The sequence below is a fragment of the Mucilaginibacter sp. JRF genome (genome assembly GCF_015223065.1).
Taxonomy (GTDB): domain Bacteria; phylum Bacteroidota; class Bacteroidia; order Sphingobacteriales; family Sphingobacteriaceae; genus Mucilaginibacter.
Genome location: NZ_JADFBY010000008.1, coordinates 115,344 through 173,014, shown reverse-complemented (window position 1 = coordinate 173,014; position 57,671 = coordinate 115,344). Strand labels below are relative to the sequence as shown.

Below are 57,671 nucleotides of genomic sequence, written 5' to 3'. Positions count from 1 at the left end.
ACCCACTCCATAGTGAAGGATCTACAAAGGGTTTGGCCAGTTTATGTATCCTGATGCCTTTAGGCAGATAATTATGTTGCGGCAAATAGGCAATACGATTGTTGTGATAGCCTTTAGTTAAATGATTGCCATCAACACTTACGTGTTTGTAATTGCTGCTCAGGCTGCCAAAAATTATCCTTAACAATGATGATTTACCGCAACCATTGCGACCAAGCAAACCCACAACTTCGCCGGTTGAGCAAGAAATATATACATCCTGCAATATCTTACGGCCATCAAACTCAAGCTGTACGCTATCAACCTTTAATGTGTGTAATGGCATAATAAGGTATCAGGATAATGGAGGCAAGAGCAATGAATAACAATGTATCGAAAGTAAAAATGTACAAATACATTTGCCTGGCACTTAAGCCGGCATTGCGGTAATAAAAGTAAGTTTTGGCAGCTAAAAAATATTGATAGCTAACGCATAATAAATAACCAAATAGTTTAAGTATTAATACTATGGGCATCGCTATTATCCCATGTTTCAGCAATACAAAAATTGCACACAGGCTGAATATAAGATTAACAAAAAACACCGGCCGATAAAAGTGAAAGATGAATGCTGCCAATCGTTTCATTAATAAGTTAATATATTGATGAGTTGAATAGGTTATGTTTTACAGAGCCCGCTCAAACATATTGAGTATTTTAAGCATTGTTTACCATCAACGTTACTAAGCATATCAATATTATTAACTCGTAAAATAACATATGATATAATAGAGCTGATTCAAGCCGGCGTGCTACACCATGCGTAGATTTTATTCAATGGGCTGCACGTAGTTGGTAGATTAGTTACAAATTGCCACGCACAAAAAAGCCCCGTTTGTAATAAGCGGGGCTTCTGTTTTATTGTAACAAGCTATTAATTGAATAGGTATCTTAAACCTATTTGAGCTTGCCAGCGTGATTGCTGAGAAATACCGTTACCAAATGAGTTAACAAGTGGAACTTTGTTAGTGTTATCCAAATAAGGGAATGAGAATGTTGGACGACCTTGAGCGTCTAAACCTCTGTAGCTTAACAAAGCGGCACGGTTAACAAATTTAAAGTTACCCCATGCATCATTCAGGAAGTTACCGAAGTTGATGATGTTGAACTCGAAACGTAAGGTGTTCTTGTTTTTACCGGCATTAACAAATATGTCCTGGCTAAAGTTAAAGTTAACTAAGTGGTAGTAAGGTAATACTAAACCATTTCTCTTAGCGTATTTACCTTTGTTTTCGCTCAGGTAAGGGTCTTGGTTAATGTACTGGCTTAATTGAGCGTATTGTTGAGCAGCAGTACGGGTATCGTTAGCGTCAACAGGGATCAAAGTAATGTCATCAGCGCTTTTCGGGATGTAGATCAAATCGTTTGAAGTTTGACCGTCACCATTCAAGTCACCATTATATACGTATGATGCAGTACCATTGTTAGCAGCCTCGTAAGTTAAACCGATTGAAGTGGTAAGGTGTTTCAAATACTCTTTGTGGTATGAAACAGCCGCGATGATACGGTTTGGCTGGTAGAAGTTACTGTATGAAGTAGCATCAGAGTTTGGATCACCAGATACTACACGATCTCTCCAGATTGACTGAGCAATTGAACCACCATCATTTACCGAACGAGAATCAGCATAAGTATAAGCTAAGCTGAAATACAGGTCGCGGGTAGTTTTTTGTAACTGACCGGTGATGCTGTATGAATAACCTTTGTTGGTGTTCTTCATCAGGATAGCATCGGTAATATTAGGGTTAGCTAATGTATTACCACCGTTAGCGGCAGAAATGCTTGGATATACTGTTGTAGCACTGTAACGGATACGGTTGTCAGGACCAACAAGAGCTGTACCGGTTGTTGGCAAAGCTACGTTAACGTGGTAAACAGCGTTGATATCTTTAGAGTAGTTACCCTCTAAGGTACCGATGATGCCACCAGGTAATTTTTGGTCAACCGCTAAAGTAGTACGGAAGTTGCTTGGTAATTTGAAGTTTCTGTCAGTTACCGCAATGTTGTATGAAGTATTTGCAGCAGCACCTGATGGCCTGTTAGCGTCAACATCAGGGTTGAATGCTAAGCGGGGATCAACTGGCGAACCGGCAGCAGGTTGTGTAAGTACGTATGAACCAAACTGTACACCGTTGTTGCTGGCTTGGTTTGAGATGTAAACAAACGGAGTTGGACCGCTGAATATACCTAAACCACCACGTACCTGTGTAACACCATCATTATTAACATCCCAGTTAAAGCCTACACGTGGTGATAATTGGATACGTGTTTTTGGATATTGAGAAACATCTAAACGTGCGCCATCGCGGAAGTTAGTAAGCGCTAACAATGCAGGGTTTGCTTCGCTGCTGGTATTAAATACCGGCATATCAGCACGTAAACCAAAGGTGAATTTCAGGTTGTCTTGTGCTTGCCATTTGTCCTGTGCGTATAAGCCTATAGTGTAAGCTTTTACAAAGGCGAATGGAAACGCGCCACCTGGCAATGCTGAGTAACGATATTCATAACGCAAAGCGTTTGCAGTGCCATTGTTTGCTGAAGCATAAAAATCAGCAAGGCTATTAAAGCGGTACTGGCCATAGTAGTTTGGCGCGAAACCGTTTTTATATTTGTTTAACTCGAATGATGCACCGGCGTTAAATTCGTGGTTACCTGCGTAATAAGTAAAGTTATCAGTAAACTGGTAAGTATCAGTATTAAGCAAGTTGTTAGCGGTAAATGGCTCATAACCAAATGAGGTCATGGTGTTACCGTTAGGGCCTAATATATCAACCAGCGGGAAGTTACCGCCACCTGGTGATGAACGGAAATCGCGTAGAGCCTGGTAACCTAAAATTACCTTGTTAGCCATTTTGTCGCTGATGCGTGTGTTCAACTCGGCTATACCAATGTTAAAGTTGTTGTTGATGGTATAGAATGATGAGAAGAATGGTAAAACGTTAACGTTAGTAGTACTTGGGCTACGGCTACCTTGAGCACCTGATGAGCTTGGAGAAACATCACGGAATGATTTTAGATAGAAATACTTGATCGATAAAGTGTTTTTATCGTTGATGTTCCAGTCTAATTTAGCGGTGATCTTATCTGATTGTGTACGCAGAGGGAAATTCTCGAACGCACCCGGATCGTAATTGTAGTTTGTTTTAAGGAAGTTGCTTAATGTAACCATATCATCATAGTTGATGGTAGTTACTGAACCACCTGCGGTTTGTCCGCTACGAACTGCTGTGTACGGGTGAGCAGGGTCGTTGATACGCTCTTGCTCTCCTGATACGAATAAGAACAATTTGTTTTTAACGATAGGGCCACCTACGCTGAAACCACGTTGATTGTAGTCAACAGCCGGAGTTGGTACCCAGTTGGTCATGCTTTTACGGCCAACAAGACCTGGTGAGCGTTGGTAGTAGTAAATGCTACCTTTAACCTCGTTAGTACCTGATTTAGTTACAGTGTTAATTGATGTACCTGAGAAACGGCCTTGGGTAACATCAAACGGAGAAACGGCAACCTGTACCTGGTCGATCGCGTCAAGCGAGATAGGCTGAGAGTTTGACTGACCACCCAAAGTGCTTGATAAACCGAATGAGTTGTTAAACAAAGCACCATCAATGGTTAAGTTGTTACCGGCATCGCTACGGCCACCAAATGAACGGCCGTTTGCAGTTGGCGTTAACTTAGTGTAATCGTAAATTGAACGGCTGATAGTAGGCAGGCGGTCAATTTGAGTACGGGTAATGATCTCTTGCGAGCCTGTACGTGAGCTGTTGATAACCTTGTTTTGAGTGCCAGTTACCACAACCTCACTTAATTGTGTGTTTGTTGGAGCAATTTTGGCGTTCAGTTTAAAATCCTGACCTAAAGCAAGAGTTAAATTTTCCTGTACAAAGTCATTGTAACCGATGAATTTGTAAGTAATTGTGTACGGACCACCCACACGTAAGTTAGGTAGATTGTAGCGGCCGTCGCCACGTGTTGCTGTAGAGTAGTTAGTTCCGGTTGGTGTGTGCACAGCAATTACAGTTACACCTGGAACAGTTTGCCCTTTCTCGTCGGTAACTATACCAGATATGTTACTGGTAGTTATCACCTGGCCAAACGTTACGCTGGCAGACAAACATAAAAAAGTTAAAAAAAGTAAAAACTTTCTCATGTGGTGGAAATTTGTTAATAAATCAGTTAATTAATATTTCTGCAAAAATATATAAAAGTTTCCCTGTCAATGTTAATTTATCATTAACTATTTTAGAAAATTTATCAACATTAATATGCAATTAATCAAAAAGTTATAATGAACATTTAATTTTATGATGCAAATCATATTTTAAGATAATTTCTTAAGCATAACAATAAATTATCGTGTTAATTAAAGTTACACAAGGGTGAGGTTGTCTATTTCGGGTTTTCAGTGCATTTACTTAGATTTGGCAGCATTAAAAACATATAACAAGCAAATATGAGCTACGATCTAATTGTTATTGGTTCAGGTCCCGGGGGTTACGTTGCTGCAATACGTGCCTCTCAGTTAGGTTTAAAAACCGCTATTATCGAGAAAGAATCACTTGGAGGTATATGCCTTAACTGGGGTTGTATACCAACTAAAGCTTTACTTAAAAGCGCCCAGGTATTTGAATATATAAATCACGCTGCCGATTATGGTATTAAAGTTAATGGTGCCGGCGAGGTTGATTTTAAAGCCGTAGTAAAACGCAGCCGCGACGTTGCCGAAGGCATGAGTAAAGGCGTGCAGTTTTTGATGAAGAAGAACAAGATCGACGTGATCATGGGCTTTGGTAAATTAAAAGGTAAAGGCACTGTTGAAGTTAAAGCCGCTGATGGCTCTACTAAAGATTATACCGCTAAGAGTATCATATTAGCAACCGGTGGTCGCTCACGCGAATTACCAAACCTTAAACAGGATGGTAAAAAGATCATCGGCTATCGCCAGGCTATGGTATTGCCTCAGCAACCAAAATCATTAGTGGTTGTAGGTTCGGGCGCTATAGGTATCGAGTTCGCTTATTTCTATAACTCTATCGGTACCAAAGTTACCGTAGTTGAGTTTTTACCGAATGTTGTGCCTCTGGAGGACGAAGAAGTTTCAAAACAACTGGAGCGTTCATTGAAAAAACAAGGCATCAACATTATGACCAATTCAACTGTTGAATCAGTTGATACCGCTGGTGACCTGTGTAAGGTAAGCGTTAAAACAGCAAAAGGTACCGAAGTTTTAGAGGCCGAGATCGTGCTTTCAGCAGTTGGTGTAACTACTAACCTTGAAGGCCTTGGTTTAGAAGAAACCGGCGTTAAAACCGACAAAGGCAAAGTATTGGTTGATGATTATTATAAAACCAACGTTGAAGGTGTTTACGCTATCGGCGATATCGTTAAAGGCCAGGCCCTGGCACACGTAGCATCAGCCGAAGGTATTACCTGTGTTGAAAAAATTGCAGGCTTAAACCCTGAGCCAATCAATTATAACAACATCCCGGGTTGTACATATTGCTCACCTGAAGTTGCCTCAGTAGGTTATACCGAAAAAGCGGCTAAGGAAGCAGGTTACGAAGTTAAGATCGGTAAATTTCCATTTTCAGCATCAGGTAAGGCAAGTGCCGCCGGTGCAAAAGATGGTTTTGTTAAAGTGATATTTGATGCTAAGTACGGCGAGTTCCTGGGTGCGCACATGGTAGGTAATAACGTTACCGAGATGATTGCCGAGGTGGTAACTGCCCGTAAACTGGAAACAACCGGTCACGAGATCATCAAATCTGTACACCCGCACCCAACCATGAGCGAGGCTGTTATGGAAGCTGCCGCTGCCGCTTATGGCGAGGTGATCCACATCTAATATTTTCTAAAACCAAATATTTAAAACATGGTTCAATACCTTAGCAAAGGATCTGAACCATGTTTTTTGTTTTTAAAACCGGTTATTAAACTTATACTTGCTTAACTAAACCGCATGAATTTATACAGTATCGATACCGGATTATTTAAGCTTGATGGTGGCGCCATGTTCGGTGTTGTGCCTAAAACCATCTGGAACAAAACTAATCCGGCTGATGCTAACAACCTGTGCTCGCTGGCTATGCGTTGCTTGCTGGTTGAGCACGATGGTAGGTTGATACTGATCGATACCGGCATCGGTAACAAACAAAGCGAAAAATTCTTTAGCCACTATTATCTGCATGGCGATGCTACGCTGGATAGTTCGCTGGCAAAACATGGCTTTCATCGTGATGATATAACAGATGTTTTTTTGACGCATCTGCATTTTGATCACGTAGGCGGGGCCGTGGTGCGTGATGGCGAAAAGCTGTTGCCCGCATTTAAGAATGCTACTTATTGGAGCAACGCCCGGCATTGGGATTGGGCCGTAAACCCGAACGATAGGGAGAAGGCATCCTTTTTAAAAGAGAATATATTGCCGATACAGGAGAGCGGACAGCTGCAATTTATAGAGGATAAAGACGGCGTTAGTTTTTTGCCGGGTTTTGATATACGATTTGTGTACGGGCATACTGATGCGCAAATGTTGCCGTTAATAAGCTACAAAGGTAAAAAGCTATTGTACATGGCCGATCTGTTGCCTACCGTAGGGCATTTGCCCATTCCGTATGTAATGGCTTATGATATGTTTCCGCTGACGACGCTGAATGAAAAAAAATCTTTTTTGACAGAATCGCTCGAAAATGATTATATTTTGTTTCTGGAACACGATGCCGAAAATGAATGTTGTAACTTGCAGCAAACCGAAAAGGGCATCAGGTTAAAGGAAACTTTTAATTTGAATGAAATTGTTTAGCCTGCATAATATTTAAGTAAATATGTTATATTACAGTGCTAAATAACGAACAAATTTGTACCTTTGCACGTTCTATTCTAAATCAAAAGAATTGAGGTTATATAAATAGATGAGACAACTCAAAATAACACAATCAATTACCAATCGTGAGTCACAATCACTTGATAAATATCTTCACGAGATTGGTAAAGTTGACCTGATAACTGCCGAAGAAGAAGTAATATTAGCACAAAAGATACGCGAAGGCGACCAAGCTGCTCTTGAGCGCTTAACCAAAACTAACCTTCGCTTTGTTGTTTCTGTTGCAAAACAATATCAAAACCAGGGCTTAACACTGGGCGACCTTATAAATGAGGGTAACCTCGGCTTGATCAAAGCGGCTAAGCGTTTTGATGAAACTAAGGGTTTCAAATTCATTTCGTACGCTGTATGGTGGATTCGCCAGTCGATATTGCAGGCTATCGCCGAGCAATCTCGTATTGTGCGTTTGCCATTGAACCAGGTAGGTTCATTAAGCAAGATCAGCAAGGCTTTCTCTAAATTAGAGCAGGAGTACGAGCGTGAGCCATCACCTGAAGAACTGGCCGATATATTGGAAACTACGGTTGATAAGATATCTGACACGTTGAGTAACTCAGGCCGTCACGTATCAATGGATGCGCCGTTTGTTCAGGGTGAAGAAAATACATTGTTGGATGTATTGGAGAACCACGAACCAAATACCGACTCGATACTGATCAACGAATCATTATCAGAGGAGATCAAACGTTCGTTATCAACCTTAACTGAGCGTGAGCGCGAAATCATTGTATTGTTCTTTGGTTTAGGTACCAACCATCCGCTGTCGCTTGAAGAAATTGGCGAAAAGTTCAACCTGACACGTGAGCGTGTAAGGCAGATAAAAGATAAAGCTCTGCAAAGATTAAGGCATACCTCAAGAAGTAAGATCCTGAAATCTTACTTGGGTTAATCATAAAAAAAGCCCCGCTTCAATTTGAAACGGGGCTTTTTCTTGTTCTATGTTTTGGCTTAGTTATATACAAACTCGCCAAATTCTGATTGTATAGTTACCTGCTTTTTATCAGCAGCCTCAACACGGCCGATGATCTGCGCATCTACATTAAAGCTTTTTGATATGGCAATAATATCGGCAGCAATGCTTTCAGGTACATAAAGCTCCATGCGGTGCCCCATGTTAAATACCTTATACATTTCCTGCCATGACGTGCCCGATTCCTCGTGTATCAGCTTAAATAATGGCGGCACCGGGAAAAGGTTATCCTTTATTACATGGACGTCATCCACAAAGTGTAATACCTTGGTTTGCGCGCCGCCGCTGCAATGTACCATGCCATCAATTTGCGAGCGATATTTTTCTAAGATAGCCTTGATGATAGGCGCGTAAGTACGGGTTGGTGATAATACCAGCTTGCCAGCAGTGACGGTTTGGCCATTGCCAATATCTATTTTATCGGTAAGGCTTTTTGAGCCCGAGAAGATCAGATCGTAAGGAATACCGGCATCATAGCTTTCCGGGTATTTTTCGGCGATTGTTTTATTGAAAACATCGTGCCTTGCCGAGGTTAGGCCGTTGCTGCCCATACCACCGTTGTATTCAGTTTCGTAAGTGGCTTGTCCGTATGAGGCCAGGCCTACAATAACATTGCCCGGTTTTATTCGGTGGTTTGATATAACATCGTCACGCTCCATCCGGCAGGTAACGGTCGAGTCCACAATGATGGTACGCACCAGATCGCCTACATCAGCGGTTTCGCCGCCCGTAGAGTAAATGCCTATGCCGGCATCGCGCAGCTCGGCTAAAATTTCTTCGGTGCCGTTTATAATAGCAGCAATAACTTCGCCGGGTATCAGGTTTTTATTACGGCCGATAGTTGATGATAGCAGTATATTATCTACCGCGCCTACGCAAAGGAGGTCGTCAATATTCATAATGATAGCATCCTGAGCAATACCGCGCCACACTGAAATATCACCGGTTTCTTTCCAGTAAGTATAAGCTAATGAGGATTTTGTGCCCGCGCCATCAGCATGCATAATATTGCAAAAGGCAGGGTCGTTAGTTAAAATATCAGGAATTATCTTACAAAAAGCTTTAGGATATATACCTTTGTCGATGTTTTTGATCGCGTTGTGCACATCATCCTTTGATGCCGACACGCCGCGCTGATCATATCTTTGCGAAGAAGTCATGGGCAAATATACGGCTTAATCGCTTTTTTTAAACCTCTAAAAATACTACATCATCGAAATTCGTTATGTATATACTAAAAACGCTTACCTATAAACTAAACCGAACACGCCTAAAGCTTAACAGTCAACGCAATTTCCTGATCTATTGCAGTGTATTTGTTGGCCTCATCGGCGGACTTGCGGCAGTGGTGTTGAAGTTTTTGGTGCATTTTATGGAGGATCTGAGCCGTAATATATCATCGCACCTGCCATATCACTTTATATATGTGTTTTTACCGGCGCTGGGTATACTGGGTACTGTAGCTTACTTGCACCTGATAAACCGCGATAAGATACAGAAGGGTATAGGCAACATCCTGGTAAACATCAAACGTAACCGATCGAACATATTGTTCAATAACGTTTATTCGCATTTAATAAGCAGCTCGTTAACTGTAGGTTTCGGTGGCTCGTCGGGTTTAGAGGCGCCAATTGTTTGTACAGGCGCGGCTATAGGCTCCAATACTGGCCGGTTCTTCAACCTTTCATCGTACGAGAAAACGGTATTGCTCGCGGCCGGTACATCAGCCGGTATCGCGGCGGTATTTAACAGCCCTATAGCGGGTGTGCTTTTTTCGCTGGAGTTATTGATAGGTGAGATCACTATACCAACCTTTATACCTTTATTAATAGCTTCAGCAACCGGAGTTGTGGTATCAAAGGTTTTGTACTCAAGTCAGTTATTCCACCTGGCTACCGAGGGTTGGGTTATGAATGCCTTACCTTTCTATATATTGTTAGGTATACTATCGGGCTTAACTTCGGTATATATAACAACCGTTGCCGGTAAACTCGAAAAGGGGATATTTATAAAACAAAACCGGTATGTGAGGGCCGCATTAGGTGGATTGTTGTTGGGGGTATTGATCTTACTGCTGCCGCCTCTGTTTGGCGAGGGCTATCACGAGTTGCAACAAGCGCTAAACGGTAATATCGAGGCTATAAAAGATCAGTCCATATTCAGTGAATATTTGAACCATCCGCTGGCCTTACTGGGCTTTATCGCGCTGTTGATTTTTATGAAGATTATCGCAGCGGGCATCACCATCGGTTCCGGCGGTAATGGCGGTACCTTTGCGCCGACGATGTTTACAGGCGCATTCCTGGGCTTATTTATTGCTTATGGCTGCAACCTTACTGGTTTGGTGCATTTAAATACAAGTAACTTCATCGCCGTAGGCATGGCCGGTGCTTTAAGTGGTGTGCTGCACGCCCCGTTAACTGCCATATTTTTGATAGCCGAAATTACCGGTGGATATGTGTTGTTTATCCCATTGATGATCGTATCGGCTATATCATATATTATATCGCGCCATTTTAACCCGCACAATATGTATTGGCACGATCTGGTGCACGAGCGTAATATACACCCCGATCATGATTACGATATGCTCTCATCTATCGCTATTGATAGTGTGATCAACCGTAACTTTACATCGGTAAATAAGGAGTTGCAAATACGCGATTTTTATAAGGTGATATCGCAAAGCCAGGCTAATATTTTTGCGGTGCTTAACCAGCGAAAAGAGATTGAAGGTGTGGTTTTGGTTGACGAGATACGCAAACAGTTATTTACTGAGGATTTTGGCGATCATGCCGTTGCCGAGATCATGATCACGCCTCCGGCAATTATTCAGTACGATCAGCCGGTGGATGCCGTGATGAAACAGTTTGATAAGTTGGAGGTATGGCAGTTACCCGTGGTTAAGGATGGACAGTTTATTGGTTTCGTATCCAAATCGTCATTACTGGCTAAATATCGCGAGGCATTTATAGCCCAGCATAAACAGACCGATCTGTTCGCGCATCATTAAAAACAAAGGGCTTCCAAATTTGGAAGCCCTTTGTTTTTGTTATTTAAAGAATAATAATTCCCTGAATTTTGGCAGTGGCCAAAGCGAATCGTCAACCAGTTGTTCGAGCTTGTCAACATGATAACGTATCGGCTGAAAGTACGAACGTACCTTTTCATCGTAATCAATGGCTTTCTGGCGAACATCCTCAACGTTGTTGTTGATGTTTTTACGTGCCTGTACCATCTCCTCAACATTGTTTTTTACAAAGTTGATATGCTCTGATAGTTTGGTGATAATATCTATCTGTGCCTGATAGGTGCTTTTATCCAAACCTATATCTTTCAATCCCCTTACGTTCTCAACCAGTTTGCTTTGGTAAGCAATAGCCGCCGGAATGATCACGTTATTAGCCAGTTCGCCCATAACACGGGCTTCTATCTGTACCTTTTTGTAATAGCTTTCCAACAATATTTCGTGGCGGGCATGTGCCTCGCGTGGGGTAAATACGGCAGTGCTTTCAAAAAGCTCGGCGGTTTTTTCGGTTATCATTACATCAAGTGCTTTTGGAGTGGTTTTGATGTTCGACAGGCCACGAGCTTCGGCTTCTTTCTCCCAATCCTCACTGTAGCCATTGCCCTCAAAACGTATGCTGCGCGATTCTTTCAGATAGCGTTTAATGGTCATCATCAGGGCAACATCTTTTTTCTCGCCTTTTTTCAGGAGCTTGTCAACGTCAACCTTGAATTTTTTAAGCTGATCGGCCACGATCAGGTTCAATACCGTCATCGGGCTGGCCGAGTTAGCTGATGAACCCACGGCACGCAACTCAAACTTATTACCCGTAAAGGCGAAAGGAGAGGTGCGGTTACGGTCGGTATTGTCCGCTAATATCTGAGGTATCTTCGGGATACCTTGCCATAGGGTGTTTTCCTCTTTTATTTTTTTGCTTAAGCGCGATGTTTCTATCTCGTCAAGCACCTCGCTAAGCTGGCTGCCTAAAAATATAGAGATGATAGCAGGCGGCGCTTCATTAGCACCCAAACGGTGATCGTTATTTACTGAGGCGATGGAGGCGCGCAACAGGTCGGCATGCTCGTAAACCGCCTTAATGGTGTTTACAAAAAATGTAAGGAACATCAGGTTGTTCTTAGGCGTTTTGCCTGGCGATAGCAGGTTTTTGCCCGTATTGGTGATCATGCTCCAATTATTGTGCTTGCCCGAGCCATTGATGCCGGCATAAGGTTTTTCGTGCAGCAATACTTTAAAGTTATGTCGCTTGGCTACACGATCCATCAAATCCATCAACAATTGGTTATGGTCAATAGCCAGGTTGATCTCCTCATATATAGGCGCGCACTCAAACTGCGATGGTGCAACCTCATTGTGGCGGGTTTTTAATGGTATGCCTAATAATAAGGCTTCGGTTTCCATATCCTGCATAAAGGCCAGCACACGTTCAGGTATCGAACCAAAATAATGATCCTCCAGCTGCTGGTTTTTAGCGGAGATGTGGCCAAACAGAGTACGCCCTGTCAGGTACAGATCGGGCCTTGCATTAAATAAGGCTATATCAACCAAAAAGTATTCCTGCTCAATACCTAATGAGGCGTTTACCTTCTCGATACTCTTATCAAAATAATGGCACACATCAACAGCTGCCTTATCAAGTGCCGTCAATGCCTTTAATAAGGGAACCTTATAATCAAGTGCCTCGCCGGTGTATGATACAAATACGGTAGGTATACATAAGGTACGCCCCATCAGAAACGCGGGCGATGATGGGTCCCAAGCGGTATAGCCGCGGGCCTCAAAAGTATTGCGTATACCACCACTCGGAAAGCTCGATGCATCAGGCTCCTGTTGTGCCAGGGCATCGCCCGAGAAACGTTCTATAGCGCCGCCATCAGCCGTAGGCTCAAAAAACGAGTCGTGCTTTTCGGCAGTGCTGCCTGTAAGTGGCTGAAACCAGTGGGTATAATGTGTAGCGCCTTTATTAATAGCCCAGGCACGCATGGCTGATGCCACTTGCTCGGCCATATCGCGCTGTATAGGCTCGCCATGTTCTATGGAGTTGATAACGCTCGCGAAAGCATCGTCAGACAGGTACTCCTTCATTTTCTTTTTATCGAAAACGTTAGCGCCATAAAACTCTGAAATTTTAGCGGATGGCGCTTTTATCTCCGGCACGGTACGGTTAAGCACCGATTGCAGGGCTTGAAATCGGGTATTCGACATATTGGGTTATTCTAATTTTAGGTCGTTTCCAAAAATAGGATAAAGTATTTACAATACTATAATTAATACCCCATACCCGGCCTTAATAGCATTTATTTAAATAGTGCTCTGAGTAGTATTTTTTTTTATGATAATACCAGCTTAAAAACCCGTTTTTCAATCGATTGTATGGTAAACTTATTAATTTTTTTAAAAAGTTATAAAAATGACCCTGTTTAATTATGTTTTGTGTAAAAAACATGCCTATATATTGATATTAATGCAAAATATTTAAAATAAAATTTTGATTTATAGAATTCCATCTATATTTTAGAAAAAAATTAAACAAAAAGTTACTTAATATTCGTTATTGTGCTAAAAAAATGAAGGTTTAACGAATTTATTTAACTGTTTTTCTTTTATACTATTAAAATTTAAACCATTTAACCAACTATTTCAACTTAATTAACCCAATAACCAAAAAAATCAACACACATTAACCCCTTAACTAATCCAAATCATTATCATGAAAAGAAAACTTTTACTCTTGTCATTACTGACAGCAGGAGCTTTTGTTGCGAACGCGCAGGATTCCACGCAAACAGACCCGCCTTTAACCATCACGGGCTCGGTTGATACTTATTATAAGTATGATTTTGCTGATCACGCCAACCTTCCAACCAGTTTCGCTTCAGATCACAATTCAATGTCAATCGGTATGATCGATATCGCATTGAAAAAGAAAGTGAGTAAAGCCGCCTTTGTAGGCGAAATTTCATTCGGCCCGCGCGGTCAGGAACAATCTCTTGTACCGGGAGCATCAGGCGATTCATACCACATCCAAAATTTATATGTATCGTATGATATTACTGACAAATTTGTAGTTACCGGTGGTTACATGTCAACCTTTATAGGTTACGAGGTGATCAGCCCTGTAGGTAACTTTAACTACTCAACATCGTACATGTTCACTAATGGTCCGTTCCAAAACGCGGGTTTAAAGTTTGCTTATACCTTTACTGATAAGGTGAGCTTAATGGCCGGTGTATTTAATGATGCCTGGAACTCTTACAACACCATTAGTAAAATGAACAACTTTGGTGCTCAGTTGGCCTTAACGCCTGTTGAGGGCTGGTCGGCATATTTGAACGTGCTTACCGGTAAAACATCAGGTACCGAGTTCGACCTTACTACTGCCTATCAAATTACTGATGCCTTTAAGCTGGGCCTTAACGCTGCCGATTACTCAGCGGCTGATGATGCAGGTGGCTTTACCGGTGTGGCGCTGTATCCGCAGCTGGCCGTATCAAAATCAGTTACCTTTGGTTTACGTGGCGAGTATTTCAAAACAAAATCGGGTGTTTTAGAAACCTTTGGCCCTGCGCCGGGCGAATCAGTTGTGGCAATAACCGCTACGGCTAACATCAAAGCCGGTCCGCTTAATTTTATTCCCGAAGTTCGCTTAGATAATATGAGCAACGATGCTGTGTTTACCAAAAAGAGTGGTGCGCCATCAAAAAGTGCCGGTCAGTTCGTGCTGGCAGCGGTGTACGCATTCTAACAAAAATAATTTAGTTTAAGTTGATTTTTTGTAAAGGCCGCTACCTGTAAAAAAGGGGCGGCTTTTTTTATATTTACAGGATGAAGAAATTGATAATAGTATTGTTATTGGCGATTAGCGGCACGGTTAACGCCCAAACTCAGCCAAAGGATTCGTTGAGTTTTGATGAAAATAACAAGTATATATATTATAGGGTTGAGGAGCAGCCAACGCTTACTGCCGATACCATATATAAAAGGGCTTTACATTTTTTAAAAACGGCCTATTCAAAAGATAAGCTGAAGCTTAAAAAGCAGGAAGATAGTAAGGCTACCTTACAGGGTGAGGGTGGCTTTATGGTATCAAAAAAAGCGCTGGTATCAAAGCATGAGGATGCCAAAATAACTTACGACCTCATTATCGAAGTAAAGGATGGTAAATACCGCTACTGGCTTACCAATTTTGTAGTTATACCTTACGAGCGCGACCGTTATGCTAACTTTGTGCCCGTTAAAGGTAAAAAGACGCCGCTTGAGCACGGTCTGCGTGTATTAGGCCAAAAAGATCTGGATGATTACCTGGAAAAAGTGCTTGTAAATAGCAGGGGAGTGGGCGAGCGTTTGAAGAATTTTATTCTGTCTGTGGCGCCTGTAGCCAAAAAAGAGCCCAAAATAGCGCCGATAGTTAAGAAAGATTGGTGAAAAACCAAATTATATATTGTTAAAGGCCGGAGTGATCCGGCCTTTTTTATGCAAAAAATTTAATGAAAAGCTTTTTGATTGCAGACTTTGCAAAAATTTGGCACGATGAATAAAAAATAAATAAAAGTTCTGTTTAAATAGAAAAAACAAAATTTTATTCTGTAAAATAGCGTTATAATTAAAAACTAAATTCTAATTATATGCTTATCACCAAATTAAATTTGTACAATACCGAGTGGCTCGATGTTGTATTTAAAAACCGCAACAAAAGCTATGGCGCTTACGAGCTACGGAAACATAATGGCACAAATATGCTAAAATCTTTGCTGATTACATTCTCGGCAGTGGGTGTTGGTATAGCTTTTTATTCTTTTACGCATAGATCACCCGTAATTGAGCCACCACTTATCTCACCTACGGATAAAAGAACTGATGTAGTACTTAAGGAAATGGTTACTCCGCCTAAAAAAGAAGAAAAAGTATTTGAAGCTACACCAAAAACTGAATTGCCGAAAGCGGCTCCTAAAGCAGATAAGGTAAAGATCACTGCGATACCTACCAATGTTGTGAGGGACGAGCTTGCAAAAACAGATCCTCCGGTGATCAATGATATAAAAGGAGCTATCGGCCCCACAAATGAAGAAGGTAAAGCAACTGAACTTAATATACCTGAAGGTAAAGATAACGGTACGCCAGGTGGCTCAGGCACAGGAGACGAAGAAGGCACAAGTAATGAACCTGTTGGTTTAGGTGGTTTAACCTCATTACCCGAACCAATTGATGGTATGGATGGTTGGAATAAATACTTAAGCCGCAACCTGCGTTACCCGGCAATAGCTTCTGAAGAAGGAAAAAGCGGCAGGGTGTTCATCAGCTTTATTATTGAAAAAGATGGCAAACTGACCGATATAAAAGTAGAGAAAGGCGCAGGGTATGGTTTTGATGAGGAAGCCCTGCGTGTACTTAAAAAAGCCAAAGCCTGGAAACCGGGCACTCAAAACGGTCGTCCGGTTAGGGTGAGGTATACCATACCTATCAGTTTTACTATTACTAATAACTAATATTACCTAAGCCTGTAAATATGCCGGTGCCATACTTAGTGTATGGCCCGGCTGCGTTTTTTAGGGTAGTTTGTTACTTCAACTAAACTGTAAACTTATTTACCTGCTTTCGCCTGATTTTCCTAATTTTGCCGCATCCTTTAAAATAAATATAAAGCATTGGAGAATCAGGAGCTAACTACCGTTGATACCGCCAAAGACCTTGGCCTGTTACCCGAAGAGTTTGATCGTATAAAAGAGATACTGGGCCGCGTGCCTAACTTTACCGAATTGTCTATCTTCTCGGTAATGTGGAGCGAGCACTGCTCATACAAAAACTCTATTACTTGGTTAAAAACATTACCAAAGGATGGACCGCGCATGCTGGCCAAAGCCGGTGAAGAAAATGCCGGTTTGGTTGATCTGGGCGATGGTATTGGATGTGCTTTCAAAATAGAATCACATAACCACCCGTCAGCGCTTGAGCCTTACCAAGGTGCGGCAACAGGTGTGGGCGGTATAAACCGCGATATTTTTACTATGGGTGCAAGGCCTATCGCGCAGCTTAACTCCCTGCGTTTTGGCGACATCAACCTCGATAAAACCAAATGGTTAATTAAAGGTGTGGTTAAAGGCATCAGTCATTACGGTAATGCCTTTGGTATTCCAACCGTTGGTGGCGAGCTTTTCTTTGACGAATGCTATAACATCAATCCGCTGGTAAACGCCATGTCTGCCGGTATAGTAAAGGCCGGCGAAACCGTTTCGGCTACATCATACGGTGTAGGCAACCCGGTTTACATTGTTGGCTCGGCTACCGGTAAGGATGGTATACACGGCGCGGCTTTCGCGTCAAAAGATATTACTGAAGATTCAGTGAACGATTTGCCTGCTGTACAGGTAGGTGATCCATTTCAGGAAAAACTTTTGTTGGAGGCTACCCTTGAGGTGATCAAAACCGGTGCTGTAGTAGGTATGCAGGATATGGGTGCCGCGGGTATCATCTGCTCAAACTCCGAAATGTCGGCCAAGGGTGAGCATGGTATGCGCATTAACCTCGACGCGGTTCCAACCCGCCAAGAAAACATGAAGCCTTTTGAGATATTGCTTTCAGAATCGCAGGAGCGTATGCTGATCGTGGTACACAAAGGTCGTGAAAAAGAGGTTGAAGCTATTTTTGATAAATGGGATTTGAACTGCGCCATTATTGGTGAGGTAACTGATACCAAACGCCTGGAGTACTTTATGAATGGCGAACTGGTGGCCGATGTACCTGCCGATGACCTGGTATTAGGTGGCGGTGCGCCGGTTTACCAACGCGAGTACCGCGAGCCTGCTTACTATGCCGAAAATCAAAAATTCAAGATAGAAGATATTGCTGAGCCGGAAGATCTGGTTGCTGTAGCTGAGCATTTGTTGGGTCATCCTAACATTGCTTCAAAACGATGGGTAACTGATCAGTACGATTCAATGGTAGGTGTATCAACCATGACCACCAACCGCCCGAGCGATGCTGCCGTAGTTGCTGTACGCGATACCGAAAAGGCCATCGTTTTAACGGTTGACTGTAACTCACGCTACGTATACGCCGATCCGCAAAAAGGTTGTGCTATAGCTGTTGCCGAGGCTGCGCGTAACATTACCTGCGCAGGTGGCGAGCCGGTGGCTATTACCAATTGCTTGAACTTTGGTAATCCTTACATTCCTGAAGTTTACTGGCAGTTTGTTAGCGCTATTAAAGGTATGGGCGAAGCTTGTACCAAGTTTGAAACCCCGGTTACAGGTGGTAACGTAAGCTTTTACAACCAATCGTCAGATGAAGGCCCGGTATTCCCGACTCCAACCATCGGTATGCTGGGTGTAATGGATAGCATTGATAACATCATGACGCTTGACTTTAAACAGCCGGGCGACTTTATATACCTGGTAGGCGAATCGGTTAACGATATCGCTTCATCACAATATCTGGCCTCATGGCACAAGGTATCGGCATCTCCGGCTCCGCATTTTGATCTGGATCAGGAGTATGCTACACACCAGGTGATCAAAGAGCTGATCAAGCATAAACTGGTACAATCAGCGCACGACGTTGCCGATGGCGGTTTGTACGTAACCCTTGCCGAAGCGGCTATGCCAAACGGTTTAGGTTTTGATATCAGTACCGATGCTGCTATCCGTAAGGATGCCTTCCTGTTCGGCGAAGCGCAGGGCAGGATAGTAGTGAGCGTTGCCCCGGCAGATCAGGACAAATTTGTTGAACTGATGGCTACAAGCGAAACCGATTTTACGCTGTTAGGTACTGTAACCAACGGCGAATTTAATGTTGACGAGCAACTGTTTGGCCATGTAACTGATGTGAAGATGTTGTTTGACAATGTGCTGCACGTTGCGTTAGGCGAATAAGTATCGCTATAAAAAATCGTCATTGCGAGGTACGAAGCAATCTCTTGATATGCATATCGGCATAAAAAGTTCAGAGATTGCTTCGTCCCTCGCAATGACGTAAAGTTTTAAAATATGCTAAAACTTAACCGCGTACATCACATAGCTATTATTTGTACCGACTATGAGCGGTCGAAAAAGTTTTATATCGATGTGTTGGGCTTAACTATAGTACGTGAGGTTTACCGTGAAGAACGGCAATCATACAAGCTCGATCTGGAGGTTTCAGGACTATACCAGATCGAGCTTTTCTCTTTTCCAAACCCTCCCGCAAGGCCATCACGCCCCGAAGCTGCCGGCTTACGTCATTTGGCTTTTGAGGTTGATGATGTAGAAACTGCTATAGCGCATGTAAATAGGTTTGGTGTAGCTGCTGAACCAATCCGCATAGATGAATTTACGGGCAAGTGCTTTACTTTTCTTGCCGATCCGGACGGGTTGCCTATTGAATTTTACGAGAAGTAATGGCGGGTATATTTCGCTTTAAGCAGTTCAGCGTTGATCAGTCAGGCTGTGCCATGAAGATCAATACCGACGGTGTATTATTAGGCGCACTGGCAGGAGCGGGGCAGCCTCAGCATATACTGGATATTGGCACAGGCACCGGTGTAATTGCGCTAATGCTGGCGCAACGTTTTGCATCGGCACTAATAGAAGCGGTTGAGATAGACGATGATGCCGCCAAAACCGCGTTAAATAATTTTGAAGGTTCACCCTATAGTGATCGCCTTAAAATATATCATCAGGATTTCAATACATTTTTCGGTGAAAACTCCGAAAATCAATACGATCTCATCGTAACTAATCCGCCTTTTTATATTGACGCCTTAACATCGCCCACACAAAAAACAAACCAGGCCAAACACGCCGACAGGGATTTTTTTGTGGATATGATAAAAGGCATATCAAATCATCTGACAGAAAATGGCACGTGCTGGATGGTGTTGCCCGTTAACACGGCCGACTATATTGAAACGCTGCTTGCCGGCTATGATCTGCATCTTCAAAAAACTATTCTGATACGATCATACGCTGATAGTGAACCTCACCGGTATATCATAGTCACAAGCAAAGCACATACTGAGCCAACAAGCGAACAGTTTTTAATTTACGATGCGCCAAAGGTTTACAGCCAGCAATACATCGATACATTAAAAGAGTTTTTTATTGTGTTTTAATTTGCTTTGTTTTGAAGCATGACGAGGATTGGCCTGATATCAGACACGCACAGTTATTTGGATGATGCCGTATTTAAGCATTTTGAGCAATGCGATGAGATATGGCACGCGGGCGATATCGGTAACCTTGAACTGGCCGATAAACTGGCAGCATTTAAACCCTTCAAGGCCGTGTACGGCAATATTGATGGCGGCGACATAAGGCGTGTATACCCCGAAAACTTGCGTTTTAAATGTGAAGATGTTGATGTTTGTATAACACACATTGGTGGTTACCCGGGTAAGTATAGTCCGCAGGTACGGAATGAGATATATGCTAACCCGCCGCAACTATTCATCTGTGGGCATTCGCACATATTAAAAGTGATGTTTGATGAGCGGATAAAATGCCTGCACCTCAATCCCGGCGCCGCTGGCAAGCAAGGCTGGCATAAAGTGCGTACACTGATGCGCTTTATTATAGATGGCCCCAAAATTCAGGATATGCAGATAATCGAGTTAAATGGGAGGTAGTATGATAAAGAATTGGAAATTAAAACTTAGATATGGCAAAATTAGAACTCCATACAAGCACTACACATTAATTACTCCAGTTAGTATATCCGAATATATCGAAGATTTTTCCGCAAGACCAGGTACAGCTTACTTAGGCGCAAAAATTTGGGCTACAGACTCAGATGAAGCAGTGGTTATCCTTGAAGATATTGGAGAAAGTACGGGATATGCAATAACGGGCTCGATAGAAATTTATGACACCGCCCCCGAACAAGAACCCGGCGATAAGCCTTATGCTTATGACTTCAAGTTTACTTATTACGAGGAATAAGCAATTACAATTTATCCAAAGCGATATAAAAGTGTAAATTCAAAATGATTGATAGGAAATACCATTTAACAATATTGGTTATTTAAATCCCCATATCCACATGCAAAGAACCCTGTTCTTACTTTATATCCTCAGCATATCAATATTCTATTTATTAGTGCTGTTTATGAATAGTATTGCCAACGCCGGACTTGCGACAGGTGATGTAGATGATCTTGACGGCTTTACAACGATATTTGCAATTGCTTGCGCTGTTTCAATCGCGCTTATTTTAACAGAGTACTTTTTCTACCGTAAAAATAAGCGGGTAGTAGTTTGGGTGATACATAGCATGGGCTTAGTAATGAGTGTGATTTTACTATTAAGCACACATTTTACAAATAAGTAATTACAGTAAATTCACCCTTGCGTTCTCAGCCTCAAATACCGTATCGATAAGTAATTTGGGCTGCTTTGATGCCGCCACAGCTAATTGATCACAACGCTCATTTTCCGGGTGGCCGGCATGGCCTTTTACCCATACCAGTTTAATTTTATGAGGTTTGCTTACCTCCAGGTAGCGTAGCCAAAGGTCTTTGTTCTTTTTGTCCTTAAAACCCTTTTGCAGCCAGCCGTAAACCCAACGCTTTTCAATAGCATCAATAACATATTTTGAATCGGAATATAGGATCACATCCTGATTAGGATTTTTAATAGCTTCGAGGCCTTTTATTACGGCCAATAGTTCCATGCGGTTATTAGTCGTTTTTCTAAAACCTTCTGAAAGTTCCTTATAGTGTTGACCAGCACGTAGTATAGCTCCATATCCTCCCGGCCCAGGGTTGCCGCTTGATGCGCCATCTGTAAACAATTCAATAACCATGCAACAAAGGTATCAGAAATATTAAAAAAAATGTTTGCAAATAGCCCGGAGATTTCTATTTTTGCAGCCTCCAACACGGTAGATGTAGCTCAGTTGGTTAGAGCATCGGTTTGTGGTACCGAGGGTCGTGGGTTCGAGCCCCATCATTTACCCCGCTAATTTAAAAGCCCTTTTTTACAATTGTAAAAAGGGCTTTTTTTATGTCTTAATGGTAGATTTAAATAAAATTCAGATTCGTTAGTTTATTGCTGATGCTTTGAGCTTAACATGGGAATATGCTCAATTTGACGATAATGTTTTAAAACAGAATCGTCATTTATGATTGCTATCAAGAAATTATCCTTAACCATCACAAAAAATAAGATGGTATTTATAATATTAAGTACAGATTGATTTACAAGATATTACATGAGTTCGCGTTTGAGGATACACCGTTATGTGTGAAAACGTGAAATAACAAGAAGTAATATGCAAGGTAAATATAGTTTAGCATATCTGTTAGCAATGAATAAAATGCTCCACGGAGCTCTCAGGCCGATAATCTTTCGCTAAGGCCTAAATGTTTTGCAAGCATTTTTGTAGCCTCCTCAAAGGTTCTGTTTTCTACAAGCGAAAGAAAATCTACCGGTCTGCCTTCTGCACCGCAACCAAAACATTTAAAGGTATTTTTGGTGGGCAGAACCATAAAGGAAAGATTTTGATCATTATGAAAAGGGCAATTTCCTTTCAAGGCTTTTCTGCTTTCCTGAAGTGGAATATATTTTCTGATCTAAGCGGCAAGATCGGTTTTAGTATTGATCTCGGTAATAAGTTCTTCAGATGGCATGTGTTATTAGTTTAATGCCCAAACATAGGTTATTTGCCGCTTTTGACAGATGATGTTAAAAATTACGGGTTTTTAACATATACAATCGCAAAGGCGATGATCGATCTCGGCAAAACAAAACTATTCTGCAGGGAACGGATGGTGTACAAAGTTGATCTGACTGAACCGGCTAACCATCACACATTTAATAGGCCGCTTTTAATCATGTAATCAATGAGCTTTAAAGATTAAGTTTACTAAAACTCTAAAAATCAACCTTCAACCTTAAGCCGCCTTGTACCAGGTTTAGCTTTTGATCAGAATACCCGGCCAGCGGAATCTTTACATAGGGCTCAAACGCGATGGAATGTTGATCATTGAGTTTTTGTTTCCAGCCGATTGATAAATTATATAAGCCCACCATTGAATGTCGTTGTTTTAATTTCTCTGTAGGAACACTCTCGGTTGATACTTCGCTCACCGTTACAGACTCTGTTCTGGTACTACCATCCGGCCCTACATAAGTATTTACATCTGTACGTCGTTCCAGGTAATCCAACGTTTGCTGTTGCGAAACAATAGCATAAGCTGATACCCCTATACGCGCATACAACTGTTTGGTGGCCTTGTACTGAAACTCAAGCGGCACATCAACACCGGCAAGACTTGCCTGTGTGCCGGTCATGAATTTATCCGTACGGCCCTTCATGTCAGGTACTTCATTTTTCCTCGCGCCGCCAAGCTGATTAAAGAATATACCGGAAACCAGCGACAACCTGTCGTTGAGTAAATAGCTAATGTGCATCCCGGCACTCAAATCTGTTTTTGATCGTGTATCTATAGCTTGCCCTACCGAAAATGCAAAACTCCACTTTCTGCCTCCTGATATTTTTTCCGGAACTGGATATTTTGATATGGTTTCCTGCACCAAAAAATCCTCCGTATTCATCTTTTTAACGTGGGACTGGGTTACAGAATTGAATTGGGGCACCGGTACCGGCGTAACATCAACGGCAACGGGAGCCGTAACTCCACTATCTGTGTTAAGGGGCAGCAATAGTGGGCGAATTACCTTTGCAATAGGCGTTGTTACCTTTTCATTTTTATCATTCACTGATTGAGTAACGTTCAAAGCATTTTCAGGCACGGATGTTTTAAGCTGTTCCTCTGTGTCAGGTCGCCGGGGTTCCGTTATGGCTGCAAGTTTTCGGCCATGCGGTTGTTGTGTTTTTTCATTAAGCAGTTGATAAGTAACAAAACCCAGGCAAAATATAAGTACCGCAGCCGCGCTTAATGATGCCCGCCAAACTACCGCGCCGCGTTTCTGTTTACGCTTTTCATTAAAACGTTCCCAGGCTCCGTCATGGTAGTCTATTTCCAGGTTGGAAAGCTGCGATTTAATATGCTCTATAAGATCCTCTTTCATGGCTACGCTTGATTGATATGCTGTTTGTACAGGGTTCTGAGGCGATCCTTAGCACGGGCCAGATATACTCGGCTGTTCTTTACCGGTATATTCAGTTCGGCGGCGATCTCCTCATGCCTGAAGCCTTCTATTTCATGCATATTGAAGATCACTTTTTGGATCTCGGATAACTCGTTAAGTAGTTTAAGAATATCATTTGCATTCATTTTGTCAACAACCGACACCTGCTCATGCACAATATGTAGTTCAGTGATCTCCTCTGTTTGATAATTATTGCGGCCAACACGAAGAAAATCGATCACCGTTCGGGATGCTATGCGTGCTATCCACCCCTTAAATGCTTTGAGCAGCTCATCCGGGTCATCAGGATAGGTAAAGGTTGGCAGGTTTTTGAATATCTTGATAAAGCTATCATTAACAAGCTCCTCTGCCTGTTCACTATCCTTATGGTAACGTATCACTACGCCCATTATATAACCGTAGAATGATTTGTATATCCATTCCCGGCACCTCTCATCTCCGGTAATACCACCGGCGAGGATATCCTCCAGTTTTTTGATAGGCTTTACCTTGGCCGGCCTCCAGAAAGTTGATAGCAGTGCGTGAGCGTTCATTACAAATAACAACCACCCCTGATTGCTCAGGAGTGGCTGTTTAATTTGGTGTTGCTTATTTATTAGTAATTACACCCAATGATAGCTTTGTAGAATCGGTAGCTGCTTTAAGGCCTTTAGCCCAAATGGTATAGATCTTACCTTTCTCTATCTTTACTTTTTCGATCTTGGCTAAAACTTCGGGCTTGGTGTTTTCCCTGATCTCGAAGTTCAGCTCAGCACCCGGTGTTACAGCGGTAAAAGCGGTTGCTGCCTTAAATGCTGTTTTGGTGTACAACGGAGTAGTTTGACCGGTGATAGAAAGGTCAAGGCTACCGCCATCAGGGCTCAGGTTTACAAACCTTACTTTCGCTTTATCAGCAGCAGGCGCGGTCAAATCGTCCTCAACCAATGTAAAAGCCGTTTTAGCCGGAACATCCGCAATGATCAGTGAATAGTATTTACCACTTTTTAATGCAGCTGTTGATTTTGTAAGCACTTTGGTAGAATCCTTTTTGGTTATGCTGAACTCCGCATTGCCTTCATTAATGTTAGCATAACCGATGAAAGTGCCAAAGGTCAGTTTTTTAATGTTGCTTTTAGTGCCATTTACACTTAACGAAAGTTCAGGTGAACCTGGCGCAGCGTGAACAACGGCCAAGTTTGCAACGCCTGGTGCTGGACTGACGTTGTCGTCATCACTACAAGCGGTAAACATTAATGCGATGCCTAATAAGCCTACAGCAGGTTTCAAAAAGAAATTCGAAAAGTTGCGTGTTTTTTTCATATTCATGATGTTTTTGATTTTACACCCTAAAACGGGGCGTGTGATCAAAAGGCAACAGCGGCATGAAGAAATCTTTGCTGTAACGATGTATGTTTAAGTAAACAGACTGATGTTCAGTTTTTTATTTTTCGTCAGATGATGTTCATGTTCCGCCTGTTAAATACAGGTGTAGTTTATTCCGGTGTAAATCAATATAACCCGGTTACCGGCGAAGCAAAAAAAACATTCAATTAATGCTTAGTGTTATAGCTAAGTATTAATTGAATAGATCCAATTATTTATCTAACGGCATCTTTACGGATGATTCTCGAATTATACGCTCGGGTTTTAATATTTCTCGAAAATTGATTTTTCCGGTTCGAGGCTTTTGAGCAAGGGTATGTTACACTTGTATCAAAAAATGCGTAAGGGAAAGCAATTTGTTTTTCTAACGCTTGACCAAACTTATAATGATGTACGAAAGCCTTTTCAATTATATTGCTGATTACTCAAGATCTTCCATCACTAAGGATGAGGAAGATCTGATTAAAAATGCGTTCCGACCAAAGATTTTAAGAAAGAACCAATATTTTTTGCAGGATGGTGATGTTTCCAAGTATACCGGGTTTATTACTAAAGGTGCAATGCGCCAATACTATTTGAATAAAAAAGGTGATGAGGTTATTGTTAATTTATTTATAGAAAACTATTGGGCAACTGACCGTGAAAGTTTCTTTAACTTAAAACCTTCTGCCTATAACATAGATGCCTGCGAGGATACGGAGTTGTTAATTATAACCAGAGCAGATTTGGCTGAATTAATGAAAAAAATACCGGCGTTAGTTGAAATGATACGAGTGATGGATGATCGACATGCTATCGCGGCGCAAAAAAGGCTGGCCAGCACTATCAATAATAAAGCTGAAGATCGATACGAGGAATTATTAAGGAGTAACCCCCAATTTATACAGCGGTTCCCCCAACACCAAATCGCCTCTTATTTAGGGATAACTAAAGAAACCCTGAGTCGCTTAAAAAAAGCGCGAAAATGATCTTAGTTTACCTGAGTCCGGGTCAATAAAAAAGTTGATAATTATCAATTTTTTTATTGACATATGTCATTGTTTTTCAATCTGCTCAATCTTACTTTAGCGATAGTGCACATTCACAATTAAGGCTAATTGTTGAATATGTAACATGTTATTTTATAGATGATTAAATATGAAGGAGCTTACAGATTTTATTTTGCAATTTGGCAACTTAAATAAACAGCAAATAAGCTTTATTGTAAGCAAAGCAACCAGACTTACCCTATCCAAGGACGAATATTTTTCAGAAGCTGGAAAAATACCAAGACAGGTTGCTTTTATTTTGGATGGCATATTTCGTTTATCTTATCATAACAATGAAGGTGAGGAAATCACCAATTACTTCATAAATGGCAATCAATTTCTTGCCGACTACGAAAACTTCGAGTCTAATTTACCATCTACAGATAATTTACAGGCGGTTACTAAGTGCGAGTTACTTATCTTCTCCAAAAAAAATTGGGAGGAAATTACGAATACAATTATTGATTGGGATAAAATTGCAGATAAAGCGTATCGCAAGTGTCTGTTGGAAACCATAGAAAAAAGAAGTCCATTAGTTTCAGAAGATGCCACAACACGCTATTTGCTGTTCCTCGAAAAATTTCCGACTCTTGCCAATCGAATCCCTCTTTCTTACATAGCTTCCTACCTGGGAATTACGCAGCAATCACTTAGCAGAATTAGAAAAAATATACAGTAACTGCACTATTTGCCACTTTACAAGCGTGATTTTTTAGCAGCAATATCTGCCTCCAAAATAAAGTAAAGAATAAATAATTTCATTTCAGATTATCATCTGGTTTTGGAAGAACAGTAGATTGCAATACGACATTGTAAACGCCCCTTCTTGCTGACCTATACAACTTTAACGGATGTTTTGCCTCAAGGTAGGAAACTACACCAATCTTTTAGTTTTTAGAGTTCATTCCTGCTTTTATATTGCCTGAACAGTCTTCCGTTCTCTAATAATTGGTTTCTTCACTATTTAATTGCTTCAAGTCAGGCCTATTTTACAACAGTCATTGCAATTACCTTTTGCTTAGAAGCCTCGTAACTACCTAAAAAAAGAATAATTATTAAAGTATAATAAAAGCGCTATTTACCAATTGGTAAATAGCATGTAGTTTTTTAGCTAAACATTTGTAGTGATCAATTAAATCATCAACAAATGAAAAAGCATTAGCATTATTTACGACAACAGCGCTCTTGATTGGCCTGTGTGCCCAAGCGCAAACCACATTTTCCGGAGCCGACCTGATCGTGCATCATGCAAAGATCACCACAAACACATCAGCACAACCAGAAGCTTCAGCGCTTGCAGTTAAGGGTGGAAGAATTTATGCGGTAGGTAACGATGCAGACATACTCGCGTTAAAGGATGATCATACAAAGATCATCGATGCAGACGGCAGGAGGCTCATTCCCGGTTTGGAGGATTCTCATATCCATCCATTAAATGAAAGAAACTTTAATTATAAAGTCAGGTGGGACGGTGTGCCGACACTAAAACGTGCGCTTGAAATGCTTACTGAGCAAGCCGCAAGAACTCCTGAAGGGCAGTGGGTAAAAGTTACCGGGGGATGGTCTCCATTTCAATTTGCTGAAAATCGCCAGCCTACCATAGATGAAGTAAATAAGGCCGTTTCTAACAGACCTGTTTACATCCAATATGCTTATAACCGGGGTTATTTGAATAAGATGGCTATGAAAATATTGGGGGTTGGAACTTCTAAGTTTCCGGAACTTCCGGAGGCGGACTTTGAGAAAGACAAAAAAGGAAATTACACAGGGGTGATCAATGGATATACTTTTACATTTTTAACCCTGGATGCGATGTTGCCCGTGCCAACTCCGGAAGAAGAAGTCAGTTCATTGGAACATGTGATCCATGATCTAAATCGATTCGGACTAACTTCCGTTCTTGATGCAACCAGTATCATTGGCTATCCGGAAGGACATAAACCTTTACAAACTTTAGTAAGCGAAAAGCGATTGAACATTCGTTTTCCTTTTGTTGATCTTGGATGGGACCAGCAATCCAGCGAACCATTTGTAGAAACATTACTTAAACGCATAACCAAAATGGCTCCCATTAGTCCGGGGCAGAATTTGCATCCCACAATGGATCATGGTTACGAATATGAAGGGATGGGTGAGGCGATCAGGGCAGAAACTCATGATCATGAAAATTTTGATAAACCAGCCTACATCATTCCGAAAGAAAGGATGATGAAATATGCAGAAGAAGATGTTAGAAAGCTAATTCAGAATAGAATTCCCTTCCGTATGCATGTGACGTATAATGAGAATCTGACACCTTTTTTAGATGCCTTAGAGAAAGTAGTGCAAACTACCCCGCTTAATGGTATGCGTTGGAGTATTGAACATGCAGAAACCGTTACACCAGAGAATATTGAAAGGATCAAAAAACTTGGTGGAGGTATTGCGTTAGATAACAAAATGGCAATTCATGGTGATGCCTTTGTAAAAACACATGGTTTAAAAAAGGCCCTGTACACCCCACGCTTGCGGGAACTGGTTAACAGTGGTATACCGCTATCCTTAACTACAGATGCATTTCGCGTATCCCCGGCCAATCCATGGCTTGCAATTAGTTGGGCTGTATCAGGAAAATCTATTTCCGGAGCTACCGTATTGGCTGACGATAATCGCCTGACCCGTGAAGAAGCACTGCGGTTATACACAACAGGAGCAGCCTGGTTTGAAAATGAAGAGCATGATAAAGGCAGGATAGCACCAGGCAATCTCGCTGATTTTGTTTTGTTGAGCAAGGATTATTTTACCGTTCCGGAGGATCAGATAAAAACTATATCCTCGGTTTTAACCGTGGTTGATGGTAGAGTGGTATTTGGTTCAGAAAAATATAGCGGGTTGGGTCCAAAGTTACAGGAACCTATTCCTGCCTGGTCACCGATCAAATACTTTGGAGGTTATTACTGGGATAAATAATATCCCATTGATAAAATGCACATCGTGAATATTTGAGGTAAATGCATAAAAGTCATTTTTCACGTTCGGATCAGTCGACCTAAAATATGGAACCTCTAACAAGCACATTTCTTTTATGAGGTATTTTTTGATATACTTTTTTCTATCCCTGCCGGGATCATTATTGGCCCAAAATTTTGAACTAATGCGTTATAACGAGAACTATTCAGGATTGAAAGACAGTAACAGAACTTTTTACAAAAAAGTAAAATACATGCCTCTATCCCAAAATGGTTCCGCTTACCTATCCGTTGGAGGTGAATTGCGTCAGGAGTTGGACTATGCCGTAAATGAAGATTGGGGTGAAAAAAACCTTGGCCGGGATGCTTTTTTACTTCAACGATATCATCTTCATGCCGATTTGCATCTGAGTAACCGTATTCGGGTTTTCGGGCAATTACGCAGTGGGCTTGAAGATGGGCGTAAGAATGGGCCAAGGGGCATTGATGAAGATAAATTGAACATCCAGAATTTGTTTGTGGACATTATACCTTACAAAAAACCAGATAGGACGCTTACGCTTCGTATAGGTAGGCAGGAGATTCAATACGGTAGCGGCCGTTTGATCGATGTAAGGGAAGGTACCAACTTACGGCTGTACTTTGACGGAGCTAAAGTAGCATATACATCGCCTCATTTCAATGTTGACGCTTTTATACTGGCTGAAGCTAAAGTGAATACTGGCGTTTTTGATAATATCTCCACTCGAAAGATCAACCTTTGGGGTATTTATAGTACCTATAGTATTCCGAAAAGTCACAAGCTTGACCTTTATTACCTTGGCATTGATCGTATCAATTCCAGATTTGATGAAGGCATAGCTAACGAAACCCGGCACACCACAGGTGCTCGATTTTCAAAAAACGGAGGTGGACTTATTTACAATTTTGAAGCGATCTATCAATTCGGAAAGTTCGGTTCAGATGCTATAAGTGCTTTGGGAATTTCATCAGAGATCGGGTATATCTTTGACAGACTAAAGGGTGTACCTACCGTAAAGCTAAAGAGCGATTATATACCTGGTGATGATAAAAAGAATGATGGTAAGCTTGGTACAGCCAACCCCTTATATCCAAATGGAGGATATTTTGGGATGAACCCGCAAATAGGCCCGGCAAATTTAATATCAATACATCCAACCCTATCCTGGAATCCTCATAAAAAGGTAACTCTCAAATTTGATGTAGTGTTTAACTGGCGTCAATCAACCGAGGACGGTGTTTACAGATCAGATGGCTCACTCAGGCTATCTTCATCAGGTTCCAGGGAACGATATATTGGTACAGCATACATTACCAATATTTCATGGGATATAAATGGCTTTTTGAATTACAATTTTGGCGTACAATATTTCAAAACGGGCAGTTTTATTAACGATCTGATACCTCAGCACCAAAACGGTTTTTTTGTAGCATCTGTAGTAGGATTTAAATTTTAATACAGCCTGATAAATAACTACATAATCTTAAGGTAGTGTTATGTAGCCAATTAACTACCGCCTAATTCACTATACAGAGAAAGAACTTACATTTTGACAAGGATGATACGGTATAGAAAATATAAAATTTCAGAAACGGTAACGCCAATAACAGGCAGATTATCATCAATATATAAGTCCACTCGCAATAAGGGCATTATGGCATATGAAGATCGGTGGTATGACCATTTCTACCTCCTTATTCCTGCTGCCGCCATTATCCGTATGGTAATGACCATCCTGATGATCACGGAAGGGGCAGGTAACGATCATATTAGCCAAAGCGAAAGATATCCCTTAGTTAACCTGGATGTTAGTATATGCACTTGCTATGCAAAGGAGCAAGATAAGCTTCTGAGCGAAAAGTACTTTATTCCCCATTTTGCCGCCAAATCGCCATTTATGAATGTTTCCGCTACCCGTTTTGTTGATGAAGGCAAAATGGCTGTCACCAGCGATTGTGAGATAGACTCTGTTTCACGATCACTGAAGATCTATTATCAGACAGGAAAATTAGATATGGGATCGACAAGGCAAACCATTGAGTGATACATGAATGGTTTACCGCTACAGATTACATACGCAACAGAATGATTAACATAACAATAAAGACTATAATTTTATGAAAGCGTTTATTGATTACATTTTACAGTTTGGCAACTTAAACAAACAACAGATCGACTTTATTGAGAGTAAAGCATCAAGGCTTACACTCCCTAAAGATACCTATTTTATAGAAGCCGGAAAAACACCCAAGCAGGTAGCTTTTCTTCTTGAGGGAATATTTCGTTTTACTTTTTATGATAAATACGGTAAAGAAATCACTATTTATTTCATAGATAGAAATCAATTCATAACAGATTATCCAAAATTTAAAGCCAGCTTGCCGGCTTCCAAATATTTACAGTCAGTTACTGATTGTAAGTTACTTGTCTTTTCAAAAAAAGATTGGGACGAGATCACTAATACAATAACAGTGTGGGATACCATCGTGTCTAAAATGTATCAAAAGTGCTTATTTGATGCCCTGAATAAAAATCCGTTGGATACTGACGATGAAACGACCCGCTATTTGTCATTAATCAACAAGTCACCCAAACTTGCCAATAATGTTCCTCTGTCTTACATCGCTTCTTATTTGGGAATCACAGAAGAAGCATTAGTCGAAATAAGAAATAATCTTTAATGAATTACTTTTTATCAATTGATAATTAACTGCATTTTTTAAGGAGTTATTCTTGCAGTATCAACTCAGTGCAGCCAAAAGGATTTAAATATAAACTTAAATCGGTATCGGAACAGTTCAGATAACTAAAGAGCGTCTGTCTAAAAACTAATAAAAATAAAATAGAAAATGATCATAAAAAAAGTTTCAATATTAGGTGCAAGCGGTATGGTGGCTCAAAAAACAATACAAGCCTTTGATAATGCAGGATTTCAACTTAAACTCTTTGCGCGAAGCGTAGAAGCTAAATATCCTAATCAAACGGTAATAAAGGGCGATGTTTTCAACTATAAAGACTTAGAATCGGCAATTAAGGGTAGCGAAGCAATCCACATAACATTACGGAAACTGGATGAATTTGGTGCTGTTACAAGGATCGTCGAAGTCGCAAAAACCAACAACGTAAAACTCATCAGTTATGTGAGTGGTGCTACCGTAATCAAAGAAAATAGCTGGTTGCCATTTATAGAAGCTAAATACAAATCAGAACAGCTTATAAAAGCAAGTGGTATTCCTTATATGATTTTCAGGCCTTCATGGTTTATGGAGTCTTTGCCGTTAATGATACAAGATGGTAAACCAAAGATTATGGGTAAGCAACCTCTTAAACTTCAATGGATTGCTTCAGAAGATTTTGGTAAACTATTAGTAAACGGTTATCAAAATTCAGATTGTTTCAATCGGGAATACAATGTGTTCGGCCCGGAAGCATTAACTCTCAATGAGGCATTAGAAAAATATATTAAAGTAAAGCTTTCGGATAATTCAAGAATTACCAATACTCCTTTTTGGTTATTGAAAATAATTGCATTTGTGTCACGTAACAAACAATTAAATCAAACTATTCCTCTCTTTGAGTTTTTCGAAAAAACAAAAGAAGTAGGGAGCCCAGATACAGTAAATCGCTTTCTTGGAAAACCTAATACAACTTTACAGCAATGGCTGGCAAGTAATTAGCTCTAAAACTCAAAAAGAAATTAATTACTAAAGGAATAAATTTTTTGGTTTTTATGTTCAAAAATAAATTCAATAGAAAAAAAACAAATGAAAATGACTTTGTAGGCACTGTAAGCCATGAACTAAAAACTCCTTTAACATCATTGAACTGCATTTTGCAAGTAGCAGAACTAAAGCTTAAAAATCACCCCGATACATTTTTAGCTGACTCCATGGGCAAAGCGATCAATCAGGTAAACAAGATGCAAAAAATGATAACCGGGTTTTTAAACCTCTCTAAGTTTGAATCAGGAAAGGTTTGTCTGGAAAAAACTGAGTTCTGTATGAATGAGCTGATAACGTCGATTATTGAAGAATCGTTGTTAGCGGCATCTCGCAGAATATTTTTGCATCAGCGCAACGACATTGTTGTGTTCGCTGACAGAGATAAAATTGAATCTGTTATGGTAAACCTCCTGACTAATGCGCTGAAGTATTCACCGAATGGTAAAGAAATTCATGTAAATATTGAGCGGTCAGCCAGCGAAGTAGTGGTCAATATTACTGACCAGGGATTTGGAATTGGCGAGCAGGATCTAAGAAATGTTTTCGAACGTTATTACCGCGTAGAAAGCATTGATACAAAACACATATCCGGCTTTGGTATAGGCTTGTATTTAAGTGCTAAGATAGTCAAGTTGCATAGCGGCAAAATCTGGGCCGAAAGCACATTAGGAGAAGGGTCAACATTCTCATTTGCACTGCCTTTACATGAACGGTCAGATAATGGAATTTTACGGTTCTAAAGCAGAATTAATTTACAAAACATGCTCCTGCGAATTAATAGTTTATTGATTGTTATCTAATATAACCGATATACTATCGACGATAAACCTTAACTGATCGTTGATAATTATCAATGGTTTTTTTTAACAAATCGCACAATTTATAAGATGTGTATAGATGAAATTTACACGGTAAAAAAATAGTCATACAGGGGCTTAAATAATCCTATTCTAATACATCACATAAAACTACTTTCTCATCATCTCATATATAAAAAATTCAAAAAATAATTTAAACAAAATTATATAATGATATCACCATTATTAAACTCCAACTACGCTTTTAGAATTAAAAATATGATAAAAGCTATTTACACCTTGTTAAGCATACTTATCTCTAATGTTTTATATGCTCAAACTATCAAGGAAACTCCTGTTCTCAATCAATTCCAATTGACCGGGGATATCGTTTCTTTCCCCCTCGTTATTGTTAACGCTTTTCCATTTATTTCAGGAGAGATCAACGGAGTTAAAGGAAAACTAATGTTTGACACAGGTAACCGAAATGCTTTAGAAATTAACAATAATATTGTCCCCCTGTTGGGTCAAACGGATGCAGGTCGTGGCCAGGTTGGTAGTGGTCAAAACTTCAAAATGTATAATAATGATACTATTAAAGATGTTAAGTTAGTAAACGGTTTACATTTTCAAAAACTCAGAAAAATACCAAGTGCAAATCTTGACTTTTTACAAAACAACATCACCCCGGATTGCATAGGTTATATAGGGCATGATTTTTTTAAAGGATATCTTTTAAAGTTAGATTATACTAAAAGGAAGCTTACTTTTTACAAAAACAGCCCCCAAAGAGAATCCTTAAAAGACTTTTTAGCCGGAGAAAAAGTAGTAGCCATATTGAATTTTGAAATAAGAAACCTACCTAATCATCCCATTATAAAAGTAAAGGCAAACGGCATAGATATACTCGCGAGCTTTGATACTGGTGCTTATGGCGGTATTGAATTAACCTCAAAAGATTCTCAGAAGCTTAAGGAAAAAAAGTATTTTATAGATTATGGAAAGGATGGTTACGATGAAGAATTATTTATTCTCAATAATGTAAAAATAAACGATCAGCTAACCACAAATTTTGTGGGAATCTACAAACATGGAGATATAAGTCATGTTAGAAAAGCTTTAGGCATAACTGAGGGTAATTATTTAACCATAGCTTACCGATTCTTAGCATCATATAAAACAGTGTGGGATTATGAAAATAAAAAGATATATGTGTTAGCTTATTGAGAATTGATATAGTGTACATTAGTTCTGAGAATTGATCAGGTCACGAACAATTGAGCTTTCTTGACGATAAACACGTGCTATGTAATCTTTCTGTTCTTCATCGCTGTAAAAGTTTGCTAAACTAACATAAAAGGAAGGTCTGAGGCTCCTTTTATGTTAGTGTAAGGCAGTATGGTGAGTGATGATCTTAAGCAAGATACTTCACAAAGCAACCATTACAACACATTATAGTGATCGCCTTAAAAATAATCCACCGTTAGTGGGTAGCGAGCCGGTACCACTTACCTGAACCAGATCGGCCGCCAAGCCGAATTGCCATGCTTTGCGGCTTAAGCCCAGCCTCAAATACTGGTTGGCAAAGTTGTATCGAAAATCGCGGTCATAGCTAAAGTTATATGAACCTATCAATTGGGTAAATAGCCGCCAGCTACCACTTTTATTTAATGGCGGACTATATGAAACAAGCACAAAAAGTTCGCTGTTTGGTGATTTTACAGGTTCATATGAGCCAAAGGCTGTGAAGGAAATATCACCGGCATTGTAACTATAAGCAATGGCCAGTTGCGGCATAAAACCGTCATTGGTTATATAGCCACCTCCGCCTACACTCACGCCTTTTGCCACATCATAAAAAAAGATGGACTGACCTGTAAAGCTACTTTTTTTCCGGTCGGAGTAAGGAGCTTCGTATCGCAGATAACCGAAATATCCAAACCGGCTTGCCGAGTCAAGATATTTGGTCAGGTACATTTGGTGGGTAAATGCACGGTGGCCGGCAAATACCTCAACAGGTATGTCACCTTGCTGGGCAAAGGTAGTTGAGTGAACAGTAAACATCGTTATAAAACTGATGATGAACCTTAGTTTCCTGAATGAGGGAACTAAGGCCAAAAATGCTTTTTTCATTTTTTGATATAATAATATTGGGTGCTATGATGCACTATGAATAATTGAGCAGAATTGCTGTTTTTAGTATGATCGAAAACTTTTGAGTATGGTGGCTTCTTCAGGAAGCGGTGATTTTTTCTATTTCATGATGCGAAATATATTCTCCGTCTATTTACTTTGGTATAGCAAAAATAGACTGGCTGAATATGTGAAAACAGGTATTTTTGAAGTATAAACAGGTAGGATTAGAGTATGATAAGAGAGAATTTATATCAATCTGTAGAGGTTTACTACGAAACTTCTGAAACTTGTAACAGGAACGATAAGCAGTTCAGTTTTTTTGAATTGTTTTATGTGCTATCTGGCCAGGGTGTGCATACTGTTAATGGCAATAGAGTACACTTTAAGGCCAAAGAACTTTTTTTGCTCACACCTAATGACCGGCATAGTTTTGAAGTGGATGATTTCAGCGAATTTTTAGTGATTCGTTTTGGACAAAATTATATCGCTGATTTTCAATGGAAAAGCATTGATCAAATGGAATACGTGCTTTTTCATGCCTCGCATTTGTCAGAATCTATAATAAGTAACAATGAGGACAGTGAAGCAGTAGCATCAGTAATGCAATATTTACTACAAATATTGCAACGTGATAATCTGTATAAGGAAGACCTGATCAGGCATTTGGTTAACGCGGTTATTGTGATAGCCGCCCGTAATCTATCTATTACCAAGCCGCAGAATATGTTGGATAATGTAGATGAAAGGATATTGGAGATCATTGACTACATACAGGTTAATATACATCGGCCGGCATTATTAAAAGTTGATGTACTGGCTGATAAGTTCGGGGTATCCAAAACATATATAGGTGCTTATTTTCGCAAGCAATCCGGCGAATCGCTACAGCATTATATTTCATATTACAGGGTGAGGCTAATTGAACACAGGCTTCGTTTCAGCAATAAAAGGATCACCGAGATTGCCGAAGAATTTGGTTTTGCCGACGAAAGTCATATCAACAAATTCTTTAAGAGGCATACAGGTGTCAGGTTAAAAACCTACCGTGATCAAAAAGATAATATACCGGCACGCGCATTTTAATTATTTCCAGGCATATCCGGAGCCGTCAAAACGGAGATAGGACCGTTTCAATCCTGACGCAGTTTCGCTTCCATGCTCTGTGTCGTATGCGGAACGGCCATCAGCTTATGCTTATCCAAAACCTTAAAAATGCCATTGAGGACAATTTTAGAGAAAAGCATTCGGCAAGCGAATATGCCGATCTGTTGCACCTTACATCGGGTTTGATAGAGGGGCACCCTAACAGGTATAAATTACGCCACTGTTTAATATTTTTATAGATGCGTTGTTATAGCAACAATCCTTAGTTAAAAAATGTAAAGATGGATTTGTGTAGTTTCGATAATAATTGCCCCGTTTATACCGCATTAACTTTAGGCCAAGTTCTTCAATCGTGATTGAATTTTCAATAAAACGCTTGGAACTTTGTGCCGCCATAAACTCCTTAAGTATGGTTGCCATTTGTTATCGTACTTAATAATCAGGTAATAAATAGGTGATGTTGTGATTATTTAACGGAGATATTTTTGGTCGGTTACTTTATTCCGATCCCTTATGTATCATGACGAGATTATCGCTAAATCAGATGAGTTGCTGTTACAACAGTGGCGCAATGGCGATGCTGCCGCGTATGATACATTGTTTAAAAGGTATTACCACCCTCTTTTAAATTACGCGCAAAAGAATATTAAGGATGAAATGGTTGCCGAGGAGTTGGTGATGGATGTAATGTTACGCGTTTGGAAGAAAGACGGCGACATTAACACTCCGGTCGGCTTTCGCCCGTATTTATTACGATCTATCAAGAATGCCATATATAACCATTACCGCGTAAAAATCCCTGAGTTTCTTAATCTGGATGAAATGCCCGGAGATGCATTCCCGCTATCAAAGGCTCCGGATGAGTTAATGCACGAAGAAGAAATATCATCGGTATACGAAAAGGTGGTATCTCAATTACCTGAAAAACGCCAGCGTGTATTCCGCATGAGCCGCGAAGAAAATCTTACTTACTCAGAAATAGCTGCCAGGCTCGATCTTTCTATTAATACGGTTGAAAACTACATGTCTGCTTCGCTGGCCAGCTGCCGTAAAACGCTTGAGGATATCAACCTTTCACACCCGCTTATTTTCATTATCCCTTTTCTGCAATAAATATTTGTAGCCTCTTTTTATTCGGTATACGCAAGTTGTGCTGTAGCCTTTTATTACCTGTTTTAAAGTTTTTTGAAAAAAGTTTCACGGGCGTGGGTGGTAACATTAAAAAACTGTGTATACCCATTTGAAGACGAAGAATATTTTAAAGTGGAGCTTAATAAAAAAGATAAGGAACTGATCAGGAAACTGATAAATGGTACGGCAACAAAAGCCGAACTTGAAAAGTTGCAGCAAATAATTAACACCCAACAGGGTCGCCAGGTTTTTGATGAGGTGATGGACGAGGTAGGTGGCGAATTTAAGGCTGATTCGCAGGCTGAAAAAGATGGTTCAGCGGATGATAAGCTAAAGCTTTTTAAGCAACGCCATAATATTGAACCACAGGTATCTGTAATTAAAATATCGCCTTGGCGCAACATTGCGCGGTATGCAGCTATATTGTTGGCTATTGTATGCGTTAGCGTGTACTTTATAAGTAAACGTAATAATAGCAGGCAGCAATTAGCCGCGACATCGGCACCTGTAAAGCTGATTCAGTATAAAACCACCCGTGGCCAGCGTGCTACAATTACCCTTTCAGATGGTTCAACCATTACCCTTGGTCCGGATAGTAAGTTTAGCTATCCCGAAAACTTTGTAAGTAACCGCCGCGATGTTTATCTGCAAGGCGAAGCCTTTTTTGAAGTGGCTAAAGATGCGCAGAAACCTTTTACTGTACACTCATATGAATTGGAAACCCGTGTAGTAGGTACCTCATTTAAGATAGATGCATTTAAAAATGATCCGCTGGAGGTAAGTGTGGTAACTGGTAAGGTACGCGTAAGCAGTGTAGTTAACGGGCTTAAAAAGCAATTGGCCACCATGTTACCCGGCGATCATATCAGCTGGTATAAAGGCCTGTCGCAAACAGATAAGCGTGATAAAAATGAAAGCATCGCGTGGGCTAATAACAAACTCATATTTAACAAGCAGGAGCTTAGTAAGATACTTACCGCGCTTGAGCGTAATTACAACGTGACTATCGACAAGACTAAACTAAGCGGTGCTAACGAGAAAATATCGGTAACGCTTAATGGCAGATGGCATTTAAACCGTACCATGAATGTATTGGCAGCAACGGCCGGTTTTAAATATAAGATTGAAGGCCGACGTGTTATTGTTTTTTCTAACTAAAAAAATACGAAAGGAAATATATGTAGCTAAGCTTACTATCTCGAAAAAAAACGTCCGCCACTTTGTAGTGACGAACGAACATGATTTTGAATTCATTGTGCCGCCGGATTTCTCAGGTCGGGGCGGAACATAGAATCGGGGTTTACCCCATTTAATTAACAGATATCGCCCTGATACAGGGTTAAATCAGTAACAATCAAAAATATGCAAAAAGGATCAAATAAAAGTCCTTGTAAAAATAAATATGATAGTTACCCCGATGCGGTTTTTATTGATACAGGTAGTCGGTGGTACAAAAAAGAGATTCTTTTTATAATGAGATGCTCGATTTTAGTGCTGGTAATTCATTTAACTTTTGCCGGTATGTTGCTGGCAAACAGGGTTGATGGCCAGGCGCTACAGGAAAAAGTAACACTATCGTTAAATAAAGCTACGGTAGCGCAAAGTCTGTCGGCTATTGAAACCAATTCATCAGTAAAATTTTCCGTTCGCGAAAAACTGGTTAGTTCTATCATAAAAAGCGTTACGCTAAGTGCCCGTAACGAACCGGTTAAAAATGTTTTAGATGATATTTTAGCACATACAGGCTTACAATATAAATTGGTTGAAGGCTATGTTATTATTGAAGCCATACCTGCACCTGTACGTATATACGGTAAGGTGATTGATGCTAAAACGCAGGAATCATTACCAGGTGTATCAATAAAAATAAAAAACTGGCAAGGCGGTACACTTACCGATATAAACGGTGCATTTGTTGTAACCATACCAACCGAAAATGCAACATTGGTATTTAGCTACACAGGTTATGAAACGGCCGAAGTAGCTGTAAATAAAACCACTCAGCAAATAACGGTAAGCCTTAAATAATCAAGCCAGTTATTGAATGAGGTACTGGTGCAAGCCCGCCGCAATACACGTACGGAGGCAGCTGTGCTTGAAGAACGTAAAAATGCCTCTATTATTCAGGATGCAATTTCGGCGCAGCAAATTGAACGTACGGCAAGTATCACTACTACACAGGCGCTTCAGCGTGTAGCTGGTGTTACCGTGTCTGACGATAAGTATGTGGCCATCCGTGGTTTGGGCGACAGGAGCGTTATTGGCCAGTTGAATGGTGTGCGTTTGGCCTCCTCAAATCCTGACCACAGCGCTATACCGCTCGATCTTGTTCCGGCTGCTTTGCTGGATAACATTACCATCTACAAAACCGTAACGCCCGATAAACCGGCCGATGCTGCCGCGGGTATTGTGGAGTTGAAAACCAAATCAGTACCTGATAAGGAAACCTTTGATGTTACCATACAAACAGGTTTTAACTCGAATATTGGCCTTGGTGGTAGCTACAACAGCTTTTGGAACAGTGATATGGGTGTTTTTGGCAGCAAGATCAATAATAAAGATCTGCCTGCTGATTTTAAGGCTCTTTCTCAGCAATATCCAAATGGCTTATCATCTATCCAAAGCATGATCGCCAATAGTAACAACAGCACTACTGCTTTTAACGAGGTAAACCGCATTAACGGCATCATGCAGCGCTTTGACCCGGTAATGACCACGCAATACAAAAGCGCGCCGTTAAATCAACTGTACTCGGCTACTTACGGTAACAACTATACACTTTTTAAAAAGCATAAACTGGGCCTGGTAGCGGGCTTGAACTACTACCGCCGCACTACTGATATTTATGGTGGCGATCTTACCCAATATAGTATTTACCAGGGTGTTGTTACCGGTAACCCGTATGTATACAGCCGTCGTAATATACCTAACTACATAACGCCGAATAGTCTTTATATGGGTAAGTATCAAACCTATAAAGAGTACTCAGGTAACGAAACGCTTAACTATGGCGCGTTATTAGGTTTAACCTATCGTTTTAACCCACGCCACGAAATAAGCATGCAATATCTGGGCAGCTGGGGCGGCGAAAATATGGCTACCAACATGAATGGCCGTTATGAGTATACCGCCTTGCCGGGTGATGTTACCAGTACCATTTACTCGCTTAAGCAAACGTACCGTAACCTAAATACCTTTAATTTACAAGGCGAGCATAAATTTTTAAAGGGTGAGTATTCGCCGCGCTTAAGCTATAATGTGGCTACCTCAAAATCAAGCCAAAATGATCCTGACTTCCGTTTTGCTAACCTGGCCGATTATATGCCAAGGGGTGGGGGCTACTATCTGCATCCGGTAGTTGGTGAAGAAAATACCGCCGGCACCAATACTTATACTCAGCATTTTTACGCGCTTACATCAGGCTATGTTAATGGCTTTGGTAGCTACGGCATAATACAGGCCGAGCCTAACGGTCGCAGATGGAGATACCTTGACGAAACCAACTATAACTACAAGGCTGATGTAACCATACCATTTAAGTTACTGGGCGAAAAGCAGCAGTTTAAAACCGGTGTAAACTACCTTTTCAGAGATCGTAGCTTTACTGAGAACCAGCTTTTTATACCCGGATCAAACTTTGTGGGCAATGGCTTTATATCGATACAAGATGTTCAGGGCAATCTTAACAAACTGGTTGGCAGCGAGATGATCGGTATAAAACCAATAACCGGCAACCAGGGCGAAGGTATGATGCCTGTTACCGGCTATTTATATAACAGCCAAAAATCACCCAATAACTATAAGGGTTATTACGCAACCAACGCCTTGTACGGTATGCTTGATCTGAAACTTACCGATGAGTTCCGCATAGCGGGTGGTGTACGTTTCGAGATGACCGACATTGGCTCGAAAGTTGATACCGCGGGCGTGTTCTTAGATCCATCGCTTACTACGGGCGAGGGTAAAGTACCGCTTAACCCAATTAATCCAAACTCGGTTTACAAAACAAAATACAAGCCTTACTACTCCGTAAACGCTACTTACACACTTAACGATAACATGAACTTCAGGAGCGCGTACAATACTACGCTTGCCCGCCCTGAATTGCGTGAAATAATCAATGTGTTTGAGTTTGATGCCTTCCAGATGGGTTTGGTGGTTGGTAACTCTAACCTGGTGAACCAGCGTACTGAAAACCTTGATTTCCGTTGGGAGTGGTTTCTTGATAAGGGAGAGGTATTCGCCATATCGGCATTTGGTAAGCGCATCCAAAACCAGCTGGTAAAAGTGTTCAGCCTTAAAACTGATGGACTTGCGGCTACTTATCCGGAGTTCCCTACCATTCAGTTTCAAAATGATCCTAACACGGGTAGGGTATGGGGTTTGGAGTTTGAGATAGTGAAAAACTTGGGTAATGTTTGGGACCCGCTTAAAAACTTCTTTATAGGCTCAAATCTGTTGTTGGCTCAAAGCGAGATCAAAAAAACGGCCGAACGTTACGATGCTAACCGATCGTTAGACAGGTATACGCCACGCAACAGCCCCTTGTTTGAGCAGGCGCCATACTCTATAAATGGCTGGTTAAACTATAACAACACCAAGTGGGGTACTGATTTAACCTTAACCTTTAACCAGGTGGGTGAGCGTTTAGTACAGATCAATTTGACCGGCGAGCCCGACCTGTACACCACACCGGTACCTTACCTCGATTTTGTTTTTAGCCAGCGCTTAAACAACCGCTTAACATTTAAAGGTTACGCTAAAAACTTACTTAACCCGGCCATAAAAACCGTGTATGCCAACCCGCAAACCGGTGGTAAATGGTATGGTAACGAGTATATAAACCGCTCGTTTCAGCGTGGTGCCGAAATTATGATAGGCTTTTCATATAACCTGATAAAGTAATGAAGAACAGAATATACACATACAACCTGCTTTGCCTGTTACTGATAGCCTTATTGCAGGTTGCCTGTAAAAAGGATAAGCTGAGTACGGTTACCGATAACCGTTACAATACAAATAATCAGCAATCATCAAATATACGCGTTGTAAACCTTGGTGGCTTTAGCCAGGTAATTGCCAATGGCGATACCCTTACCAACTTTGCCGTAAAGGCTCCGGATGCTGCGGCAAATTTTCCGGCTACGCCTTATTTCCCTACAAATGGCCAATTGGGTAGAACCTGGACCATACCGCAGGATCTGTTTAACGCGCAAAATAAAATAGATCTTGGTTTGGCTGTCTATGATTATAATCCCGGCCTGAATTCAGGTGTTGAACTTAATTTGCAGTATGATGCAAACAACCCACAAGATGTTTACCTGATTCAGAAAGACTATACCAGCGATTTGCCGCAATATGAGATTCTGCCTCGTGCCGTAACCGCTCCTGCAAAACCTGATCACTTCAAAATCAGGATAATAAATTTTAGTGGTAATCTTAACAACCACTCCGGCAATGCCAGTGGGCCGGTGGAAGACCTGAATGGCCCTGTAACACTTGCTTATGCTGATGGTACAACGGTAAGCGCGCAAACCACTAATGTTACCGGTTCTCAAAGGGCATCTGAATATGTTGAGGTTCCATACGGTACCTACCAGTTTAAAGTACTTACTACTAACGGCAGGCAAATACCTGCTACAGGTAGCAGCACTTTTGCTTTAACTGTTTTTGATCCGCCAACATCAACTATTGCTATCGGGCAAACCAATATCAGCAATTTAACTTACGCCCCTATACAAACCTATCAGCCGGGTGGCATATACACCATTGTAGTAAATCCGCAAATAGTTAAAGTGTTTATTAATGAGAATGACGAAACAAGTAGCTTTGCTCAAAATACTTTTCAGGTTATAACTGATAACAGTGTACCTGCAAACTTAACCTATTGCAGGGTACAGGCGGTAAACGCCATGCCCGATCAGCAGGTGAGTTTCAGTGCCGGAGGTACATCATTAGGCAGCGGGATTGCATTCGGCAAAACCGGCGATTATGCTACCATGATCATCGGTAACCAGGAGGTAAAGGCAACGGATGCCAGCGGCAAAGTTATAGCGACTACCAAGGCTGATTTTCGCGCGTCGCAAAACTATACCGCATGGTTATATCCCGATGCTACGGGCGCGGCGAAACTATTATTGGTAGCTAATGATTTGAGTGGCACCCGGTTCACCAATGCCGAAGAAGATGGCACCTATGCCTATCAGCAATACAAGTATTTCTTTTTTAAGCGATACCTGAACCTGTCAATGGGTAACCCTTACATCACCTTTACTACTGATAATGGCAGCCCATCGGGCGTAAACTTGCAACCAGGCTTACCGCTGTTACAAAGTCCTTACGTAATAAGCCAGTTTAGTGAGCCTAAGTATGATATTATGGCCTACCGCTCGGCGCCAAACGTAGTGCCGGGTATATGGGCTGATGATATACCGGTAATAACCAGCGATATGTTTATCCCCAATAAAGAGCTGTACACCAAAGCCGGTCGTAAAGTGCCAGGGCAGGAAGCGGGCATATTCACCATTGCGCTGATAGGCAAAACAGGCGAGGGGGCTACAACAGCCAACAAAGCCCGCATGATCATTTTAAAGCATAATAAATAATGAACGCATCTGACCATAAAAACATAAAACAGATGAAAAAGCAATTATTACTCTTAACCTCATTAATAACGGCGAGCGTGCTGTTGTTTACTGGCTGTGTTAAGGTTGATTATACAAAAATAAACGACCCTGCCTACCTGCGCGTTTTCAATAACCTGCCATACCAGCTAAGTATGGATGTTAAGGATGCCAAGGTGCCATACTTTTGTATGATCATCAACCCAACCTTTGATGGAGCCGGTAAGGTTACCGGAGGCCAGATAATTGGCGATTTTTTGGACGTTCGCGATCGTTACGCGCCGCCATATCCATCGCACATTGGTAGCAGTACATCAGTAAATAACCCTGAATATCCGGGTAAAGAGAACGTGCTGGTTGGCCCTATTGTTAACGGGTACGATCTGAGCAGCTGGGCGCAGGTGCCATCGGGCAAATTGCGTGTAATGTTTCTGTACAGGCCTAAAAATAGCGTGCCTTACTTTAAGCTGGATGCATCACTTCAAGGAGATGCCATGGTTGATACCACGCTCGAATTTTCGGCCCGAGAGGTTTATACCATGCACCTGCTTCAGGAAAAATATACTGATGCCAAAAGCAATAAACTGCTATTGAGGCACGAGAATTTCATAAAGCTTCCATTGTCCGACTCGCTTAACTATGTAAACTTTTACAATTATAGTTCGCAGGGTTTTTTGGAGTATGATGATGACAAGAAAACACAGCCCAACAGACTAAACAGCTTTATGTATGGTGTAAAAGACCGTATGGACGTTTATCTTACCCTGTACCCTGATCAGGATGAAGATCCGGCCATCAGATACAACTTACAGGCAAGGGCATTGCCCGGCTACAGGGGTAATTATGTAACCACTGTTGAACGTAATATTACCTCGAATGCGCCAAATCCATACATAAGCTTTCCGCTGTTCCCTAACAAGGCCGAAAATCGCATCACAACCAAAAGCTGGCAAATATTTGATTTTTTTGCACCGGGTTATACCCCTTCAAACAATCCATTTTTTGCGAGCGATTACAGGAATAATGGCAATTGGTCGCAACTTAACTGCTTAAAGGATGGGGCGGTTTATGTGCAACAGTATTCAGCACTATCAGTACCTAATACGGTTATTAATATTCATTCCGGTAAAAATAATCCGCAATCATTTGCCTCGGTAAATACTATAGAGATAGTTAACGGTGCCGCTTACCTCATGACCATACAGCGCAAATACCCCGCGCCTGAGTATTAAGCAACAGTCAACCAAAAACTATCAATTAAAAAAATGCTTAAACATGAATAAAGCGATAAAAAAATACACAGGCAGTTTACTAATGCTTGCAATGCTTTGCTTTGCGGCGGTGTTAAGCTCCTGCAAACACGAAAACCTGACCATCCCCGAGCCTAATGCCAACATAAGGCCGGCGGCAGATTTTATTAAGAACAACTACGATTTCAGGCTTTTTAATGCCGCGCTTGAATATACCGGCCTAACAGATGAGCTTAACGGTACCGGGCCATTTACCATACTGGCACTTACTGATGCCGCCTTTAACCAGGAGGGTATAAGAACGGTTGCTGATATACATAAACTGAATAAGGACAGCCTGCGCCGGGTAATGCAATACCATGTAATAAAAGGCCGCCGGTTACTCACTACTGATATACCAACCAACGCTATTGATCTGCGTTACGAAACCCTGTCGGGCGATCAGTTATATCTTTCATCGGTTACTTCAGATAAGCGCTATTTCTTTGATGGCGCCATGACCTTACGTACTGATGTTACGCTGGCTAACGGAGTGTTGCATGTGCTGGCCAAAATGATGAAATATCATAAAGGCACAACCGTACAACAATTGCTTGAAGGTAACCGCCGCTACAGCATCTATGTAGCAGGGTTAAAAAAGTTCGGTTTGTGGAATGATCTGGCAGGCGATGGCCCTTTCACCGTTTTCGCCCCTACTGACAGTGCCTTTAAAGCCAATAATATAACTGCCGCGGATATTGAAGATCTGAATCCCTCGGCATACAACGGTGGTCGTTTAATGGGCGTGTACATTATGCGTCAAAAGCACTTTTTTGTATCAGATAAATATGTGTTTAAATCAATAGGCGGCGAATATACCTATGAAATAACCATTCCTAATGATACCTGGTTTTTAAGGTTTAACACAGTAGAGATGTATGAGGACAGATGGCTGTCATACCCGCAATTTGACGTAATGGACCCTGGAGGGCAATGGGGTGCTACAGTGATATCAAGCTATTATCCGCGTGCACCACTACCGGCTATTGCAGGTTTTGATCACCGGTGCGAAAATGGTTTGGTGCATGATCTGCCGGCCTTATTATTGACACCTCAGCAGGCCTTAAACCAGTAAAGTATAAATAAATGAAACACATGAACACATTTATAAAGCGCATCCTGCCTATAGCAATACTTGCACTGTTGTTTTCGGGATGCCAGAAAACAGAATTTATGCCCCCGGCCGAAGGGGAGAAGATACCCTATAATACAGGTGTGAATAAAGATCTTAACGCGGTGTTAAGCGAATCGCCATCAAAAATTTTTTACGCGGCATGGCAGCGCAGTACTATTGCCGATGCGCTAAAAACCGGGATGCAATATACGGTATTGGCACCGTCGGACGCTGCTATGCAGGGTGCGGGTTATACCGCGGCGGCCATCAGCAATATGGCCGTTAATGATGTTGACAGCCTGGTGGCTTTTTACACAATAAGCAACAAGGTCACAAAAGCTGATCTGCTGTTACGTAACAGCAATTTCGAGGGAATGTCATTACATACACGAGCTGATCTTAGCGTTCAGGATGGAGTAAGTGTTCCTAACACCCCTTACCACTATCGTCATTACTTAGGTATAGATAATGATAAACTAATGATCAATGGTTTGATATCAGGCGATGCCAACTCGGGTGCGGAAGCTACCAACGGCTATGTATTCCAAATTGACAGGATGATAGCTATACCAACCAGGGGCTTTATGGGGGTGCTTGAGGCCGATGCGCGTTTCAGCATGTTTGTTGAAGTTCAGCGCAGGGCAGATGAGGAGCACAACAAAGTATATAACGCCCTGTATATGGAGAATTATGGTTTTGAGCCGGGCGATGATTACAACCGTAAATATTATCCTAACATACTAAATCTTGTGCCGGGTCAGGTGGTATCTTTTCAAATGTTGTTCGCTCCAACTAACGATGCATTTAAAGCTGCCGGTTTTAACAGCGTTGAAGAAGTACTGGAATGGAATAAGCGTGCTACGCCAATGATATTTGACTGGAATATCGGCTCTACTACTGATGCCGGTTTTCCAAGCGATACCGTTTTAAACTATCATTGGGAGTTTGGGCGAGAAAATCAGCCTTATACCAACCAGGGCAAAGCGCCGGGAGGCAGGCCTACCACATTTTATGCTAACGATTTGCGGGATGACTTGCTTGGCAATTACCTCATCAATTACTATCCGGGCTATGTAAACTATCATATGCCGTACACATTCAGTAAAAACGGAAGTGGCCAGGTACAGATGCAGGTTAAGGGCTCAACCGCGGCGCCGGCCACCATTTTAGAAACCATTAATACACTAACGGGGCCAATACATGTGGTTGACAGGCTACTTATTCCGAAGGATTTTAAAATGAAATAAACAGATGAAGCAACTAAAAACTAAAAAACAAATAACCACGTGGTTGATGGTGTTGCTTGCTGTAACATCATTTATATCATGCAAAAAAGATGATAGCGTCGCAGCTATCGATAATAATAAAATTAACCTGGTAATTGCCGATAACTTTAACCTGGCATCATTTAGCGCAGCCTTAAGGTTAAGTACACTTGATAAAGAATTGCAGCAGGGTGCGGGTCCATACACCATCATGGCCCCGTCTGACGCGGCTTTTATCACCGCCGGATATAACGATGCAACGGCTGTACTATCGGCAAGCCCATCTGTAATTGCTCCTATGGTGCGCTACCATGTTTTTGATGGTAGCTATGAGTTGAACAAATTGCCTTTCCTGTTTAACCAGGAACTACGCTCGCGCGGAGGGAAGATGTTTGCTACCCACTGGGTAAAAAACGGCGATACTGTATTAACCTTAAATGGCGCCAGAGTTGTAGCGCAAAATCTGCCTACATCAAACGGTATTATACAGGTTATTAACCGGGTGCTTACTCCTTACCTGCACGATAAATTGGGCGATGCTATATCAGCCGAAAGCAATGTAACACTGTTTACCCAGGCGCTTAAAACATCAGGGGTGTTGGCAACTATTAATGGTACCGGCCCATACACCATTTTCGCGCCCGATAATACCGCCATGCGCTCCATAGGTTATCAATCGGTACAACAGGTTAGCCAAACTGATCCGGCTGTTTTAAGGGAGTTGGTTAACTATCACATTTTGCGCGACAGGCGTTTCATTAATGATTATGTATTAAGCACAGGTTCAACCAACACCAGTCGCCAGGCTATGCTTGATGATAACCTGGTAGATATAACCCTTACGCCTGATGTAAACTCACCCGGAAGTTTTAATGGAATAACCTTGCGCGGTATTGGTAATATCAATGAAATACAGGTAGTAAAGCAGGATGTTTTGACCGGTAACGGTGTATTACATGTGATAAACGGGGCATTGAAGATCATCCAATAAAAAAGCCTCTCCACAAAAAAGACAAATAGAGATGAAAACATATATACAAGAAAGGCCGGGCCATAAAAAGGCGCTGCATGGGCGTTCCATGCTTAAAGCAGGCTTAAAAGTACTCATGCTATGCTTTCTGCTGATAGGTAGTTTGCAGGCATTTTCGCAAGAAACCTCCGGTTCACTAAGCGGCCAGGTAAAAGATGGCAAAGGCGGCATATTACCGGGAGCGACGGTACAGGCCTTGCATACGCCCAGCGGTACCAAATACGCGGTAGCCACGGATGGCGACGGGCGCTATTTTCTGAACAACCTGCGTATCGGCGGGCCCTACACGGTAACGGCCTCCTTTACGGGGATGAAAGCCGAGGTCAGTAACGATATCAACATCCGACTTGGCGGCACCCAACAGCTAAACTTTACCCTGGCCGACAACGCGCAGGAACTGGCCACGGTAAACGTAACAGCCAAAGCCAACAGAGGCCCGCGTGCCAACACCACCGGTACCGGCCGTAACATCACGGCGGCCGAGGTGCGCAACATGCCTACGGTAAACCGCAGCATCACCGACCTGACCCGCCTGACCCCGCAGGGCAGCAAGGACAACAGCTTTGGCGGTACCAGCTTCCGTTACAACAACGTAACGATAGATGGCGCTATCAATAACGACGCCATCGGCTTCTCGCCCTCATTAGGCGGGCAAACGGGTACCTCGGGCATGGCGGGCAGCTCCACCCGTACCAACCCTTTATCCTTAGACGCGATTGAGGACATGCAGGTATACCTGGCCCCATTCGATGTCAAGATCGGTAACTTTACGGGCGGCTCCATCAATGCCGTAACCCGCAGCGGTACCAATACGGTAAGCGGCTCGGTATATGGCTTTGGCCGTAATGCCGCCATAACCGGTAATGACAGGGTGGGCTCGCTGGGCAAAATGAACAGTGACTTTTACGATTACCAGGCCGGTTTCCGTATCGGCTTCCCCATCATCAAAAACAAGCTGTTCTTTTTCACCAACGAGGAGATCACCCGCAGGCAGGACCCCACCCAGCTGTACATAGGTACCGCCGAAACCGGCCATATCCTGTCGGTAGCGGACGCGAATTCCATAGCTAACACGGCACAGGGCCGCTATGGCAGCATCTTTGACGCGGGTACGGCAGGCGTATATACCAACAGCAACCGTTCGGCCAAGTTCTTCAACAGGCTGGACTGGAACATCAGCGACAAGCACCAGTTGGCCGCCCGTAACAATACCATTTTCAGTAAAGCCACAGTGATGGACCGCGACCAGCAGGATTTTCGCTTCAGCAGCATGGCCTTTGAGCAGACCAATAACCAGACCAGCACGGTAGCCGAACTGAAAAGCCTCTTCAGCAATGCCTTGTCAGGCAATTTGGTGATAGGCTATACGCAGGTGAACGACCGGCGCGACCCGACCGGCGACCCTTCATTGCCACAGGTACAGATCATGGGGCGTACTCCCGGTACCACCATCTACCTGGGTACCGACAGGGAGGCCAGCATTTTCAATATGAAACAAAAGACCTGGGAGTTCACCGCCAACCTGAACTATGTGACCGGCAGGCATAAATTCCTGGTGGGTACCCATAACGAGCTGTACCATATCGACTATGGCTTTGTGAATGCCTGGAACGGCCGGGTGGATTACCTGAGCATTGAAGACTTTATCAGCAATAACCCTTACCGGGTAAGGGGCAGTTACAACTATACCAACAATACCCGCGACTATATCCTGAACAATCCGGCAGCCCGCTTTGATGTGAACATGTACAGCCTGTACGTGCAGGACGAGATCAGGGTGAACGATAAACTGCAGATCACGCCTGGCCTGCGTGCCGATATGGCCTCGCTGCCGCAGATGCCCACGCTGAGCGAGAAACTGCGAAGCATACAGGCCGATCCATACTTTGGTACCACGTATACCTATACGCCGCTGAGCAGGATCAGCAACAGCTTTTTGAACAAGGTACAGTTATCGCCCCGCATGGGCTTCCGGTATGATGCCCTGGGCGACCGCTCACTGATCTTCCGTGGCGGTGTGGGGCTGTTCACCGGCAGGATACCCTTTGCGTGGTTAGCTTATGCCTACTACAATACCGGCGACAGCTATGGCGCCTTTGACCAGCGTGCCGACCAGAAACCCTTTACCCCGGGCAGCGACGCCATCAAGCCCAGCCCTAACGGCCTGGCCGATTTCATCGGCCAGAACGGCGCTGTGGTGAACAACCCCAACAGCGGCCGTACACAGGTTGACCTGGTGGACAATGGCTTTACCATGCCGCAGGTGCTCCGCACCAGCTTAGGTATCGACTATGAAACCACCGGTCAGTGGAAGTTTGGCCTGGAAGGAATGTATACCCGCAACATCAAGGACGTATTATTTCAGCAACTCAACACACAGGATAACCCATACTGGTATGGTTATGATCAAAACAAACAGCAGCCGGTATATCGTGGTACGGTTGATAGCAGGTTCTCCAACATCTACCTGCTTAGTAATACTAACCGGGGTTACCGCTACAGCCTGACCGGCAGTGTGGCCAAAACCATCAACACCGGTACCGGCAACACGCTGAACATAACGGCGGCATACACCTACGGCCAGTCTAAAGACCTGAGCAACGGGGTGCGTAACTCCATGGAAAGCAACTGGCAGCTGAACCAGGCACTGATACCTAACAACCCCGAACTGGCCTACAGCAATTTCGATATCCGCCACCGTATCGTATCCACCATCAGCTATAACAAGCAATGGGCATCGGCAGGCAAAACCAATATCAGCCTGTACTTTAGTGCGCAAAGCGGCAGCCCGTTTACCTATGGCATTGTGAATAACAGCATACAGGGTTTACCGCAGCAGGTGAGCCTGGCCTATATACCAACGCAGGCAGATGCGATCAATTACTTTAAGGATAACGGCAGCCAGACAGCCGCACAGCAGGCACAGGCCTTTAACAGCTTTATTGACGGGAACAAATACCTGAGCAGCCGCAGGGGTAAGTTTACCGGGCGTAACATGGGCCGTACGCCGTGGAATATACAGGCCGACCTGCACCTGGCGCATGAGCTGTTCACCGGTAAGGCCGCCAAACAAAGCATCAGCCTGACGGTGGACATCATGAACCTGACCAACCTGATCAGCAAAAACTGGGGCGTGCAGTACTTCTCGCCCAATACGTTCAACTCTACCAGCAGCGTGGGCTTAACGCCAACCTTGTTCCCGCCACAGCAAAACAGTGGCAGCTACCCGGCGTTCACCTTCGCTGACCCCGGTAAGCCTTACAGTATCGACTACTTCGCCTCAAGGGCGCAAATGCAATTAGGTTTGAGGTATAGCTTTTAAGTAAATGCAATGATATCATATATGAAAACATTGAAAATGAATAAAATAAAAAAATGGAGTGCCGGCATATGCATGCTGCTGGCACTACTGGTAACCTTTAACGCTTGTAAAAAGGATGATAAGGAAAAAGGTGCCGGAGCCAATATCGAAGCTAAGGTGACCGGTTACTACCCTAACAGTGGTAAGGCCGGCACGCTGGTAACAGTGGAGGGAGAGGGCTTCGGCACATCACTAAACGATTATAGTGCTACAGTTAGCGGCAACAATGCCGATGTAATAAGCGTTACCGCCAACGCGGTAGTGGTACGCATACCCGATGGTACAACCGGTAAGATTGTTTTAAAGGCAGGCAGCAAAACCTTCGAAGTTGGTAGCTATACTTATCAGGATCTGTCGGTTAAAGATATTTTTCCGGCCAATGGTCCGGCAGGCGCGCAAATAAGAATAAGCGGCGAAGGCTTTGCCAGTGTAAGCAACCCGGCATCGGTATTGATCAACAACGTATCGGCCCTGGTAGTTAGCGTGGCCGATACCCTTATTGTAGCCGAAGTGCCTCAAAATGCAGGCTTTGGCCCGGTTACCGTAAAGGTTGACGGTAAAGAGGCTCAGGGTCGTAACTTCACCTATCAGGAAATTAGTAACATGAAACCGCTAAGTGGTGGTGCTAATACCCGCGTGGTGCTTAATGGGGTTGGTTTTGAAACCGCATTGGCCAACAATAAGGTTGATTTTAACGGTAAGGCAGCTACAGTGGTTGAGGGGAATGACAAGCAGCTGGTAGTTTTAGCACCGGCAGATGTTACCACCGGACCATTATCTGTTACCATAAATGGGCAAAAAATAACCGGACAAAGGTTTACAGTGGTAGGTAAACCGGTCATCGGCATAGTATCTCCCTTAAGTGGACCAAAAGGTACCGAAATGACCATTCAGGGCGATGTGTTTAGCGCTGTTGCTGATGAGAATAAGGTTTTTATCAATAATGTGGAAGTGCCATTAAACTCAGTTACGGCAACACAAATTACGCTGACCATACCCGGTGGTACAGGGTCAGGCAACATCAGGGTAGTGGTGAACGATCAGGCTACAACAGGCCCGGCATTTAAAGATCAAACGCTGGGTATTAAATCGCTCACACCTGATAATGGATTAGCGGGTACTTCAGTAACAATTACAGGTACAGGTTTCAGCACCACGGCATCAGATAATAAGGTTTACTTTAACGATGTGCTTACCACGGTAAAATCGTCAACAGAAACTCAGTTGGTAGTTGATGCGCCTGCAAACCTGAGCACAGGTATAGTTAAGGTTGCAACTAATGGTTTAGAAACCACCTCGCCACAACCATTTAAACGTGCGGGTATAATAACAATTGCCGGTGGCCCATCAAACCCTATTGGTAGTATACAAGGTATTGCGGTTGATAGCCATGACAATGTTTATGTAACCAATACTACCGATGGAACCGTTAATAAAATAACCCCGGCCGGTGTTGTAAGTAAGCTCCAGGCAAATGGTGCCGATGTGCATTTCTCGTTTCCGAATGGTATTTATATCGATGGTCAGGATAATATCTATGTGGCAGATCAGAATGCTTCACAAATCAGAAAAATAACACCTTCGGGCCAAAATGTTGCCTTTACAGGCGGTTTTCAGCCTGCCAAAATGAGTATGGATGCATCAGGCAACATGTATGTAGGTATTGCCGGCTTTGGTGCAGGAATGAATAAAGTGACGCCGCTTGGTAACTACACTAAGGTAGCCGGGCCATCATGGCCTTCATCAAGACCGGCTATTGATGCGGCCGGTAATGTTTTCTATTCAGATAATATACTGGATGGCGGAACCGGTATACAGAAAATAAGCGTGGGTGGTGGCATGGCTATAATTGCCGGAGCTCATAGCGAAGGCGGGTTAGCTGACGGTATTGGCAGAAGTGCAAGATTTAACGGTATAACAGGCCTTGTTTTCACCAGCGATAATCAATTAGTAGTTGCCGACAGAAATAACAGAGCTATAAGATTGGTTAATCCGCAAAATGGAGCCACTACCACACTTTTTGCAACCGGCTATGGTTTTGCCGACGGAACATTTGCTAATGCTAAATTTGCTTCAATAGATGATATTGCTGTAGGCAAAGATGGTAGTATCTACGTAATTGACGGAAGTAACGGTGCAGTACGTAAAATAATTTTAAAATAGGCTGATATCAGGCAGATGTTAATAAAAGTTAGCATCTGCCTGATCATTAATAAAGTACAAAAAAATGCAGGGTATTAGCGATACAAGGCACAGGCAGTTGGTTGATGCCCTGCTTCAGTTAGAAAACTTATTGTGTGAAAATTTAGATCGGGACAGTGATATGCAAACAGCAGGTGAGTTACGTGCCCAACTGGAAACCACGCACGCTAATTACAATAAGCAGATAGTTGTACTGAGCGAGTTAATACAAGATTATCACAACCTATTTAATAAAATTAAGCTACAATTTATTGCTCCAAAGCTGAAAGAATTAAGAAAAAAAGCGCACAAGCGCGATAGGATATATCCTTCATTGGTACAAAATATCCAGCATGTATACGGTACCTAAATTACTTATCAGTAACTTGATAAAGTTTAACGGCAGGTGCTTTTTGCATCTGCCGTTTTTTATGAATATGAATTTTGATGTTTATTTAATTATTGGCTTAAGCATAGTAACAATTTTTACCATTGCTGTTGCCTTAATTATTCAGAAAGACGGCCGTCGAGATTTTTAAATATCTTAACTGTGATGGGTTTTTGATCGGATTATCTCGTTGATTTGTTGTTGTTATGTTGTTATCTGATCCGTATGCCCGGTTAGCACAACCGGTTTATAACCTCCCTTTGATCTAAAGTAAAGTATCGCTCCTATAAAAAAGAACAACATACAGCCCGGCAGTATGGCCACGGTACGTAAGGCGTTCTTTTTTGATTCGTTTTCCGCGGTTGAGATGATGGTTTTTGTGGACTCGGGAGCGGCTGAAAGTTTAGCTTCGTCAAGCGCTTTATACTTGCCGAATATGCTTTGCTTGTGTTGGCTTACATAGGTTGTATGCAGGGTGGTGTTATTGTTGGCATCATAGGTTGCCAGGTTTTGTTCCAGTTGCTTATCCTGTATGGTTCCTAAAAAAACGGCTCCAATTACTCCGACACCCATCTGGCCCACTGCACTGGTAAAGTTGAGTGTTAACGCTCCACCTTTCGGGAAACGCTCGGCTACTACGCCAAGCATCGTACCCCAAAAGAAGGTTTTACCTAACGCGTAAATGGTGGCGGCAACAATAATGATGAAGCCTACAGAATACGACAGGAAGTATAAGCCCAATGAGGCGATCAATGCACTGGTGGCCAGCAAACCCAATGGCGATAACCTGTGCACCACGGGGCCTGAGCAAAACCGCAGTATAGCCATTATAACAGAGGTATAAACCAAAACCCAGCCGCCTTGCAGGCCGGCCTTAGCCATTTCGGGGGTCATGAGGTCGGTTATCCAGCTATCGGTACCCAGCTCGGTAGTAGCCAGGGGTATCATCAGCAATAACAACATGATGAATAGGGGATGCCCTAACGACCGGACGAACCACGCGAATATACCCGCTACTACAACCACAGCAATAATGCTGTAAATGTACGGCCAGCCAAACAGGCCACCTATCTGAAAGGCACATAAACCTACAATGATAATGATACCCAATATGCCTACCTCGTTAAGCATTTGCAGGTAGCTTACACCTGCTTTTACACGTTCGCTAACGGGGAATGAACATTTAAAAATGATAACACCATACACAATAACGGGTAACGAAATAATGCCAATGATAACCGGCCATGCCGACTGCACGTGTATCATGCCGATGGCTAATAAACCCGCTATTACCATACCCGCGGGCCAACCGGCGTGTAGTATGTTAAGCCATTTGGTTTTATCGCGTGGGTACATGCTGGCTACTACGGGGTTAACTACCGCCTCGGCAGCGCCATTGCCAAGGGCGAATAGCAGGGTACCTACATAGAGCATCCAGTAACCGGTTGCCATTATGGTGATGATGATAGACAGGATATGGCATATAAAAGCAAATATCATCGACTTTTTGTAGCCTACCTTGTCAATTATCAAACTAAAAAAAACAATGCTGATACCAAATGGCCAAAAGCTTACGCCAAATATTTCGCCCTGCTGAGTTTTGCTCAAGCCAAACTGGGTGCCCCACTCAGCCATCAGGAACGACCGGAATACAAACCCGAAAGCTGATGCTACCAGTACAGTAAAACAACCCCAAAACAGTATCTTTCTTGATCGTTCATCTATCTTAATAGCATCGCCTGTATGAATTGCAGTTTCACTCATATCAATTAGTTTAGGTTAATAATGTTTTATAAAAGGCCAGGCCCTCAGTGGCCAACTCATCGGCACTATTGGCCAGCGGGCGCCAAATCGAGGCCGCCTTGGCAAGTTCTTTTGATGGTGCTCCAAAGGTTTCTATTACTACAGCGCCATCATATTCAATATCTATCAGCGCTTGCTTAATGCCGGGCCAGTCTAAATTACCGGTTCCGGGGGTACCACGGTCGCTTTCATTACCCTGAACATGGCAAAGCAGGTCTTTACCTATTTTGCGGATGCTGTTGGGTATGCTTTTCTCCTCAATATTTCCATGAAAGGTATCAAGCGATATTTTAATGAAAGCACTGTTTACTTCCTTTACGATGGATAGCGCCTGATCGACCGTGTTCACCATATCGGTTTCAAAA

Annotated in this window: 47 protein-coding genes and 1 tRNA gene (2 of these 48 cut by a window edge); 37 read left to right on the top strand and 11 right to left on the bottom strand. The window is 42.2% G+C overall.

The window, feature by feature from the left end; genetic code table 11:
* Positions 1-325, bottom strand: the 5' end (the start) of a protein-coding gene (locus IM792_RS17545) for an ATP-binding cassette domain-containing protein (protein ID WP_194103198.1). The gene continues 338 nt to the left of window position 1, outside the view; the window shows 325 of its 663 coding nt (coding positions 1-325); the start codon lies at positions 323-325; the stop codon falls past the left edge of the window.
* Between the two features lie 588 nt (positions 326-913).
* A complete protein-coding gene (locus IM792_RS17540; RefSeq protein ID WP_194103197.1) occupies positions 914-4,189 on the bottom strand; it encodes a carboxypeptidase regulatory-like domain-containing protein in 3,276 nt (1,091 codons plus the stop codon).
* 303 nt (positions 4,190-4,492) lie between these two features.
* On the opposite strand from IM792_RS17540, the gene lpdA reads away from it, so the two are divergent.
* From lpdA to IM792_RS17525, 3 genes are all read left to right on the top strand, one after another.
* Complete coding sequence (gene lpdA / locus IM792_RS17535) at positions 4,493-5,884, top strand: dihydrolipoyl dehydrogenase (protein WP_194103196.1); 1,392 nt, start codon at positions 4,493-4,495, stop codon at positions 5,882-5,884.
* Positions 5,885-5,998: 114 nt separating this feature from the next.
* On the top strand, positions 5,999-6,841 hold the full coding sequence (locus IM792_RS17530; RefSeq protein ID WP_194103195.1) for an MBL fold metallo-hydrolase: 843 nt from the start codon (positions 5,999-6,001) through the stop codon (positions 6,839-6,841).
* Between the two features lie 109 nt (positions 6,842-6,950).
* Positions 6,951-7,811: an RNA polymerase sigma factor RpoD/SigA gene (locus IM792_RS17525; RefSeq protein WP_114004714.1), complete on the top strand. Its 861-nt coding sequence runs from the start codon at positions 6,951-6,953 to the stop codon at positions 7,809-7,811.
* Between the two features lie 59 nt (positions 7,812-7,870).
* On the opposite strand, the gene IM792_RS17520 is transcribed toward IM792_RS17525, so the two are convergent.
* Complete coding sequence (locus IM792_RS17520; protein WP_194103194.1) at positions 7,871-9,052, bottom strand: AIR synthase related protein; 1,182 nt, start codon at positions 9,050-9,052, stop codon at positions 7,871-7,873.
* A 65-nt stretch (positions 9,053-9,117) separates the two neighbouring features.
* On the opposite strand from IM792_RS17520, the gene IM792_RS17515 reads away from it, so the two are divergent.
* Positions 9,118-10,905, top strand: a complete 1,788-nt coding sequence (locus IM792_RS17515) for a chloride channel protein (RefSeq protein WP_194103193.1) — start codon at positions 9,118-9,120, stop codon at positions 10,903-10,905.
* A 39-nt stretch (positions 10,906-10,944) separates the two neighbouring features.
* Here the strand turns inward: IM792_RS17515 and IM792_RS17510 are convergent, their stop codons facing one another.
* A complete protein-coding gene (locus tag IM792_RS17510; RefSeq protein ID WP_194103192.1) occupies positions 10,945-13,122 on the bottom strand; it encodes a glutamine synthetase III in 2,178 nt (725 codons plus the stop codon).
* 505 nt (positions 13,123-13,627) lie between these two features.
* Between IM792_RS17510 and IM792_RS17505 the strand changes: the two genes are divergently transcribed.
* The 9 genes from IM792_RS17505 to IM792_RS17465 all read left to right on the top strand — a co-directional run bounded on the left by IM792_RS17505 (position 13,628) and on the right by IM792_RS17465 (position 21,216).
* Complete coding sequence (locus IM792_RS17505; protein ID WP_194103191.1) at positions 13,628-14,662, top strand: porin; 1,035 nt, start codon at positions 13,628-13,630, stop codon at positions 14,660-14,662.
* Between the two features lie 80 nt (positions 14,663-14,742).
* A complete protein-coding gene (locus IM792_RS17500; RefSeq protein ID WP_194103190.1) occupies positions 14,743-15,342 on the top strand; it encodes a DUF4468 domain-containing protein in 600 nt (199 codons plus the stop codon).
* A gap of 200 nt (positions 15,343-15,542) precedes the next feature.
* Positions 15,543-16,403 (top strand): energy transducer TonB, encoded by an 861-nt coding sequence (locus IM792_RS17495; RefSeq protein WP_194103189.1) that lies wholly within the window; start codon positions 15,543-15,545, stop codon positions 16,401-16,403.
* Between the two features lie 159 nt (positions 16,404-16,562).
* A complete protein-coding gene (gene purL, locus IM792_RS17490) occupies positions 16,563-18,785 on the top strand; it encodes a phosphoribosylformylglycinamidine synthase subunit PurL (protein WP_194103188.1) in 2,223 nt (740 codons plus the stop codon).
* 114 nt (positions 18,786-18,899) lie between these two features.
* Positions 18,900-19,289 (top strand): VOC family protein, encoded by a 390-nt coding sequence (locus IM792_RS17485; protein WP_194103187.1) that lies wholly within the window; start codon positions 18,900-18,902, stop codon positions 19,287-19,289.
* Positions 19,289-20,002, top strand: coding sequence for a methyltransferase (locus tag IM792_RS17480; protein ID WP_194103186.1), 714 nt, complete (start codon positions 19,289-19,291; stop codon positions 20,000-20,002). Before IM792_RS17485 ends, IM792_RS17480 begins: the two co-directional genes overlap by 1 nt.
* Before the next feature lie 18 nt (positions 20,003-20,020).
* The gene (locus tag IM792_RS17475) at positions 20,021-20,515 is read left to right on the top strand and encodes a metallophosphoesterase family protein (protein WP_194103185.1); all 495 of its coding nucleotides are present in this window, start codon (positions 20,021-20,023) and stop codon (positions 20,513-20,515) included.
* Between the two features lies 1 nt (position 20,516).
* Positions 20,517-20,828, top strand: a complete 312-nt coding sequence (locus IM792_RS17470; RefSeq protein ID WP_194103184.1) for a hypothetical protein — start codon at positions 20,517-20,519, stop codon at positions 20,826-20,828.
* A gap of 100 nt (positions 20,829-20,928) precedes the next feature.
* Positions 20,929-21,216, top strand: coding sequence for a hypothetical protein (locus IM792_RS17465; protein ID WP_194103183.1), 288 nt, complete (start codon positions 20,929-20,931; stop codon positions 21,214-21,216).
* Here IM792_RS17465 and rnhA read toward each other — a convergent pair whose 3' ends face one another.
* A complete protein-coding gene (gene rnhA / locus IM792_RS17460) occupies positions 21,217-21,690 on the bottom strand; it encodes a ribonuclease HI (protein ID WP_194103182.1) in 474 nt (157 codons plus the stop codon).
* Positions 21,691-21,768: 78 nt separating this feature from the next.
* On the opposite strand from rnhA, the gene IM792_RS17455 reads away from it, so the two are divergent.
* Positions 21,769-21,842 (top strand) — tRNA-His (locus IM792_RS17455).
* Between the two features lie 918 nt (positions 21,843-22,760).
* Here IM792_RS17455 and IM792_RS17445 read toward each other — a convergent pair.
* The 3 genes from IM792_RS17445 to IM792_RS17435 are packed head-to-tail and all read right to left on the bottom strand — an operon-like array spanning position 22,761 to position 25,301.
* Positions 22,761-23,921, bottom strand: coding sequence for an outer membrane beta-barrel protein (locus tag IM792_RS17445; RefSeq protein WP_194103180.1), 1,161 nt, complete (start codon positions 23,919-23,921; stop codon positions 22,761-22,763).
* 2 nt (positions 23,922-23,923) lie between these two features.
* Positions 23,924-24,535 carry a sigma-70 family RNA polymerase sigma factor gene (locus tag IM792_RS17440; protein WP_228085228.1) on the bottom strand — a complete coding sequence of 204 codons (612 nt, stop codon included), beginning with the start codon at positions 24,533-24,535 and terminating at the stop codon, positions 23,924-23,926.
* A 55-nt stretch (positions 24,536-24,590) separates the two neighbouring features.
* Complete coding sequence (locus IM792_RS17435) at positions 24,591-25,301, bottom strand: DUF4397 domain-containing protein (protein WP_194103179.1); 711 nt, start codon at positions 25,299-25,301, stop codon at positions 24,591-24,593.
* A gap of 449 nt (positions 25,302-25,750) precedes the next feature.
* On the opposite strand from IM792_RS17435, the gene IM792_RS17430 reads away from it, so the two are divergent.
* The 9 genes from IM792_RS17430 to IM792_RS17390 all read left to right on the top strand — a co-directional run bounded on the left by IM792_RS17430 (position 25,751) and on the right by IM792_RS17390 (position 35,108).
* A complete protein-coding gene (locus tag IM792_RS17430) occupies positions 25,751-26,332 on the top strand; it encodes a Crp/Fnr family transcriptional regulator (RefSeq protein WP_228085226.1) in 582 nt (193 codons plus the stop codon).
* Between the two features lie 169 nt (positions 26,333-26,501).
* Complete coding sequence (locus tag IM792_RS17425) at positions 26,502-27,071, top strand: Crp/Fnr family transcriptional regulator (RefSeq protein ID WP_194103178.1); 570 nt, start codon at positions 26,502-26,504, stop codon at positions 27,069-27,071.
* Positions 27,072-27,577: 506 nt separating this feature from the next.
* Entirely contained in the window at positions 27,578-29,341 is a 1,764-nt protein-coding gene (locus IM792_RS17420) for an amidohydrolase (protein WP_194103177.1), read from the top strand.
* A 115-nt stretch (positions 29,342-29,456) separates the two neighbouring features.
* Positions 29,457-30,818 carry an alginate export family protein gene (locus IM792_RS17415; protein WP_194103176.1) on the top strand — a complete coding sequence of 454 codons (1,362 nt, stop codon included), beginning with the start codon at positions 29,457-29,459 and terminating at the stop codon, positions 30,816-30,818.
* Positions 30,819-31,016: 198 nt separating this feature from the next.
* Positions 31,017-31,406, top strand: a complete 390-nt coding sequence (locus IM792_RS17410) for a hypothetical protein (protein ID WP_194103175.1) — start codon at positions 31,017-31,019, stop codon at positions 31,404-31,406.
* A 73-nt stretch (positions 31,407-31,479) separates the two neighbouring features.
* Positions 31,480-32,043, top strand: coding sequence for a Crp/Fnr family transcriptional regulator (locus IM792_RS17405; RefSeq protein ID WP_194103174.1), 564 nt, complete (start codon positions 31,480-31,482; stop codon positions 32,041-32,043).
* A gap of 168 nt (positions 32,044-32,211) precedes the next feature.
* Positions 32,212-33,039, top strand: coding sequence for an NAD(P)H-binding protein (locus tag IM792_RS17400; protein WP_194103173.1), 828 nt, complete (start codon positions 32,212-32,214; stop codon positions 33,037-33,039).
* Positions 33,040-33,092: 53 nt separating this feature from the next.
* Complete coding sequence (locus tag IM792_RS17395) at positions 33,093-33,824, top strand: ATP-binding protein (protein WP_194103172.1); 732 nt, start codon at positions 33,093-33,095, stop codon at positions 33,822-33,824.
* 288 nt (positions 33,825-34,112) lie between these two features.
* Positions 34,113-35,108, top strand: coding sequence for a hypothetical protein (locus IM792_RS17390; RefSeq protein ID WP_194103171.1), 996 nt, complete (start codon positions 34,113-34,115; stop codon positions 35,106-35,108).
* Positions 35,109-35,333: 225 nt separating this feature from the next.
* Here IM792_RS17390 and IM792_RS17385 read toward each other — a convergent pair whose 3' ends face one another.
* Positions 35,334-36,014: a hypothetical protein gene (locus IM792_RS17385; RefSeq protein WP_194103170.1), complete on the bottom strand. Its 681-nt coding sequence runs from the start codon at positions 36,012-36,014 to the stop codon at positions 35,334-35,336.
* A gap of 234 nt (positions 36,015-36,248) precedes the next feature.
* Here IM792_RS17385 and IM792_RS17380 point away from each other — a divergent pair, with 234 nt between their 5' ends.
* The 14 genes from IM792_RS17380 (at position 36,249) to IM792_RS17320 (ending at position 55,485) form a co-directional block, all read left to right on the top strand.
* The gene (locus IM792_RS17380) at positions 36,249-37,100 is read left to right on the top strand and encodes a helix-turn-helix domain-containing protein (protein WP_194103169.1); all 852 of its coding nucleotides are present in this window, start codon (positions 36,249-36,251) and stop codon (positions 37,098-37,100) included.
* A gap of 107 nt (positions 37,101-37,207) precedes the next feature.
* Complete coding sequence (locus IM792_RS17375) at positions 37,208-37,360, top strand: hypothetical protein (RefSeq protein ID WP_194103168.1); 153 nt, start codon at positions 37,208-37,210, stop codon at positions 37,358-37,360.
* Between the two features lie 274 nt (positions 37,361-37,634).
* Positions 37,635-38,234 (top strand): RNA polymerase sigma-70 factor, encoded by a 600-nt coding sequence (locus IM792_RS17370; RefSeq protein ID WP_194103167.1) that lies wholly within the window; start codon positions 37,635-37,637, stop codon positions 38,232-38,234.
* A 72-nt stretch (positions 38,235-38,306) separates the two neighbouring features.
* Entirely contained in the window at positions 38,307-39,410 is a 1,104-nt protein-coding gene (locus tag IM792_RS17365) for a FecR family protein (protein WP_194103166.1), read from the top strand.
* Positions 39,411-39,725: 315 nt separating this feature from the next.
* Entirely contained in the window at positions 39,726-40,280 is a 555-nt protein-coding gene (locus IM792_RS21335) for an STN and carboxypeptidase regulatory-like domain-containing protein (protein WP_228085224.1), read from the top strand.
* A gap of 12 nt (positions 40,281-40,292) precedes the next feature.
* Positions 40,293-43,157: a TonB-dependent receptor gene (locus IM792_RS17360; protein ID WP_228085222.1), complete on the top strand. Its 2,865-nt coding sequence runs from the start codon at positions 40,293-40,295 to the stop codon at positions 43,155-43,157.
* A complete protein-coding gene (locus IM792_RS17355; RefSeq protein ID WP_194103165.1) occupies positions 43,157-44,857 on the top strand; it encodes a DUF4397 domain-containing protein in 1,701 nt (566 codons plus the stop codon). The genes IM792_RS17360 and IM792_RS17355 overlap by 1 nt, the downstream gene beginning before the upstream one ends.
* A gap of 32 nt (positions 44,858-44,889) precedes the next feature.
* The gene (locus IM792_RS17350; RefSeq protein ID WP_194103164.1) at positions 44,890-46,107 is read left to right on the top strand and encodes a hypothetical protein; all 1,218 of its coding nucleotides are present in this window, start codon (positions 44,890-44,892) and stop codon (positions 46,105-46,107) included.
* A gap of 43 nt (positions 46,108-46,150) precedes the next feature.
* Positions 46,151-47,239, top strand: a complete 1,089-nt coding sequence (locus IM792_RS17345; protein ID WP_194103163.1) for a fasciclin domain-containing protein — start codon at positions 46,151-46,153, stop codon at positions 47,237-47,239.
* Positions 47,240-47,259: 20 nt separating this feature from the next.
* On the top strand, positions 47,260-48,525 hold the full coding sequence (locus IM792_RS17340) for a fasciclin domain-containing protein (protein WP_194103162.1): 1,266 nt from the start codon (positions 47,260-47,262) through the stop codon (positions 48,523-48,525).
* A gap of 4 nt (positions 48,526-48,529) precedes the next feature.
* Positions 48,530-49,534, top strand: coding sequence for a fasciclin domain-containing protein (locus IM792_RS17335; protein ID WP_228085220.1), 1,005 nt, complete (start codon positions 48,530-48,532; stop codon positions 49,532-49,534).
* A 31-nt stretch (positions 49,535-49,565) separates the two neighbouring features.
* Positions 49,566-52,895, top strand: a complete 3,330-nt coding sequence (locus IM792_RS17330) for a carboxypeptidase regulatory-like domain-containing protein (RefSeq protein WP_228085218.1) — start codon at positions 49,566-49,568, stop codon at positions 52,893-52,895.
* A gap of 36 nt (positions 52,896-52,931) precedes the next feature.
* On the top strand, positions 52,932-55,097 hold the full coding sequence (locus tag IM792_RS17325; protein WP_194103161.1) for an IPT/TIG domain-containing protein: 2,166 nt from the start codon (positions 52,932-52,934) through the stop codon (positions 55,095-55,097).
* 64 nt (positions 55,098-55,161) lie between these two features.
* Positions 55,162-55,485, top strand: a complete 324-nt coding sequence (locus IM792_RS17320) for a hypothetical protein (RefSeq protein ID WP_194103160.1) — start codon at positions 55,162-55,164, stop codon at positions 55,483-55,485.
* A gap of 222 nt (positions 55,486-55,707) precedes the next feature.
* Here IM792_RS17320 and IM792_RS17315 read toward each other — a convergent pair whose 3' ends face one another.
* Both IM792_RS17315 and IM792_RS17310 read right to left on the bottom strand, forming a co-directional pair.
* Entirely contained in the window at positions 55,708-57,267 is a 1,560-nt protein-coding gene (locus IM792_RS17315; protein WP_194103159.1) for an MFS transporter, read from the bottom strand.
* Between the two features lie 10 nt (positions 57,268-57,277).
* A protein-coding gene (locus IM792_RS17310) for a sugar phosphate isomerase/epimerase family protein (protein ID WP_228085217.1) crosses the window boundary here: on the bottom strand, positions 57,278-57,671 show its 3' portion. Its footprint extends 458 nt past the window's final position; only the last 394 of its 852 coding nucleotides appear in the window; the start codon falls outside the window, past its right edge; the stop codon is at positions 57,278-57,280.

Excerpts from the sequence above, each read along its gene's own strand:
- IM792_RS17495 (WP_194103189.1), top strand. The coding sequence starts at position 15,543 with ATGCTTATCACCAAATTAAATTTGTACAATACCGAGTGGCTCGATGTT.
- IM792_RS17435 (WP_194103179.1), bottom strand. The coding sequence starts at position 25,301 with ATGAAAAAAACACGCAACTTTTCGAATTTCTTTTTGAAACCTGCTGTA.
- IM792_RS17510 (WP_194103192.1), bottom strand. The coding sequence starts at position 13,122 with ATGTCGAATACCCGATTTCAAGCCCTGCAATCGGTGCTTAACCGTACC.
- IM792_RS21335 (WP_228085224.1), top strand. The coding sequence starts at position 39,726 with ATGAGATGCTCGATTTTAGTGCTGGTAATTCATTTAACTTTTGCCGGT.
- IM792_RS17485 (WP_194103187.1), top strand. The coding sequence starts at position 18,900 with ATGCTAAAACTTAACCGCGTACATCACATAGCTATTATTTGTACCGAC.
- IM792_RS17385 (WP_194103170.1), bottom strand. The coding sequence starts at position 36,014 with ATGAAAAAAGCATTTTTGGCCTTAGTTCCCTCATTCAGGAAACTAAGG.
- IM792_RS17340 (WP_194103162.1), top strand. The coding sequence starts at position 47,260 with ATGAACACATTTATAAAGCGCATCCTGCCTATAGCAATACTTGCACTG.
- IM792_RS17415 (WP_194103176.1), top strand. The coding sequence starts at position 29,457 with ATGAGGTATTTTTTGATATACTTTTTTCTATCCCTGCCGGGATCATTA.
- IM792_RS17525 (WP_114004714.1), top strand. The coding sequence starts at position 6,951 with ATGAGACAACTCAAAATAACACAATCAATTACCAATCGTGAGTCACAA.
- IM792_RS17500 (WP_194103190.1), top strand. The coding sequence starts at position 14,743 with ATGAAGAAATTGATAATAGTATTGTTATTGGCGATTAGCGGCACGGTT.
- IM792_RS17395 (WP_194103172.1), top strand. The coding sequence starts at position 33,093 with ATGTTCAAAAATAAATTCAATAGAAAAAAAACAAATGAAAATGACTTT.
- IM792_RS17390 (WP_194103171.1), top strand. The coding sequence starts at position 34,113 with ATGATATCACCATTATTAAACTCCAACTACGCTTTTAGAATTAAAAAT.
- IM792_RS17320 (WP_194103160.1), top strand. The coding sequence starts at position 55,162 with ATGCAGGGTATTAGCGATACAAGGCACAGGCAGTTGGTTGATGCCCTG.
- IM792_RS17380 (WP_194103169.1), top strand. The coding sequence starts at position 36,249 with ATGATAAGAGAGAATTTATATCAATCTGTAGAGGTTTACTACGAAACT.
- IM792_RS17335 (WP_228085220.1), top strand. The coding sequence starts at position 48,530 with ATGAAGCAACTAAAAACTAAAAAACAAATAACCACGTGGTTGATGGTG.
- IM792_RS17445 (WP_194103180.1), bottom strand. The coding sequence starts at position 23,921 with ATGAAAGAGGATCTTATAGAGCATATTAAATCGCAGCTTTCCAACCTG.
- IM792_RS17350 (WP_194103164.1), top strand. The coding sequence starts at position 44,890 with ATGAAAAAGCAATTATTACTCTTAACCTCATTAATAACGGCGAGCGTG.
- IM792_RS17325 (WP_194103161.1), top strand. The coding sequence starts at position 52,932 with ATGAATAAAATAAAAAAATGGAGTGCCGGCATATGCATGCTGCTGGCA.
- IM792_RS17345 (WP_194103163.1), top strand. The coding sequence starts at position 46,151 with ATGAATAAAGCGATAAAAAAATACACAGGCAGTTTACTAATGCTTGCA.
- IM792_RS17355 (WP_194103165.1), top strand. The coding sequence starts at position 43,157 with ATGAAGAACAGAATATACACATACAACCTGCTTTGCCTGTTACTGATA.
- IM792_RS17315 (WP_194103159.1), bottom strand. The coding sequence starts at position 57,267 with ATGAGTGAAACTGCAATTCATACAGGCGATGCTATTAAGATAGATGAA.
- IM792_RS17540 (WP_194103197.1), bottom strand. The coding sequence starts at position 4,189 with ATGAGAAAGTTTTTACTTTTTTTAACTTTTTTATGTTTGTCTGCCAGC.
- IM792_RS17370 (WP_194103167.1), top strand. The coding sequence starts at position 37,635 with ATGTATCATGACGAGATTATCGCTAAATCAGATGAGTTGCTGTTACAA.
- IM792_RS17440 (WP_228085228.1), bottom strand. The coding sequence starts at position 24,535 with ATGAACGCTCACGCACTGCTATCAACTTTCTGGAGGCCGGCCAAGGTA.
- IM792_RS17465 (WP_194103183.1), top strand. The coding sequence starts at position 20,929 with ATGCAAAGAACCCTGTTCTTACTTTATATCCTCAGCATATCAATATTC.
- IM792_RS17425 (WP_194103178.1), top strand. The coding sequence starts at position 26,502 with ATGAAGGAGCTTACAGATTTTATTTTGCAATTTGGCAACTTAAATAAA.
- IM792_RS17330 (WP_228085218.1), top strand. The coding sequence starts at position 49,566 with ATGAAAACATATATACAAGAAAGGCCGGGCCATAAAAAGGCGCTGCAT.
- IM792_RS17520 (WP_194103194.1), bottom strand. The coding sequence starts at position 9,052 with ATGACTTCTTCGCAAAGATATGATCAGCGCGGCGTGTCGGCATCAAAG.
- IM792_RS17400 (WP_194103173.1), top strand. The coding sequence starts at position 32,212 with ATGATCATAAAAAAAGTTTCAATATTAGGTGCAAGCGGTATGGTGGCT.
- IM792_RS17515 (WP_194103193.1), top strand. The coding sequence starts at position 9,118 with ATGTATATACTAAAAACGCTTACCTATAAACTAAACCGAACACGCCTA.
- lpdA (WP_194103196.1), top strand. The coding sequence starts at position 4,493 with ATGAGCTACGATCTAATTGTTATTGGTTCAGGTCCCGGGGGTTACGTT.
- IM792_RS17430 (WP_228085226.1), top strand. The coding sequence starts at position 25,751 with ATGATGTACGAAAGCCTTTTCAATTATATTGCTGATTACTCAAGATCT.
- rnhA (WP_194103182.1), bottom strand. The coding sequence starts at position 21,690 with ATGGTTATTGAATTGTTTACAGATGGCGCATCAAGCGGCAACCCTGGG.
- IM792_RS17505 (WP_194103191.1), top strand. The coding sequence starts at position 13,628 with ATGAAAAGAAAACTTTTACTCTTGTCATTACTGACAGCAGGAGCTTTT.
- IM792_RS17410 (WP_194103175.1), top strand. The coding sequence starts at position 31,017 with ATGGCATATGAAGATCGGTGGTATGACCATTTCTACCTCCTTATTCCT.
- IM792_RS17470 (WP_194103184.1), top strand. The coding sequence starts at position 20,517 with ATGATAAAGAATTGGAAATTAAAACTTAGATATGGCAAAATTAGAACT.
- IM792_RS17405 (WP_194103174.1), top strand. The coding sequence starts at position 31,480 with ATGAAAGCGTTTATTGATTACATTTTACAGTTTGGCAACTTAAACAAA.
- IM792_RS17480 (WP_194103186.1), top strand. The coding sequence starts at position 19,289 with ATGGCGGGTATATTTCGCTTTAAGCAGTTCAGCGTTGATCAGTCAGGC.
- IM792_RS17530 (WP_194103195.1), top strand. The coding sequence starts at position 5,999 with ATGAATTTATACAGTATCGATACCGGATTATTTAAGCTTGATGGTGGC.
- IM792_RS17475 (WP_194103185.1), top strand. The coding sequence starts at position 20,021 with ATGACGAGGATTGGCCTGATATCAGACACGCACAGTTATTTGGATGAT.
- IM792_RS17375 (WP_194103168.1), top strand. The coding sequence starts at position 37,208 with ATGCTTATCCAAAACCTTAAAAATGCCATTGAGGACAATTTTAGAGAA.